This is a genomic window from Deinococcus seoulensis (genome assembly GCF_014648115.1).
GTDB classification, from domain to species: domain Bacteria; phylum Deinococcota; class Deinococci; order Deinococcales; family Deinococcaceae; genus Deinococcus; species Deinococcus seoulensis.
This window is the reverse complement of the sequence record NZ_BMQM01000021.1, coordinates 1-57,449: the sequence shown is the minus strand read 5'-3', so window position 1 is coordinate 57,449 and position 57,449 is coordinate 1. Positions and strand designations below refer to the sequence as shown.

The window sequence follows — 57,449 nt, the reverse complement described above, 5'->3', positions numbered from 1 at the left end:
ACCAGTTCGCCCTTCTTCACGAGGTTTGCACTCAGGTGCGCGTAGCGGGTGATCCAGCCGTCCGGGTGCTCCAGCACGACCGTCCAGCCCCACCCACGGTCGTAATCCGGGCGGGATTCCAGCACGCGGCCCGAACGGGCGGCGCGGACCAGGGTGCCGACCGGCGCGACGATATCCACACCCCAGTGATCCTCGCGCGTGCCGTCCAGCACCCGCGACCCGTACCCGCTGCTGATGGTGTGATGCCCCGCCACCGGCCACAGCCACCCGCCCGCGCCAGATGAACTGGCCGCCCGGACGGTCGCGGTACTCCGGGCCACCGGGGCCGCAGTGGGCGCCGCGCTGCGACTGGGAATCGTCAGGCGCGCCCCGGTCCACAGGGCCTTCCCGTCCCGGTAGGCGGGGTTGGCGCTGAGCAGGGCACTCAGGCTCAGGCCGTAGCGGGCGGCGATCACGGACAGGTTCTCCCCGCTTTTCACGGTGTGCGTCCGGGCGGGCAACGTCCGGTCCGGGAGGGTCAGCACCCACCCGGCCTGCACCTGATCCGTGCCGCGCAGCCGGGCGTTCACCGCGCGGATCTGCGCCGCACTGACCCCGGCGCGCGCCGCGATACCGCTGAGGGTATCCCCCGGCTGCACCCGGTACGACGTGACCGCCTGCGCCGACACGCCCAGGCACAGCAGCAGGGCCACGCCGCGCAGGGACCGCTGGAAGGACTGCCGTTCGTTCACGCCGCGCAGCATACCCGCTCCCGCCTGACGAAACAGACGGAATCCGTATGAGCGGCCCGCCGGGCTGGGCCGTTCCCTCACGCGCCGGTGGCGATCACGTTGCAGGTGCAGCGCGCCAGGCTGGTCACGCGGTCCCGCTCGTCGCGGATCTCGACCGTCCAGACCATCATGCTGCGCCCCCGGTACGCCAGGGTCGCCTCGCCCGTCACCCAGCCGTCCGTCACGCCGCGCACGTGCGTGCCGCTCAGGTCCACGCCGACCGCCACCTGCCGCGCCGGATCGAGGTTCAACCACGACCCCACGCTCGCCAGTTCCTCGGCCAGGGCGAGGTTCGCGCCGCCATGCAGCCGCCCGGCAGGTTGGCGATTCCCCTCGACCGGCATGCGGGCCACCAGGCGCTCGCGGCCCACCTGCATGAACTCGATCCCGATCCGTGCGCCCAGCGTGCCCTGAAGGGCGTTCATGCGGCCCGCCAGCGCCTCGGGCGTCAGCGTGTCGAGTTCATGCGCGGTGGGGAACAGCAGGTCCGGGTGCAGCGTCATGCCCCGATGCTACCGCCCCCACCGGCCCCAGGGAATCAGCCCTGTCGGTGGGCCAGCGTGCGCCCCACGCCCAGCCCGTGCCGGTACACCAGTTCGCCCCCCAGGAACCCGCCCGCGACCGCCACGCCCAGCGCCGCGCCCGACAGTGCCTTTCCCAGCCCGCGCCGCCCCCGCCGCCGCGCCAGCAGCGACCCCACGTTCAGCACGAACGCCGCCTCGTTCAGCGCCCCGTGAATCAGGCCGGTGCGCCGCGCCTCGCCGCGCGTGTTCGACCAGTCGGCCCAGCCGGTCGCGATGGTCCCCACCGCGCCCAGCGTGCCCAGCAGCAGCGCCCGGTCCGCCGCCGCGTCGTTCGCGCCCGGCGCCTGCGCGGGCAGGTGATCCAGTGCCGCCGCGATCACCCACCCGCCCAGCGGCAGGTGCACCAGAATCGGGTGCAGCGGATGCCCCAGCCACTCGCCGTGCAGGGCGTCCATCACGCCGTCGGGCAGGGTCGCCTCCGCGCCGCGCAGCAGCGTCTGGAGCGTGTCGGCCACGCCCTCCAGCGCGTCGTGATCGCTGACGGCGTCCTCTATGAGGTGGGCGGGCGGCCGGGAACGGTTCAGGTTCAGCATGAAAGACCTCCTGTGAGGCCCTCACCGTAGGCCGCCCCGCCCCCCCGGCGCGTGCGAGGCGACTTCAGGTTCGTTCATGCCCGCCCGACCCAGGGTTCAGTCCGGGATCAGGTCCGCCGGGTCCGGCGTCAGGCACGCCTCCCACGCCGCCTCGAACTCCGCGCGGTCCAGGCCCCGCCCGATCACCACCAGTTCGGAGGTGCCGTCCCCGGCGTCCCAGGCGTCCGCCGTGAACAGGTCCCGCACCGCCTGAAACAGAATCCGCTGCGGGTACCCGAACAGATCCAGGAACCCCTTGGCGCGCAGCACCTCCGCCGGGCGGGACAGCAGGAACTCGGTCATGAACCGCTGCCAGCGGTACGGGTCCAGCGGCCGGTCGGCGCGCAACGTGAACGACTTCAGGCCCGGCGTGTGCGCCGCGCGGGCGTCCACGCCGTCCAGCACGCGCGGATCGAAATCGTCGCGGGCCAGCAGGGCGTCCGCGTCCACCTGACCCCGCTCCACCCGTTTGATCTCCGCCAGCGGATTCACGCCGCGCAGCACGCCCTGCGCGTGCTCCAGCAGCGCTGGGTCCGCCTGATCGGTCTTGTTCAGCACCACCACGTTCGCGTACGCCAGTTGCCGCGCCGCCTCCGGATGCTCCCGCAACGTCTGAAGCGCGTGCCGGGCGTCCACGACCGCCACCAGCGTCGTCACGCGGAACGCCGCGCGCACCGACCGTTCCAGCAGCGTCGTCAGGACCGGCGTCGGGTCCGCCACACCCGACAGTTCCACGATCACCGCGTCCGGCTTCTGCTCACGCATGGCAATCGTCACCAGCGCCCGCAGCAGATCATCCCGGCCCGTGCAGCACAGGCACCCGGCCGTCAGTTCCGTCACGTCATCCTGAAGCCGCTCGATCAGGCTGCCATCCACGCCCTGCGCGCCGAACTCGTTCACGATCACACCCAGCCGGTGCGGCAACGACCGGATCAGGTGATTCACCAGCGTCGTCTTCCCCGCCCCCAGAAACCCACCCACCACAATCACCGGAATGCGTTCATCAGAGCGGTCGGCAGGCACAGTCATGCCGCGCAGGATACGGGGTGATCGGCGCGGTGACGGTAACGCCGACCGGACCGCCCGTCAAAGTGGCAGTGAACAACCGGCACCGCCCGGTACTGTGAACGCAGGAGGAACGATGGACGACCCACGCACACCCCGGACCCCGGCACGCACGACCTCCGAGAAGCCACGGTGAACCCGAGAACACTGATCTGCGCCCTGACGATCCCCCTCGCCCTGCTGGGATGCCGTGATCAGGCTGAGAGCGGTCCCGGCGTGCGAACCTCGCAGACCCAGCAGGACCGGCAGGTCACGTACGGCGGGAACATCAAGCGCTTCCTCGCGCTCGACGACGTCAGCCGCGTCGGCTGGCTGGGCGCGCCGCTGGGCACGCAAGGATGGGCGCCCGGCCCAACCGACTTCCTGCTGTACGCCGCGTTCCCGTTCGCCACGCCCCTCCCGGACGCCTCTTACCCCGGCGTGACCGTCGACGAACAGGTGATCACGAGCTTCGCGGCGGCCAGCATCGACCTGAACGACCTGATCCAGGGCAGGCAGGTGGACGCCTCATCACTGGTGCTGACTTCGGACGTGCCCGTCCTGGCGGTGCAGAAAGAAGGCATGGTATTCATCATCCTGCTCCTGGCCTGAAAGGCGTTTTCTGCTGCCTGCAGGGCCGCTCTTCGCTGTTCATGCGGTGCCAGAACTGTACCTGCGAATACGCTCAGAAGCAAACAGAGCCCGTATCAGGCGCAGCGGACGTCGGGCAAGGCGTGACCTGAGACTGGCCATAGTGGAACGGCTGGTCAATTTCGCCCCACGCCAACTGACCTGCCGGTTACTGTGACTCCAGGAGGAGCGATGGAGTACCAGCGCAAACCACAGCGGCCAGCACCCGCCACCCGGCAGGTCAGCACCCACACCCCGGACCCGCCCGCCCTGACACAGCTGGAAGCGCAGCGGCACACGCTACAGCGCTTCACGGCCCGCCCGCAGACCGCCCAGCGACAGGCCGCCGCGCCCGTGCTGCGCGCCGCAACACTACAGCGCCAGGAAGAGGGACGCCTCGCCAGCGACCGAGCCACCATCCAGCGACAGGTGACTGCCCTGGGCAACGTTGCCCCCGTCCAGCCGCAGACCCAGTCACCCGTCCCTGTCAAGCCCGTCACGCCCGCCGACTGGATCACGGTCATGCGATCCCGTGCCGAGGGCGTCGAGGGGCAGCGCCTGGACACCCGCGCCTTCGGGGAGTTCCAGACGCTGCAACGACAGGTGGCGCAGACCCTCGCCCACAGCTTCCGCAGTGACCGGGGCGATCCCCAGGCCCGGTACGCCACCTATGGCGAGCACCTCGCCACGCTGCAACGCCACGCACTGAGTGCCCCGGTGTCCCGCGTGGTGCTGGGCATGGTGCCCCCAGCTGAACGCCTGCCGCTGCAACGCGCAGCAGACGAGGCGCTGCAACGCCAACGGGCGCAGGAACAGGCGGTGCTGAACTTCGGGAGCCTCCAGACGCTGCAACGGCAACTGGCCGAGCTGGATGCCGAGGCGACCCAGCCGATCCTGCAACGCATTCAGGCCAGAAGAGGCGCGGGGAATCCACTCCCGGAGGCGATCCAGCGGCATCTGGAGGGAGGTCTGAACCACGACCTGAGCCGCGTGCGGATTCACGATGATGCGGAGGCAGACAAACTGGCCAAGGGCGTAAATGCCGTGGCGTTCACGACAGGGACGGACATCTTCTTCCAGGCGGGGCGATTCAACCCGAACACGCAGAGCGGACTGGAACTGCTGGCGCACGAGGTGACGCACACGGTGCAGCAGAGCCAGGGGCGCGTGGGGACGGGCATCGACCCAGACGCAGGACTGGAGCAGGAAGCGCGGGCGACAGGAAAGCGGCTCGTGAGCAAGGCGGTGGGGGGAGAACACGGAGCGTACCGGCTGCTGCCTCTGCCTGCTGCACCGACGCGCGTCACGTGGCAGCGTGCCGCAGGCATGGTAGTAGTGCCTATTTGGAAGAAGATTAAACTCATTTATCCTATCCAAAAGCAACTGGTTGCTTCGAAAGGTTTCAAAGAACTTTCGGATAGAGAGAAGGAGATCATTCTATTTTATATTGGCGGATCCGATTACTATATTTCCTCTCTGGCAAGAGGTATTCTAGAGGCTGATGTATCTGTGGGAAATATTGATTTGAATAAACCGGAAGCAATACGTAGATTTATGAACGAACAGGAGGCTAGGATGCGCATTATAGATCCTCTGCCTGGAACATTTGACAAAAACCGTTCAAAATATATTATAGAAAAGCCAATTTACGTCAAAGGCCATCACTTCGATAGTTCAGTGGCAAATGCCAGAAAATACATTGTCAAAATCGGCAAAATTTCTGTCAGCGTTTTCGTCCCCGTTTTAGAAAATAAGACGAGTGATAAGATACACTCTATTGAGGAAATTGCGAAGGGTCTGGCCGCTCTACCACTGGCCTCTTTAAAACTCGTAAAAATCGTCAATGTCAATCCACAAGCGAATCCGGGAGATGCGTATTGGGCAAAAGAGTATAATCGACCCGGATTTCGTGCATATATGACGGCTGGCGCTGACGGCATCGTCGGTGTTTACCCAACAAGAGAGAAACAAACTCAGCAATTTCTGGATGGAAGTCTTATACATGAGGCGGGACACATATTGTCAGAATCAACCTTTAAAGAAAAAGATTGGGAAAAGTGGAAAACGGCACAGGATAAGGATAAGATATTTCCTTCTGATTATGCTAAGAATGCACCGCGAGAAGATTTTTCGGAGAGCCTGAATTTATATTACACGGTCAAAGGCAAACCTGAAGAGGAGGAAGTTAGGAGAATTTTCAGGTATCGTTTCCTTATCATTGATGGGTTACTCAAGAGGTGATTAAGACATGCGTATTCTGATCTTTGTCATTACATGTATGCTATTGGTCGGTGGGATAGTTATGAGCCAGGCATCATCCTTTCCATCTCCGGGAATATATAACAGTGAGCAGATAAAATTTCAGACTTTCCAGCTAAGTATAGATGATAAGGGAAATGGGTCATTTAGAACTATCATCTCTCTACATTTGCCGCCCGTAATTGTTGACGAAATGGATTTTATTGGAAAGATTGATGTATACGGTAGATACTGCATAAAACCCAAGCCTAGATCGTATCCACAATGCTTTAAAGTTTTAAGAAATGGCAAATTAGAGGGCATCAAGGACGAAAAATCACGGTCAATCACTCTGGAGCTGTTTAAAGGCAGATGACTGAAGCTTATTACTGACATGTTAAGCATCGTCGATAAAGGAAGTGCGAACTGCTGGCGTTTGAATGAATTTTAAAGCAGTCAGGCCACCATCTGTTCCCCTTATAAAATGCGTGCTGTCGCCCGGATGCCCTGAGCCTCGCCGCGTATCCTCGCCCGTATGCCTGCCCCCGGTCCGTCTGTTCTGCGCCGCCTGTACGGTCTGCTGAGTCCGTACCGCCGCACGGTGGGTCTGGGCCTGCTGCTGCTGACCCTGAGCGTGGCGGCGGAACTGTACCCGCCGCTGGTGTGGATCCGGGTGGTGGATCAGGGCATTCCGGAGCGGGACTGGGTGTTCATCGGGGGGCAGCTGGCGGTGCTGGTGGGGGTCTTCGCGGCGCAGCAGGTGCTGTCGGCGTGGCGGGGGCTGCTGCTGGAGCGGGCGGGGCAGGCGTTCACGCGGGACCTGCGCCTGACGCTGTACGGGAAGTTGCAGGGGCAGTCGGCGGCGTACTTCGAGGGGCAGCGGACCGGGGACCTGCTGGCCCGCGTGACGGGCGACGTGGACGCGCTACAGGACGTGCTGGTGCGTGGCACGGACGCTGTGCTGGCGAACGCGCTGCGGCTGGTGGGCGTGATCGGGATCTTCATTGCGTTGCAGCCGCTGCTGGGGGTTGTAACGACCATCCCGATGATCGCGGTGGCGTTCATGCTGCGCCGCTACGCCCGCACCGTGCGGCCCGCGTACCGCGCGGCGCGCTCCCGCCTGGGCGACCTGAGTGCCCTGATCGCCGACCGCCTGAGCGGCATCCGCGTGGTGCAGGGCTTCGCGCGCGAGGATGCCGAGGCCGCCCGCATCGGCGCGCTGGGTGAGGAACTGTACCGGGTGGGCGTGCAGGCCGTCACCATCCGCAACCGCGCGTTCCCGCTGGCGCGGTTCGTGGGGAACTTCGGGAACGTGATCATGCTGGGCGGCGGCGCGTGGCTGATCATGGCCGGGCAGTTCACGCTGGGCGGCCTGCTCGCGTACCGGGGGTACGGGCGGTACTTCTACGGCCCCATCGACGACCTCGTGAACATCGGGGACCTGCTCCAGCGGGCAGAGGCGAGCGGGCGGCGCGTGTTCGAGGTGCTCGACGCCCCCGTGCCCGTGCAGGACCGCCCCGGCGCGCCGCCCCTGCCGCTGCCGGTGCGCGGGCAGATCGACTTCGAGAACGTCACCTTCGGGTACGACCCGGCCCGCCCGATCCTGCGCGGCGTGACGCTGCACGTCCCGGCCGGGCAGCGCGTCGCCCTGCTCGGCGAGAGCGGCGCGGGCAAGAGCACCCTGCTGGGCCTCGTGACCCGCACCTTCGACCCGCAGGAAGGAACCGTCCGCATCGACGGGCACGACGTGCGCGACCTGACCCTGACCAGCCTGCGGCGCGGCGCGGTCAGCATGGCGCAGGACACCTTCCTGTTCCACGACACCGTCCTGAACAACGTCACCTACGCCCACCCCGACGCTACCGAAATCGAGGTCCAGGCGGCCCTGCGCGCCGCGCACGCCCACACCTTCGTTCAGGCCCTGCCGGACGGACTGAACACCGTCGTCGGGGAGCGCGGCGTGAAACTCTCCGGCGGGCAACGCCAGCGCCTCTCCATCGCCCGCACCCTGCTGGCCCGGCCCACCCTGCTGCTGCTGGACGAACCCACCAGCGCCGTCGACGCCGAAAGCGAAACGCAGGTGGTGGCCGCCCTGACGGAACTCATGCGCGGCCGCACCGCCCTGATCGTCACGCACCGCCTCAGCCTCGCCCGCACCGCCGACCGCGTCATCGTCCTCGCGGGCGGCCAGATCGTCGAGGACGGCCCCCCGGACCTCCTGCGAAAGCGGAACGGCGCGTACGCCGCGCTGGAAAGGGCAGCAGTGGGACTGACGCTGTAGACGGCCCTCCTCTGATCAGATGGCCGAGCTGCCCCATAGTTCGTAGGTCATCGGGTGAGCTGTGAGATCAAGAGAGAGGTCGTAGCCAAGGTAATCAACATCTGTCTGACCTGCCATAAACGGATGTTCAAGAAAGTGCAGCATCACCATGACGTTTGTCGGGTTGTCCCCAGCAATCAAGTCGATGTAATACTCACCAGTCATTGCCAACCGAGAGGGAAAGAAGTCGTTGTCGAGTTCTCCAGACCCACTTCCGTCTTCGACAGCTTCCATCGCCGCGCTCTGGAGCTCAGTACCCGACACTTTCCGGGGAGTTCGTCTGGGACGGCATCAACAGGTCGATCAAATCACACAGGCGTGCTGACTCCTGGCTGAACGACCGGACCAGTTCCCGCAAGCCCATCTTCACCACGCTCCACGCCCGGCGACCATGCGCCTTCTTCGGGCAGTCCAATGTGACTCCGACGAGCACACACCACGTGTAGGTCAGCGTCAACAGGCACAGCAGGCGCTCCACGTGATCGTGGAGCGTCATGTGTGTTTCCTCCAGTTGGAAGCCCTTACTCTTGAGTGCCCGGAAGAGACATTCGATCAGGAACCTCCGGCGGTATCGCGTCTGGATCGTCGTCACCGCCCCGGCGTTACTGGCGATGATCAGCGACTCACCATCTCGGGTGTGCGTCAGGACCACATTCATCGGCTGCCCGTACACCAGCGTGTCCTCGACTAGCAGACCGGCCATGCCGGTCTGCATGCGACTCAGCCAGTCCTTCGCCGTCCAGTCGTCCATGAGCGTGTCGCTCCGCAGGCGCACGCAGATGGGAATTCCACGGCAGGCCAATCCCTGAATCCAGTCATAGCCGACGAATTCGCGGTCGGCGTACAGCACCCGGATGTCCGCTGCGGAGAGCAGGCAGAGGGCATCGTCCATGAGGGTGTGCCGGATCTCCGTATGGCTGCCGCCCCCGTGGGGCAGCAGCTCGTAGAGGAGGGGGATCGCGACGCCCCGCCAGATGACAGCCAGGAGCAGGACGTTCACGTCGGTCTGGCCATACTTCCAGTTCGTCCGGTCGAGGATGAATTCGCGTGGTTGTGCGGAGGGAAGGAGTGTCAGGACCACCCGGGCGACGTCGGCCGGCTGGATGGGATGCCGGTCAAAAAAGCGCTCCACACGGCGGATGACGGAGGCGTTGTGCGCGCTTCCAGGGAAGCGCGAGGCGAGTTCGGCATGCCGAACGTCCTTCCCCTTGAGGAGTGCGAGCACCATGAGGGAAAGCAACTCGACCTGGTTCTTGCGGAACTCCGGGAAGTGCGCGGTGAAGCAGCGGGTCAGCTTGGCGAGGACATCGGGGGACGCGTTCTGTTCTCGCGTCTCAGCCGAACTTTTTCAAGCCCCCCGGGAAAGTGTCGGGTACTGAGGCTCTGGAGACATTCAAGGATCTCAGACCAGCGTGCCAGAACGAGACTGAGAGTCTGTTCCGTGAGATCAGCTCCGCGTGGCAGCGATGCAAGGTCGAAGGTGCGGACGAGCTGGTATCCCAACCGTGCCAGCTGACTTTCACGCTCTTGTTCGCGGGCGAACACGGCCACTCCGGTCTGCGTGGTGGGTGTCCACGCGACGATAACGGTATACCGATGGTAAATGGCAGGTAGACCCAGAGAATTGTTTCGAGTCAGGCAGCATTCGCACTCGACGAAGAACTGGCCTTTCTGCGACGGGTCAGGCTCGATGGACTGCCGGCCGATGAAATACTCCCCTTCGACTCCCTCGGCGTAACTGTGCCTGTGCTGAAAACGTTTGATGGCGTCGGGATCGGTCAACGCCCAGGTGAGTGTGCGCTCGACCAAATCCTGAATCTGAGTGCTTTGAGCATCAATTTGCTTGAGTTGCGCAGGTTCTATTCCCGGAAGTCGGATCACACCCTGAACTGCCCACTCCGGCGTCGGAATACGGCGCAGTTGAAATCTACTCAGATCAAGCCCGCTTGTCATGCCTGATCTTTACAGTTCCTCCAGCCTGCCTGCGACAGATTTACAGCCCTCCCCGTGGATTCACGTCCACTCTGACCCTGGCTTTCCAGGTGCGGGTGTCGAGGATGCGCAGGAGTTCGCCCAACCGTGCGTCGTTGCGTGCTCTTAGGAACAGGTGGTAGGGGTACACGCCGCGCAGGCGGGCGACGGGGCTGGGGGCGGGGCCGAGGACTTCGTGGGGGGTGGCGCCGGCGCCGTGGAGGGCGTCGGCGAGGTCCTGCGCGGCAGCCTGGGCTCTGTGCTGGTCGCGGGCGCTGATCTCGATCTGGGCGAGGCGGGCGTGGGGGGGGTAGTTCAGGGCGGCGCGGGCGCGTTCCTCGGCGGCGGGGTAGGCGAGGGTGTCGCGACCTTCGACCATGACTTTCAGGGCAGGGTGGTCCGCCTGGAAGGTCTGCACGACGGTCATGGGGGCGCGGGTGGGGTGCCATTCGGCAAGTTGTCGCAGCAGGCGGTGGTAGCGTTCGCTGGCGCGGAAGTCGCTGACGTTCAGCCACGTGTCGGCCAGGGTCACGCCGATCAGGGCGAGGTCGGGCGGCGCCTCGTGCGACAGCAGCAGTTGCGTGCCGACGATCACGCCGCTCTCGCCGCGCATCAGGGGCGTCAGGTCGTCCTGGTGGTCGCGGTCGAGGCGGTAGACGGGGAAGCCGGGCAGGAGTTTGCGGACTTCCTGGGTGATCCATTCGGTGCCGGGGCCGCGCGCTTTCCACATGCGGTCGCCGCACTCGTCGCAGCGGTCCGGGACGGGCTGGTGGTATCCGCACTGGTGGCAGGTGAGTTGCCGGGTGTCCTGATGAAAGCGCAGCGGTACGTCGCAGTGGCGGCACTGGGGGGTGTGTTCGCAGGTGGGGCAGCGCAGCAGGGCGCTGTACCCGCGTCGGGGGGCGAGCAGCGCGGCCTGCCGTCCGCGTTCCTGCACCTGCCGCAGCACGCGGGCGAGGTCGTGGCTGATGGGGTAGCCCATGTCGGCGGGCGCGAGGTGCGCGCCGGACAGCGGTCCGATCTGGGGTTGTTCGGGCGGGTGGGCGTAGTCCACGACGTGCACGCGGGCGCGGGGGGGTGGGAGGACCGCGCCGGGGTGCGGGACGCTCTCGGCGGCGGGCGCGGCTCCCACGAGGGCGAGGGCGGCGTCGTGCGCGGTGGCGAGGCGGGCGGCCACGTCGGGCAGGAAGGCGCGGCTGCCGCTCAGGAGTTTGTGGGCGTCGCTGGCTTCCTCCAGCACGACGATCAGCGCGGGGTCGTGCAGGGGGGCGGTCAGGGCGTGCCCGCTGCCGATGACCAGCCGCGCGTGCCCGCCCTGCACGAGCTGCCAGGTGTGCTCGCGCTGCGCCTCGCTGAGCTGGCCGCTGATCTGCGCGGCGTGCGTGCCGCAGGTGCGGGCCAGGCCGCTCAGGTGCTCCCAGCTGCGGCGCAGCGTGGCGGCGTCCGGTGCGAGGACCAGCACGCCCCGGCCCTGGCGCAGCAGGCGGCCGATGCGGGGGGCCAGGGCGGCGGCGCGGCTAGCGGGTCGGCCCCCGTGCAGTCTCCAGACGGGCGCTTCGGGCAGCCGGTCGGGCCGGTCGGGGTCGGGGGTGGCGGCGGCGGGTTCCGGCAGGGCAGGGGGAGGGGCGGGCACCTGGATGGTGTCGGCCCAGCCGCGCAGGGCGAGCGTTCCGGCCTGCGTGCCGCTCAGGGGAATCCCGGCGGCGCTGGCCCCGGCGGCCCAGGCGGCGTAACTGTCGGCCGGGCCGTGGTCGCGCAGCCACTCCCACGCGGGCGGCGGGGGCCGTTCGGTGCTGGCGTACTCGGCGGCCCCGGCGTTCAGGGCGGCGGTCACGACCCCGGCGCTGACCCCGGCGCCCCGTGCCCAGGCGCTCAGGGTGTCGCAGGGACCGTGTTCCGCGAGCCACGCGGCAGCCTGCGCCTGCCTGGGGGTCAGTGTCGTTGGCTGGGTCGGCGTCTGGGTGGGGGCGGACGTGACGGCGCGCAGGACGGTCACGGTGCGGCTGGCGGGCGGGACGTGTTCGGGCGCGCGGGCCTCCACCACGCTGATCAGGCGGGGTTGCGGCGTGAAGCGTTCCTCCAGCAGGCCCTGCTCGCGGATGGCGTCCAGCAGGGCGGGCGCAAAGGCTCCGGCGTCCGTCCAGCGGTCGGTGGGCACGCGGCGCGCGAACGCACTCAGGTCGCTGCCCGGCACGGCCCGGACCATGTGGGCGTACGCGGCCGTCCAGCCGACGCCCAGCAGGTCGCCCCAGATCAGCCCGGCGGGAATGCGGGCGTCGTGCGCCCAGCCCTGCACGCCCGTCACGGTCGCGGGCGGCACCCACGGCGCGGCCGGGTCGTCGAGCAGGTGCGCGGCCTCGCGCAGGCGGTGGGCGGCGCGCGGGTCCCCCTCGCCCACCACGAGGCCCACGACCAGTTCCCCACGCCACGGCACCAGCACCCGGCACCCCAGCGGAACCGGCCCGGAAAAACCGTGCGGCGCGCCGAAATCGTACGGCGGCACCGGCAGGTTCACGGCCACCTGCCACGGGTTCGGGGAAGGGGAGGCGGGCGGCGTCACGTGCCGCAGGCTAGCGCGCCGCGCCCGGCCGCTTCCGTGACCTGCGCCCGGGGCAGGTGGTGCCGGACGGCTGGGCAGCCCGGCGGGACGTTCAGGCCGGACGCGCTACCCTCCGGGGGTGACGCTGCCGCCTGCCCGCCCCGCACCTGCCCCGGTGAACGTCCGCACGGGCCTGCTGCTGGGTGTGACCTCGGCCCTGACGTTCAGCACGCTGGGCGTCTGGGGCAAACTGGCGGGGCAGGTGGGCCTGGAGTCCTTCAACGCGCTGGCGTGGCGGTTCGGGATGGTGGCGCTGTTGCTGCTGCCCCTGTCGCGCGGGCTGAGCGGCGCGGACCGCCTGCGGATGCTGGGCGTGGGCACGGTGTACGCCGCCGCGACCATCTGTTACTTCGGGGCGCTGGGGCGCGTCACGGCGGGCGCGACGGGCCTGCTGCTGTACCTCGCACCGGCCTTCGTGATCCTGCTGGCGTGGCTCTCGGGGCGCACGCCGCGCCGCACGCAGCTGGGCGCCGTGTCGCTCGGTTCGGTCGGGCTGGCCCTGGTGATCGGGCTGCCCGGCCCCGCCGACCGCGACCCGGCGGGCCTGCTGCTGGGTGCGGGAGCGGGCGTGCTGTACGCCGCGTACCTGCTGGCCAGCGAGCGGCTGCTGGGTGGCGTGCCCGCGCTGGCGTCTACGGCGCACATGGCGCTCGTGGCGGCGCTGGTGTTCACGGCGCTCGCGGCGGGCGGCGGCACCCTGGGCGTGCCGGGCACGGCGGCGCAGTGGGGCGTGATTGCGGCCATGGCGCTGCTGCCCACGCTGATCGCCGTGCCTGCCCTGTACGGCGCGGTCCGGCACCTGGGGGCGGCGCGCACCAGTCTGCTGGGCACGCTGGAGCCGCTGTTCACGCTGATGCTGGCGGGCGCGGTGCTGGGCGAGCGGCCGGGACCGGGCGTGGTGCTGGGCGGCGCGCTGATCCTGGCGGGCGCGGCGCTGGCGCAGTGGCCTGCCCGGTCCCGGCCGGGGAGGGCCGTCAGCGGCCGTCGCTGAAGGTCACGGTCAGCGGGTCGCGGGTGGGTTGCCCGGCCAGGGGACCGCTGGCGCCCACGATGCTCAGGCCCGGCGTGTCGCTGCTGGTGGCCGGGAGTTGCAGGTGCAGCAGGCGCGTGCGGCCGCCCTGCACGCTCAGGACACTGACCTTCAGTTCCCCGGCGCGCACGCAGCGGGCGTTCATGGGGCAGCGGCTGTCCTGCACGCGCAGCAGCGTGACGGTGCCGCTGCCGAACGCGGCCGTCTGGCCCGGGGTCAGCGTGACGGTGGCGGCCTGCGCGGCGCCCAGGGCAGATGCGCCGCTGGCAGCGAGAACGAACAGGAGGCGGGTCAGGATGCGGTTCATGCCGCCCACTGTGCCGCGCGAAGCTGAGCGTCGGCTGACCGGAGGTCTCACCGTGCTCGCAGGCGCGGCGCGTCAGCTGATCAGGGGCGTCAGCCGATCAGGGGTGCGTCGCCGTGGTCGCTGCCGTGGTTGCCGCAGTCGGCCAGGGCTCGGAAGCTGGCGGCCTTGCTGCTCAGGCCCATCTGGTCGTAGCACCCGGCGAGTTTCAGCGCGAAGAATTCCACGGCGCGGCAGTCCTCGCGGCGTTCGGCGACTTCCAGGCAGGTGCGGTAGTGCAGGACGGCGAGGTGGTACTGGGCGCTGCGGGCGGCGTGCTCGGCACGGCAGTGGCTCATGCGGAGGGACACGATGTCGCTCTGGGCGCTGATCACGGCGGTCATGACTGGCAGTGTAGCCATGACCCACCGTGAATGAATGAAAGATGAATCAGGTTTGAAAGTACGAAAGGTGCGTCTATAACGTTGTTTTTCGCTGCTGGCGAAATGAGAGGCCGTGATTTTATGCATCACCTGAACAGCCGCGCAGATTGGTCTCGACCACCAGTCTGCCTCGCCGGTCGGTCATGGAACAGACGGAATCAGGATCAGGCGGATTCCGTCTGTTTCGCTCCCACTCGCATCCGCTCGGATAGAACGGGCTTTGCAGCCCATTCAATCGGAGTCCATATCAGACGAGGCTGGCCCGCACGCCCAGCGTGCTGAGGTTCACGTCCAGCAGGCGCACCTGCAACTCGGTGTTCAGGGGGGCGGGCGTGCTGCTGGGTAGGTCGAACGCCAGGTCCGGGATCAGCAGGGTCGCCTGCGGGCCGCGCCGGTCCACGACCACGGCGTTCCACACCCGGTCAGGTTGCGCGGCGATAAAGCGCAGGGTGTGGTGGCGGCGGCTCAGGCGTTCGGCCTGCCGGGTGCCGTCGGCGTTCAGGCTCGCCTGCGCCACGCGCGCGGCGACCTCCTTCCCGCCCAGCGGGTCGCGTCCGGCCAGGTGGGCGCGCAACTGCTGGTGCACCACGAGGTCCAGGTAGCGGCGCATGGGACTGGTCGCCTGGGTGTACAGGTCCAGGCCCATCCCGGCGTGCGGGCCGGGCGCCGGCTGGAAGCGCGTGCGGGACAGCGTGCGCCGCCGCGCCCACTCGGCGCTCAGGCCGCTGCCTCGCACCTCGCGCTGGGGTGGGTCCTGCGTGGCGAACGGCAGCGGGATGGCGTGGTCGTCGGCGTAGATGGCGGCGCCCCACCCGGCCAGGGTCATGCATTCCTGCACCACGGCGCGCATCTCGGGTTTCGGCAGCGGGGTCACGAGGGCACCTTCGGGTCCGGCCTTCACGCGGACCTCGGGCAGGTCGATGCTCAGGGCGCCCTCCTGCACGCGCAGTTCGCGGCTGGCGCGGGCCAGTCGGGCCAGGGTCACGAAGGGTTCCTGGGCGGCGTCCAGCGCGGCCTGCGCCTGCGTGTACGTCAGGCGGGTGACGCGCACGGTCGTGAGTTGCACGTCCACGGCGTCGGCGTTGCCGTCCTCGTCGAGGTCCAGGCTGATGCTCAGGGCGGGCGTGGTGGGGTGCAGGCCCAGGCCGGTCTTCTCGACCAGTTCGTCGGGCAGCATGCCGATGGTCTGGTCCGGCAGGTACAGGGTCGCGCCGCGCGCGCGGGCTTCGAGGTCCAGTTCGCTGTCTGCGGGCACCAGGGCGGCCACGTCGGCCACGTGAATCCACAGGCGGGTCAGGCCGCCGCCCAGGACCTCGATGCCCACGGCGTCGTCCGGGTCGCGGTTGCCCTCGTCGTCGATGGCGTAGGCGTCCAGGTGGGTCAGGTTCAGGCGGGGTTCGTCCGTGAAGTCCGGGACGCTCAGGGTGACGGGCTGCGTGGCGGCGCCCAGGCGGTCGGCGTAGGGGGTGCGGCGCTCGTCCCACAGGCCGGCGCGCAGCAGCAGGGCGTGCGCGGTTTCCGGCGTTTCCGTGAGGCCCAGGTCGCGCATGGCGCGGCTCTTGGCCTGCTTGCCGCGTGCCAGCAGTTCGATTTCCGTGCGCTGCGCGGGGCTGAGGTCGGGGGCGGTGGGAAGGCTCATGGCTCAGAGCATAAAGCAGCGGCGGGGAAGGGGGCCGCGCCGTGCCTGGACCTCGATTGGAAAGTCGGAGTTTACATCCTGTCCGGGGGTGCGGCGCCCGAGATGCGTCAGGTGCCTGTTGCGGGCTGACAATCGGGGGGTTTTGGGCTGAATGAAAAATTAAGATTGACAGATTGGTAAATCCATGTTTCTATATGGACACAGGAGACGAACATGGATGAACAGCATGGGTCCGAAGATTTCCGTTCGCAGGTGCAGCGTCTGGTGGCCGAAGGCAAACTCACCCCCGAGGAGGCCGCCGGTCTGCTCGAGGACCACGCCCCCACTCCCCCCGACCTCCGCAAGTCCGCCCCCACGCCCCCCGGACCCACGCTCCCCGGGCACTTTGGCCCCAGCCCCGGCCCGGACGCCGCCCGTGACCTGACCCTCAGGGTCAGCGGGTACAGCCTGACCGTCCTGCTCGACCCGGCCCTGGCTGCCCCCACTCTCAGCGCCAGCGAGGAAGGGCAACTGACACTGAACCACGCCCCCGACGGCTGGCATGTCACCCGCCGAAAGTCGCCCGAGAAGAACCTGAACTTCGGCTCGCTGCGCGCCATCCTGACCGTGCCGTTCACGCCCAACTTCGTGCATGCCAGCGTCGAGGGCGGCAACCTGACCCTCCCCGACCTGAGCGGCGACCTGAACGCCGAGGTCAGCGGCGGCAACCTGAAACTGCAGGACGCGCACGCCCTGCACGCCACCGTCAACGGCGGCAACCTGAACGGCGGCAACATGAGCGGCCCCGCGTACGCCACCGTGAACGGCGGCAACCTGACGCTGGCCGGATCGGTCGCCCTGACCGCCGGCGTGAACGGCGGCAACCTCCGCTGGGCCGGCGTGCTGGGCAGCGGCGACCACCGCGTGGAAGTGAACGCCGGGAACGCCACCCTGCACCTCGGCGCGGGCAGTAGCGTCACCCTGAACGCCGAACTGACCATGGGGTCCTTCCGCGCGGACTTCCCCACGCAGCGCAGCGGGTCGTTCCTGACCACCTACCACACCGGCCAGATCGGCGGCGGAGAAGCCCACCTGCACTGCCGCGTGACCGCTGGCGGCCTGAAGGTCGTGACCGCATGACCGTCCTGCCCACCCGCCCGGTCCTGACCGTGAACCGCCCCGCCCGCCGCCGGACCCTCCTGGCCCGCCTGCACGCCCTGCTGCGCGCCGCCCTGCACCCCGACGCGCAGGCCACCCACGACCGGCAGCAGGTCCGCGCCGCCCTGAACGCCGAGGCGCACCGCGCCGCGCTGCTGCGCGCCCAGCTGACCGGCACCCCGTCCGGAGGCCGCGTATGAAAGACAAGATCCGCCGCATCCTCGACCTGATCCGCGCCGGGCGCCTGACGCTGGACGACGCCGCGCCGCTGCTGGCCGCGCTGCACACCCGACTGGCCCTCCAGACCACCGACCGCGAACTGCTGGCCGCCCTGCTGAACCGCGAGGAACTGACCGCCGACCAGATCGCCGAACAGCTGATGCTGCTGCGCGGCGTGCCGGACGCCCCGAACGCCGCGCAGTCACCCCGGCCGCCCCAGTCACCCCGGCAGCCCCAGCCGCCCTACCCTCCGCAGCCGCCCCAGCCTCCGCGCCGCCCGCAGGTCGTGATCGGCGGTCAGCGCGTGCGCGGCCTGGAGGACCTCGTGGAACGCTTCGCGGACCGCTTCACCGGAGGCATCGACGAGATGGTGGACCGCATCACGCAGCAGGCCGTCCCGCACGACCCCGTGCCCCCCGAACCGCACATGCCCCGCGCCTCGGCCCGCATCCTGCGCATCGAGATCGAGAGCGGGGACGGCGACGAGTACAGCGCGAACCTGCCCGTCAGTCTGGCCGCGCACCTGCCCAAACTGATCCCGCCGCACGGCGTACGTGCGCTGGAAGCCGCTGGCCTGAGCATCGAGGCGCTGCAACTGATCATCGAGGCCGACCCGCCCCCCGGCCCACTCATCGACTCCGAGGACAGCAGCGGGAACGAGATCCGCATCAGTTTGAAGTGAGACCGACTCCGATTGAATGGCTTATAAAGCCGTTCAATCCGAGCGGATGCGAGTAGGAGCCGCGCGGGTTCCGGACGTGGAGTTGGCAACCCGGTGTTGTCCCGGGTTGTTAACGAAACAAACGGAACCCGTATGAGACGGCGGGAGTGACCCGCCCCTTACAGTGAGGATGTATGCGCCCCCTGCCCCTGCCGTTCCCCGATGAAACCGAAGCGCCCCTGGTCACGGAACTGCGGTTCCCGACGAGTGGCGTGACGGTGCGCGGCACCTTCGAACTGAACGAGTTCGCGGTCCTGACGCCCGACAACCTGGAATTCCTGCGCCTGTACATCCGCGTGCGCGGCAACCTCAAGGAGGTCGAGCGGGTGCTGGGCGTCAGTTACCCCACCGTCCGCGCCCGTTTCGACACGCTGCTGCGCGCCATCGGGTACGAACCGGAACTGGCCGACCCGCACGCCGAGGTCCTGAGCAGCCTCGAACGCGGCGAGATCACGCCCGAGGAAGCCGCCCGCAAACTCCGCCGATAAGCAGGGAGTGGGAACAGCGCTGGACGCTCACCCACTCCCCGCACCCCACCTCATACGGATTCCGTTTGTTTCGTTAACAGATCGGAACACCACCGATCTGTTAACTCCACGTCCGGAACTCGTTTCTCTCCTACTCGCATCCGCTCGGATTGAATGGCTTTATAAGCCATTCAATCGGAGTCCGTATCAGAACACCTTGCTGCCCAGTTTCGCCTCGCGGGCGGGGGTGAGGGGAGTGGCGTCGCCGCTGGGGGCGCCCGTGAACTGCACGCCCAGAATCAGGACATCCGAGACGGTATCCCCGACAGGGCGCGCCTCGAAGTTCAGGACACCGAGGACCTGCATGCCGATCAGTTCCTCGGGGGTGTGCCCGGTGAAACGGCCCACGCTGGTGCGCACGCCGTACCGGCCGAAATCCACGCTCAGGCGGTACGCGGGCTTGGGGGTGCCGGGGGCGGGTTCGGCACTCAGGACGCGGCCCAGGCGGATGTCCAGGCGGTCGAGGGTGTCGGCGGGCGTGACGGTGTCCTTGAGGGGGGTGGCCATGCGGTCAGCGTGGCACGCGCCGGGTCAGCGCAGGCGGCCCAGGTCTGACCAGCCCATGCGGAGTTCGCGCAGGTCGCCGTCACGCTTCTCGCCGCATTCCGCGCCGCCCTGCCGGGTGTACCAGTCGCGGGTGGGGTTCACGTCCAGCACCCACAGGGCCATGCTGCGGGCGCCGCGTTCACGCAGGGCCGCCGCGACGGCGTGCAGGAGTGCCCGGCCGGTGCCGTGTCCCTGCGCGGCCCGCAGGGCGTACAGCGTGAACAGTTCCGAGTCGAAACCCGGATGGTCGCGCGCTTCTCCCGCCGACGCGAAGGCGATCACGGTTCCGTCCGCCTCGGCCACGTGCACCACGTCCTGCCCGGCCTTGATGTTCTGCGCCCAGAACGCCTCGCGCCGCGCCTGTGCCTCGGCGTCCGTCATGCGGTCCAGAAAGTCGGCGGGCATCAGGCCCGCGTACGTCTCGCGCCAGCTCTGCACGTGAACGGCAGCGATACCGGGGGCGTCGGTGGGCGTGGCTGCCCGGATGACGGGCCGTGGCGGTCGGGTCATGGTTCAGTATAGAAGTCAGCATAGAAGAACGCCGCCCCGGAAGGCGGCGCAGGTGCGGCGGGCGTTCAGGACCGGGCGTCAGTTGCCCTGTTCGATGTAGCGTTTCAGGGCGTCCATGCGCACGACGATGGGCGTGCGGGCGCGGACGATCGCGCCGTCCTGTTTCAGTTTGCCCAGGCTGTGGCTGACCGTCTCGCGGGTCGCGCCGACCATGCGGGCAATGTCTTCCTGGTTCAGTTTCAGGTTCAGTTCCACGCCCTGCGCGTGCGGCCGCCCGAACTCGCGCGCCAGGCGGTACAGCAGGCTCGCCACGCGTTCGGGGGCGCTGTAGGCGCTGACGGTGGCGGTCCAGGCCTGCGCCTCGAACAGGCGGGCGGCCATCAGGCGGATCAGTTTCATGGCGAGGTCGGGTTTGCTGTTCAGCAGTTTCTGCAGTTCGCTGCGTGGCAGGACGATCAGGGTGGTGCGTTCCAGCGCCTCGGCCTGGGTGGGGCGGCGTTCCTCGGGTTGCAGCAGCAGTTCCCCGAAGGTGTCGTGCTGCCCGATGACGCCCAGGATGGCTTCCTTGCCGTTCGGGAAGAGTTTGCTGATCTTGACGAGGCCGCTGCGAACGAAGTACAGCGCGTCGGCGGGGTCGTCCATGCGGTAGATGACCTCGCCGGGCTGGTAGGACCGGTAGGGGGTGGTGGCGGCCACTCGCTCCAGTTCGGCAAGCTCAAGGTCGGCGAAGAGCTCCGTTCGCTTGAGGTGCCAGACCAGACTTGGGTAGTTCATGATTCTTCACACAATACCCGAAAAAATGTGCATTTACCCGCTGCGGGGCGCGGGGTCAGGGCACGCCCCCCAGTGTGTTACGGGTCAGTTACCGGGGTGCGTGTACAGACGCCGGGCTGACGGGTGGACTGTGGGTGGACTGAGGGCAGGATTGATGGGTGGCCAGTCAGCACGGACGCTCCGGGCCGGCCGACTGGGCAGACAGGGGTGACATTCGCCCCGAGAAGATTTATACTCGGTTCAACTAACAGTGACGGGTGGCGTCCCTCCGGGCGAAACCCCACAAGGAGGACCTACACATGCCTACCTACAAAGCCCCCCTGCGCGACATCAAGTTCCTGATGAACGAACTGCTGGACGCCCCCGCAGAACTCGCCAAGATCCCCTACTACACCCAGAACGAAACCGCCGACGCCGACCTGATGAGCCAGGTGCTCGACGAGGCCGCCCGCTTCGTGGAAAGCGAACTGGTGCCCCTGAACGCCGTCGGCGACAAGGAAGGCTGCGTCCGCCACGACAACGGCGACGTGACCACCCCCACCGGCTTCAAGGCCGCGTACGACAAGTACCGCGCCGCCGGCTGGACCGCCCTCGACGCCGACCCCACCTACGGCGGCCAGGGCATGCCCCACCTGATCAGCAACGTGCTCGTCGAGATGCTCAACAGCGCCAACGTCGCCTGGAGCATGTACCCCGGCCTGAGCCACGGCGCGTACAGCGCCCTGCACGCCGTCGGCAGCGACACCCTGAAAGACCTGTACCTGCCCAAGATCGTCAGCGGCGAATGGACCGGCACCATGTGCCTCACCGAACCCCACGCCGGTACCGACCTCGGCATGATCCGCACCAAGGCCACCGACAACGGCGACGGCAGCTACGCCATCAGCGGCACCAAGATCTTCATCAGCGCCGGCGAGCACGACATGGCCGACAACATCGTCCACCTCGTCCTGGCCCGCCTGGAAGGCAGCCCCGAAGGCACCAAGGGCATCAGCCTGTTCCTGGTTCCCAAGTTCATCCCCACCGCTGACGGCAAGGTCGGCGAACGCAACGGCGTCGTCTGCGGCAGCCTGGAGCACAAGATGGGCATCCACGGCAACGCCACCGCCGTCCTGAACTTCGATCAGGCGCAGGGCTGGCTGGTCGGCGAGGTCAACAAGGGCATGAGCCACATGTTCATCATGATGAACGCCGCCCGCCTCGGCACCGGCCTCCAGGGCCTGGGCCTCGGTGAAGTCGCGTACCAGAACGCCCTGGCCTACGCCAAGGACCGCACCCAGATGCGCCACGAACCCCGCGTGAACCCCGGCGAGCAGGCCGACCCGATCATCGTGCACCCCGACGTGCGCCGCATGCTCCTGACCGGCAAGGCCTACACCGAAGCGGGCCGCGCCATGGCCATGTGGCTCGCCCTGAGCATCGATCAGGAACACCACCACCCCGACGAAGCCAAACGCAAGGAAGCCGCCGACCTCGTCGCCCTGCTGACCCCCATCGCCAAGGCCTTCATGACCGACAACGGCTTCAACATCGCCGTGCAGAGCCAGCAGGTGTACGGCGGCCACGGCTTCATCCAGGAATGGGGCATGGAGCAGTTCGTCCGTGACGCCCGCATCGGCCAGATCTACGAAGGTACCAACGGCATCCAGGCCCTCGACCTGCTGGGCCGTAAGGTCCTGATGGACGGCGGCAAGAAACTCCAGAAACTCGCCGGCACCCTCCAGGAATTCGTCGAGGAAAACGAAAGCGACGAGCACATCGGCGACTACGCCACGCAGCTCGGCAAGGCCGCCCAGCAGCTCGGCAGCCTGACCATGGTCATCGGCCAGAAAGCCATGGGCGAAGGCGGAGCCGACGAAGTGAACGCCGCCGCCGTCGACTACCTGCGCTTCTTCGGGCACGTCGTGTACGGCTACCTGTGGGCCCGCATGGCCAAGATCGCCCACGAGCAGATCGAAGCTGGGAACGACAAGGACGGCTTCTACACCGCCAAGGTCCAGACCGCCAAGTTCTACTTCGCCAAGCTGTTCCCCGAAATCAAGAGCCTCGCCACCACCATCAAGGCTGGCAACGAAACCCTCGCCGTGGACGACCGCGCCGTCTTCGGCTGGGAAGGCGCCCTCGTCCACGCCTGAACCCCGCCCGCGTCACCTGTAATCCCAGGCGCTCCCTCCGAAAGGTGGGGGCGCTACTCTATATCCATGACCGTGACCAGAAAAAAAATGGCGACGACCATCAAGCCGTCCGTCACGTCCGCGTCACTGACCCGCGCGTCTGGCCGGGAACGCCTGACGGACAGCATCACAGGCAGCCTGCGGGTAGAGGGCTACGCCGTCAAACGAGATGCGGTGTCTGAAGCGGTGAATAAACACCGGAAATAAACCGCAGAAATGAATCCCAGACACCCCCGCAAGACCGAACCGCAGGACACGCAACTGGGACTTCTGGTCCGTTACGAGGACATCGAACCCCACCTGATCCAGGGAGAACTGCGGGGCCGCGAGTGGATTCATCAGCGTGCCCTGAACCCGGACACGCCACCCTACCTGGGCGACACGGACATTCTGGACCTGCATCAGGCTGCCTTCGAACACATCTACGCCTGGGCAGGAACGACCCGCCGGACCGAAGTCGGACCGGGCGGCACCGTGCACGTCCGCTCGTTCGAGGTGCGCGCCAGACTCCGCGAACTTCAGTACGACTTTGCCGTGTGGTACGACACCCTGCCGGACTCCTGGCAGCTTGAAGAGGCCGCTGAACTGATGGCCCGCACCCACCATCAGTTCGAATTCATTCACCCGTTCCCCGACACGAACGGCCGCACGGGCCGCCTGCTGGATCATTACGTCCTGTGGGTGTCACTGGGCGCGGCCGGCCCGAGCCTGGAGGAAAGTCCCCAGATCGTGCACTTTCCGGATGAAACGGCTGTGGGCGACTACTTCCAGGCGCTGCACGAGGCCACCAACCGCCGGGATTACCGCCTGCTCACGGCGTACTACCTGCGGCGACTGGAAGAGGCCCTGTAGGCAACCCCTACACCGGCAGCGCCGACCCCAGGAACGAGTTCGGGCTGCGCGACAGGCTCCGGATGCCGTCATCGTCGGCGCGGTACGCCAGGACGGCCAGTGTGCAGGGCTGCCCGCCCTCGCTGTGCCCTTCTGCGTACGCGCGGGCCAGCACCTCGCTCAGCTCCCGCGCCAGTTGCACGTACCGTTCCGGTGTGAGGTTCACAGTCACGCGGTCCAGGTGCGCCGGGTGCCCTTCGGTCGCCGGGGCGTCCGGCACGGGCATGACCGGCGCCGTCCCGCCCGCCTCTCCGAACCCGTACACGTCTTCCTCGCCCGCTCCTGCCAGCGCCCACGACCGCCCGTACGCCCGCAGAAAGCCTTCCGACAGGTCCCGCAGGTCCGCCGTTCCGTTCCCCTGCTCGTCCTCCGGGGGCAGCAGGTCCGACGGCACCCGGAACTCCCGCGCGGCCAGCACGAACCGCACCCGGCCCCCCTCACGCTCCAGCTCGCGCAGCAGGCCCAGGCCCGCCAGTCGCCGCGCATGGTGATGCACGAGGTTCGCTGCCATGCCCACCCGCCCCGCCACCTCGGACGGCGACGTGGGCCGCAGGAACAACCCCAGCAGCCGCACGTCCTGCCGCAAGGCCCGCGCCGCGCGCACGTCCGTGACCCGCACCGATTCCACCTGTCCTTCTGTCCATTCAGTCATGCCCGCAGTGTGCCGCCCGCGCGTTTCAGTGCGCTATGGCCACCGCTGAAAGCCCTGGCAGCTGCAACAGGAAAACCCCCTCCGGTGTGGAGGGGGTTCCTTTGTTTCTGGTGGAGCTGAGCGGGATCGAACCGCTGACCTTCTGAATGCCATTCAGACGCGCTCCCAGCTGCGCCACAGCCCCAAGCCAACGCCTGAGCCCAGAAAATGTAGCACCACCACGCACAGAAGTAAAGAGGGTCAGGCAGCCCGCCTGAATCTGCTACTGCGCCTGCGCGGGTTGCGGTAAGTCCACCTGAATGGTCTTCCCGGCCCGGCGGGGCGTGAGTGTCACGGTCACGTCGTACCCCAGCGCGCCCGCGTGTTCTGCCAGGGTACCCACCGTGGGGTTCACCGAGCCATTCTCCAGTTGCGACAGGCGACCCCTGCTGACCCCGCGCCGCCGCGCCAGCTCCGCCGCGCTCAGGTGCGTCTGTTGCCGCGCGAGCTTCAGCGCGTGCGCCACCGTCTCGGCCGTCAGGGCATCCTGCACGTCCGCCGCGAAACCCGACGCACTCTCCGGCACCAGCAGCCCGGCAGGCAGATCAGCGGTGGGCGTGACCGACCCGTCCGCGTTCAGCAGTTCAGCTGCCAGTGCCATCTTCGCTTTCAGGGATTCGTTCATACCTTCAACCTCCCGGTTTTCACGGCGATCAGCGCGTCGTACGCTTCCTCGATCAGGGCCTCATTCGGCCCGTCCCCGTCTGCCTTGAATTCCGCGTTGACCAGCACAGGCCGACCATCCGCCAGCCAGAACAGGTATACGCGCGCCCCGCCGCGTTCGCCCGTGCGGGTACTGGGCTTCAGTTCACTGATACCCGGATAGCCTTTCAGAGCCACCACGTACCGGCTGACATGTCCATGCTCCCGGACGTCCTGGCAGAGCTTGATGCATTGCCAGACCGCGTCCCGGTGTCCAGCTCGATTCATGTCGAGCAGGCATTCCACGATGCGGACGTGCCGGGCCCGCAGGCGGTGAGGGAGGCGAACGTAGACCAGCGGCGGCACGGGTTTAGTTTAAGCTAAACAATCTGGAAATGCGACCCTCGGCCATTTCGCGTTGATGGGGGAGAGGGGCGGCCCTGGATTCCCCCTCCACTCCGCCCCCCGTCACCACCCCGCGCCCCAGCAGAAGCCGGTAATACGGATACAAGTTATCGCCGTGAGTCGCAATTGCCCAAATTGGATGGATGGTCAAATGCGCGAGACGGCGTGGGGGTAAATATGATATTGATGCACATATCAAACAGAGTGCGGCCGATCTAAATGGTTTTTTACCATAAGCTCCTTAAGAAATTTGGAAATAGAGTCTTTCCGCCTGAAGTATTCGTAATATCTAAAGCCGGTCATGCGTGCTGGGTTAAAGGTAATATGATTTCTGAGCTAATCGGTTGCTGCTGAAATTTTCAAATTCTACTTTAATGTGGAGGTCATATGGTAAAAGAAGTGAGTGTTTCTTATGGGCGCGATGAAGATAATGACTTTTACTCAAACGATGATCTGTACAATATAAATAGTTGGGGTGCAGATCTATCTTTTAGGGAGATTATTTCCCAATATGCAGAAGGGGATATATTAAAGCCTCAATTACAAAGGCATTATGTTTGGGATAAATCTGAAGCTAGTCGATTCATAGATTCAATACTAATGGGATTACCCGTACCAAGTGTCTTCTTTGCTAAAACCCCTGACGAAAAAATGCTTATAATTGATGGTTACCAGCGCATAATGACAGTTTATGACTTTGTACGCGGAATATTTTCTGGAGATTCAAAGACATTCGCATTGACTAATTCAGATAAAATCAACAAAAGATGGCGCGGCAAGAGCTTCCTTGAGCTATCCGATATAGAACAGAGAAAAATCAAGAATACTACCATCCATTGCATAATATTTATACAAACAGCCCCTAAAGATAATGATACGAGTATGTATCAGATCTTTGAAAGGATAAATACCAGTGGGCGGACACTAATGCCTCAGGAAATAAGGAACTGTGTATACTTTGGAAAATTAAACGAAGCATTATTTGAAATGAATGAAAATAGTGCTTGGCGTACCCTATTCGGCAGCGAAGTGGCTGACAGCAGAATGCGTGACATGGAGTTGATATTGAGATATTTTGCCATAAAGGACATATTTGAAAATAAAGCAGAGATCAGAATCAAGCAGATATCGCTGAAGAAATATTTAAATGAATATATGCAAAAGCTGCAAAGTTCGGATGCTACAACGATTGAAGGCATGAAAATCGAGTTTTATGAAGTAATGAGTATTATACTGAATAAAGTGGGAGAAAACGCATTCAGGAATCTTTCGGACGGCCACTCTGCATCAAGCGGCACGGGTCGCTCCGCAGGTATAGCCAAATTCTCAAATAGATTCAACGCCCCTATTTTTGATTCTATGTCTATCGCTATTCATAGTCTAAGGCAGCAGAAGAGTCTCTCGGAAGAATTGGGAAGATCCAGAATTGAACTGCTCTTAAATCCTGAATATCAAGATCTAATAAGAACCCGTACCACTCATGTTGATAGAATCGCTGATAGGGTTAATTTAGCTATAAAGATCTTGGATAACTAATGAAACAGGAAGTGATAGACATTTTAGACGAATGTGATGCTGAGCTTCGGCAAATAAAAATTTTTCTGGGCGCCATGGGACTAGGAAGCGCTATGACGCCGTATATATCTCGATACGCAGTAATTAAAGCATGCGGATCGATAGAAGTTGCTTTTAAAAATAATGTAAATGATATTTGCTCGCCAAGAACCAAGAAGGAAGTAAAATACTATCTAAGAAAGGAAGTTATAGGAAGTTCAATGAATCCTTCCTATGATAATATCATCAAATTAATCTCTAAATTTAGCGAAGACTGGCCGAGGGAGTTCAAGAGGGAAGTTAATAATGATCCCGATGCTTCTAGATTGAAGACGAGTTTAAAATCACTGGTCGATGGAAGAAATGAATTTGCTCATGGTGGTTCCCCGTCTATTACGATTGATGACACCATTAGATATTTCGCTGATTCTAGAAAAATACTAGAGATACTAGACGGCGTGATGGGATAAGCAGATAGGTATCCACACAAGATTTGTTACATAATATACTAATTGACAATATTCAAAAATTGAATGCCCCCGGCAGAGACATACTCAGGCCGGGGGCGGTGCGTGTGCTTTTTTGTGGCGTTACGTCAGGCGTTCACCCATTCCTGGAGGCTCTTGACGTTCAGGGGGTCATCCTTCGCGGCGGCGATGGCTTTGGCGGTCCATTCGGCGGCCTCTTTGGTGCTGACGATGGGCACGCCGCGTTCCAGCGCGGTGCGCAGCAGGCGGCTGCCGGTCACGTCGATCAACAGGTTGGGCAACTTGTCGCCGTCCTGTTCGCGGATGACGGTCAGCCCGCTGTCTTGCAGGCTGGCGGCCACGTCGTCCAGGCCGTCGCCGAGCAGCAGGGCGGTGCCGGTGGTGGGGACGTTGCTTTTCGCGCCGATCTGCGCGCGGTAGAACGCGCGGTAGGGGTCGCTGTCGATGCCCATGCTCTCGCCGGTGCTTTTCATTTCGGGGCCGAGGGTGGGGATCACGCCCGCGAATTTCAGGAACGGCAGGTGCACTTCCTTCACGGAGTACATGGCGGGGACTGGCGTGTCGTGCAGGCCGATCTGGTCGAGGGTGTGGCCGACGGCGATGCGGGCGGCGCTCTTGGCGAGGGGGTGGTTCACGGCCTTGGACACGAACGGGACGGTGCGGCTGGCGCGCGGGTTCGCTTCAAGGATGTACGCGACGTCGTCCTTGACGGCCCACTGGACGTTCATCAGGCCGCGCACGCCGAGGGCGAGGGCGAGGCGTTCGGTGTCGGCTTTCACGCGGGCCAGCAGGTCGGGGCTGAGGTTGACGGGCGGGAGGATGCAGGCGCTGTCGCCGGAGTGGATGCCGGCGGCTTCGATGTGCTCCATGATGCCCATGACGACCGCGCGGTTGCCGTCACAGAGGGTGTCCACGTCGAGTTCCAGTGCGCCTTCCAGGAACTGGTCGAGGAGGATGCTGGGTTGCCCTTCGACGGCGGCGTACACCTCGTTCAGGTACGTGGTGAGTTCGTCCATGGAGCGGACGGTGCGCATGGCGCGGCCCCCCAGGACGTAGGAGGGGCGGGCCATGAGCGGGAAGCCGAGTTCTTCGGCGAGTGCGGCGGCCTGGTCGGGCGTCTGCGCGACCTTGCCCAGCGGTTGCGGCAGGCCGAGGCGTTCGCACAGCGCGTTGAAGGAGGCGCGGTCCTCGGCCTCGTCGATGGCGTCCACGCTGGTCCCGATGATGGGCGCTCCGGCCTCGGCCAGTCGGCGGGCGAGTTTCAGCGGGGTCTGCCCGCCGAGTTGCACGATCACGCCGACGGGTTTCTCGTGTTCGACGATGTTCATGACGTCCTCGAACGTCAGCGGCTCGAAGTACAGGCGGTCGGCGGTGTCGTAGTCGGTGCTGACCGTCTCGGGGTTGGAGTTGACCATGATGGTCTCGTACCCGGCTTCCTGCAACGCCCACACGGCGTGGACGGTGGCGTAGTCGAATTCCACGCCCTGCCCGATGCGGTTGGGGCCGCTGCCCAGGATCACGACCTTGGGTTTGTCGGTGGGCGTGACCTCGTCCTCCCACTCGTAGGTGCTGTAGTGGTACGGGGTGTGCGCCTCGAACTCGGCGGCGCAGGTGTCCACGGTCTTGTAGACGGGCACGGCGCGGGCTTCCTTGCGGATGGCGCGGACGTCCAGTTCGCTCAGGCCGACGATCTCGCCGATGCGGGCGTCACTGAAGCCCAGGCGTTTGACCTCGCGCCAGATCTCGTACTTCCACTCGCGGATCGGGCCGAGTTCCAGCAGTTCGCTCTCGGCGTCGATGATCTCCTTGAGCTGGCTCAGGAACCACGGGTCGATCTTGGTGGCGTCGAACAGGTCGTCCGTGCTCTCGCCCCGGCGCAGCAGTTCCAGCACGGCTTCCAGGCGGCGGGGGTTGCCGTACAGCAGGCCGCGCAGTTCGTCCACGCTCATGGCGGCAAAGGCCCCGCGCACGTCGGACTCCACCGAACGCATGGCTTTCTGGAGGCTTTCCTTGAAGGTGCGGCCGATGGCCATGACCTCGCCCACCGAGCGCATCTGCGTGCCCAGCGCGTCACTGCTGCCGGGGAACTTCTCGAACGCGAAGCGCGGGATCTTCGTGACCACGTAGTCGATGCTCGGTTCGAAGGAGGCGGGCGTGATGCGGGTGATGTCGTTCTTCAGTTCGTCCAGGTGGTACCCGACGGCCAGCAGCGCGGCGATCTTGGCGATCGGGAAGCCCGTCGCCTTGCTCGCCAGTGCGCTGCTGCGGCTGACGCGGGGGTTCATCTCGATCACGATCACGCGGCCGTCTTTGGGGTTCACGGCGAACTGGATGTTGCTGCCGCCGGTGTCCACGCCGATCTCGCGGATGATCGCCAGCGACTGGTCACGCAGACGCTGGTACTCCACGTCACTCAGGGTCTGCGCGGGAGCCACGGTAATACTGTCGCCGGTGTGCACGCCCATCGGGTCGAAGTTCTCGATGGAGGTGATGATCACGACCGTGTCGGCCGTGTCGCGCATGACCTCCAGCTCGTACTCCTTCCAGCCCAGGATCGATTCTTCCAGCAGCACGCTGGTCACGGGGGAGTCGCGCAGGCCGCCTTCCGTGATCGCCAGGAAGTCCTCGTACGTGTGCGCGATGCCGCCGCCCGTGCCGCCCAGCGTGAAACTGGGGCGGATCACGATGGGAAGCCCGATCTGTTTCTGGTACTCGACGGCTTCCTCCATCGAGTGGACCATCTGGCCCTTGGCGGTCTCCACGCCGATCTTCTTCATGGCCGCCTGGAATTCCTCGCGGTCCTCGCCCTTGCGGATCGCGGCGGCGTTCGCGCCGATCAGTTCCACGCCGAACTCCGCGAGGGTCCCGTCGGCGTTCAGGTCCATGGCGAGGTTCAGGGCGGTCTGGCCGCCCAGGGTGGGCAGCAGCGCGTCCGGGCGTTCCTTCTCGATCACGCGCCGCACGAATTCCGGTGTCAGCGGTTCCAGGTACGTGGCGTCCGCCAGGTCAGGGTCGGTCATGATGGTCGCCGGGTTGCTGTTGACCAGCACCACCCGGTACCCCTCATTCTTCAGCGCTTTGAGCGCCTGCGTGCCCGAGTAATCGAACTCGGCGGCCTGCCCGATCTGAATGGGGCCGCTGCCGAGAATCAGGATGGTCTGGAGATCAGTACGCTTAGGCATTCCAGAGAATGAGCCTAACACGCCCGGAGGCCCGGCGGCGTAAGGCGGTATGCAAACTTATGCACGCCGGACCTGTGCACCGGGCCGCGTGGCGCAGGTTCGCCCGGATGTGGGGGCGGCAGCGGTCGGGTGTGGCCGGGTGCGGTAGGGTGCAGCGTTGCCGCGCCGCAGCCCTGCCCACGGCGCCCGCCTCACGCCGGGCCCTGATGCAGGACCCCAGAGGGGCTTCCACGAGGGGCTTCCACGAACGCTTTCCAAAGCGCTTCACAGCCTGCGGCGCCCCCGCGCACCTATCGTCTGATCATGGTTTTCCGGATCAGCCGCGACTGGTCCGCCCGTCCGAACAGCCCCGGCCCACCTGGGTTCACCCATCCGGGTCTGCGTTGTTCTCGCATCAAAGGAGGGTCCACATGACCACCTCACAATCCCTGACCGACACGCCCGCCACGGACCGCCTGACCATCAGGCACGTCCCGCTTGGCCCAGGTACCCCAGTTGGCTCAGACACCCCAGTTGGCTCAGGCACTCCGGTCGGCTCAGATACCCCAGGTCCCCTGAGCGACCCGGAAACCGGGCGGATCGCGGCGTTCCTGCACCGGCACCTCGGGCAGTACGGCGACGCCCTGAGCGACATTCAGGCCTGCCTGCGCTACGCCCACGAGCGGGGCGGCAGCGTCACGCTGGCCGAGGAGGACGGCCACCTGCTGGGCGCGGTCGTCACCAACCGCACCGGCATGAGCGGCTTCATTCCCGAGAACATCCTCGTGTACGTGGCCGTGCACGAATCCACGCGCGGCCGGGGCGTGGGCCGCCAGTTGATCGAGGTCGCCACCGGGGCGCTTCAGGGCAGCGTGGCGCTGCACGTCGAGCCGCACAACCCGGCCCGCAAGCTGTACGAACGGCTGGGCTTCACGAACAAGTACCTCGAAATGCGGTTGCAACGGTGAGGGGGGCGGGCACGTGGCGTACCTGACCCTGGACCGCCGCAAATTGCAGGCGAACTTCGACCACCTGGAAACCCTGTTCGGTGCGCACGGCATCGACTGGGGCATCACGACCAAGCTGCTGTGCGGCAACCGCCTGTTCCTGAACGAGGTGATCCGCCTGGGCCGCCTGGAACTGCTCGACTCCCGCATGAGTAACCTGCGCGTCATCAAGGAACTCGCGCCGGACGCGCAGACGGTGTACATCAAGCCGCCGTCCGGGGCGGTCATCCCGGACCTGGTGCGCTGGGCGGACGTCAGCTTCAACACGGAACTCTCGACCATCCGCGCCATCAGCGAGGAAGCCGTCCGGCAGGGCCGCGAGCACCTGATCATCATCATGATCGAGATGGGCGACCTGCGCGAGGGCGTGCTGCGCGACGAGATCGTGGACTTCTACGAGCAGGTGTTCCGCCTGCCGAACATCCGCATCATCGGGATCGGCACGAACCTCAACTGCCTGAACGGCGTGATGCCCAGCGAGGACAAGCTGATTCAGCTGGGCCTGTACCGCACCATCATCGAACTGAAGAACGACGTGAAGATCCAGTGGGTGAGTGCCGGAACGACCGTCACCATTCCGCTGCTGCTGTCGGGCGCGCTGCCCGCCGCCATCAACCACTTCCGGATCGGGGAGGCGCTGTTCTTCGGGCAGGACCTCGTGGCCGAGGGCACGTTTGCCGGCATGCACGACGACGTGCTGGAACTGCACGCGCAGGTGATCGAACTGGCCGAGAAACCCACCGTGCCGTCCGGCGTGCTGGGCAGGAACCCGTTCGGGCAGACCGCCGGAACCGACGACGGCGGCCCCGACACCACCCACCGCGCCATTCTGGACGTGGGGTACCTGGACATCTCGCCGCAGTACCTCAGTCCGGTGGACGACCGCCTGGAGGTCGTCGGGGGTAGCAGCGACATGCTGGTCCTGAACGTCGGGCAGAACGAGGCGGGCCTGCAGGTCGGAAGTTACGTGACCTTCCGCCTGAAGTACATGGGCGCGCTGCACCTGATGAACTCACCGTACATCGACAAGTTCGTGCTGGACGGCAGCGGTCGGCGCATCCCGGAGAGCGCGGCGCCCGGCCAGGACGCGGCCCAGGACGGTGCGGCCCGGGACGTTCCCCCGGCAGCGGGCGACCCGGTGGGGGCTGACCCGGACTCGGGTTGAACGGGCTTAGCAGTCCATTCAACCCGAGTCCGTCACCCCGGTCAGACCGCGATGCTCACGGTGTCGCGCCCGGCGTTCTTGGCGGCGTACATGGCCTCGTCGGCGCGGCGCAGCAGGTCGCTCGTGCGTTCGCCCGCGTGGGTCTGCGCGACGCCGCAACTGACGGTCTGCACCCCGGCCCGCAGATGCGGGGTGCGACGCAGGTTCTGCCGCAGGCGGTCCGCGACGACCTGCGCGGCCTGCGCGTCGCCCGGCACCAGGATCAGGAATTCCTCGCCGCCCCAGCGGCCCACCCGGTCCCCCTGGCGCACGCTGCGGCGCAGGATGTTCGCCACGTGCCGCAGCACCTCGTCGCCCACGTCGTGCCCGTACGTGTCGTTCACGCGCTTGAAGTGATCCAGGTCGAACAGGATCACGCTGAGCGGCTCGCCGGGCTCCGGGCAGGTACGGGTCAGCCACTCGTCCAGCCAGCTGCTTAACTGGCGGCGGTTGGGCAGCCCGGTCAGCACGTCCAGTTGCGCCAGGGTCGCCTCCTGCCGGGCGTGCAGGACGGCGTTCACGAACTGCCCCAGCAGCCGCTGCTGCAACGCCAGGTACGCGATGAACGTGGCGTGCATCAGGACCGTCTGCAGCAGGCTGTTGCCCAGTCCGGCCTTCATGGCCGGGTCGATCTGCGGGTTCAGGCTGTACCCGGCAATCACGGCCAGCATCGCCATGAACTGCACGCCGGTCACGGTGGCCGCCTGCCGGCCCGGCAGGACCAGGAACGCCACCAGGTACGAGAAGATCATCCAGGGCGCGAACCCGCCCAGCCCGTGGTAACCGGGCGGGCTGTGCAGCGTCAGGTACAGGCGCAGCACGACCGTCACCGACTGGATGGCCAGTTCGATCAGGCCCACCGTACGCAGCGCGCGCGGCGAGCGCCACAGCCACCAGAACAGCGCGGCGTTCTTGACGGCCAGCGCCGCCAGCAGCGCCTGATCGGCCAGCGTGACCTCCCAGGACGCCTGCACGCTCAGGGTGATCACGCTGACGATCAGCACCGCGCCCAGCAGGGTCAGCAGGCTGCCGCGCCGGTACGCGAACTCGGCGCTGTCCAGGTTCAGGGCCGCCGGTTGGTGATCCCCGGCCACCTGGGGTTCCCCCGCCTCTGCCGCCGGGCCTGGACTGCGGCCCATGACGGGATCGGTGGTGGGGGCAGGTGTCTTCATGCGTTCAGCCTGCCGGGCCGGGCGTGACAGGTGACTGACTCCGGGCATCATGAAGGCCCCCGGCGTGCCCGTCCGGGTCAGGCGGCAGCGGTGTCCGAGAGGCGGACCGTGTCGCGCCCGGCGTTCTTCGCGGCGTACAGCGCCTCGTCCGCGCGGCGCAGCAGGGCGTCCGGGTGTTCGCGGGAGCTGGCCTGCGCGACCCCGCAACTGACCGTGACCGCCCCCACCTGCGGGTGCAGCGTCTGATGCAGCGAGCGGCGCAGGCGTTCCGCGACCTGCTGCGCGCCCCGCGCGTCCCCACGGACCAGGATCAGGAATTCCTCGCCGCCCCATCGGCCCACGGCGTCCCCTTCCCGCACGGCGCGGCGGGCGCTGCGGGCCACGCCCTGCAACACCCGGTCCCCGGCGTCGTGCCCGTACGTGTCGTTCACGGCCTTGAAGTGATCCAGGTCGAACAGGATCACGCTCAGCGGCCCGGCACTGACTTCCGGCTGCCCTTCCAGGTGTTCACGCAGCCACAGTTCCAGCTGGCGGCGGTTGGGCAGCCCGGTCAGGGCGTCCAGGTGCGCGAGGCTGGCCTGCCGCTCGGCGCTGACCAGCGCCTGCACGTACTGGCGGCGCAGGCGGTGCTGCACGCCCAGAAACGCGATGACCGTGGCGTGCACCAGCAGCAGTTGCAGCAGCGCGTTCCCGTGCAGTTCCCGCGCCGCCTGGGGCGTGGCGGGCGACCACCAGAAGGCGGCCGAGACGGCCAGCATCGCCCCGAACTGCGCGCCGGACACCAGCAGGAACCGGCGGGGCGTCAGGATCAGCGAACCGATCAGGTACCCGGTCACCATCCAGTACGAGTACCCGCCCAGCCCGTACCACGCCTGGTCCAGCAGCAGCGTCTGCGCCAGCCGCGCCACGGCCCCCACGCCCTCCAGGATCAGTTCCGTCAGGGCCACGGTGTACAGGTGATCGGGCCGCCGCCACAGCCACACGAACATCCCGGCGTTCTTCACGGCGATCAGCCCCAGGCCCAGCCGGTCCAGCTGATTCATGGACGCCATGTTCACGCTCAGCGTGATCACGCTGGCGATCAGCACGCAGCCGAGCAGCAGCAGCAGCGCGTGATGGCGGTACTGCTGCTCGGGAGTCAGAAGGGTCGCGGGGCGCATCCTGAGGGGCACCGTACCCCGCGCCCTCTGACAGGCGGATGACCCGACGCGACCCTAAGGACCCATAAGGACACTGCGGTTCTCCTGCGGAGCAGATAAAGGACGTTGAGGCAGGAGTGGAGAGGTTCCGGCGCTTTCCCGGAAGCTCGTACTGGAAGCGTCGATCCGGAAGGGTCGATGTCCCTGACGTCCCGGCCTGCCGGACCGGCGCGGCCTGTCTGACCCGCCCGGCGCGGCCCCCGGCGCACGCGGCGCAGACTGCGGCCATGCCACAACTGACCGCCCGCGCCAGCGCCTCGCAGGAAAGCGTGTTCGCCCGCATGAGCCGCCTCGCCGCGCAGCGCGGCGCCGTGAACCTCGGGCAGGGTTTCCCGGCAGGCCCGCCCCCCGCGTTCCTGCGGGCCGCCGCCCGGCACGCCGTGGGCCGCACCGACCAGTACACCCCCCCGGCAGGCCTGAGTGCCCTGCGGGACGCGCTGGGCGCCGACCTGGGCGTGGACGGCGCGGACATCACCGTCACGTGCGGCGCGACCGAGGCCCTGAACGTGCTGGCGCTCTCGCTGTACGGGCCGGGCGACGAGGTCCTGATGCTCGAACCGGTGTTCGACGTGTACCTCCCGCAGGCGCGGCTGGCCGGAGCGACCCCGGTGACGGTCCCCATGCGCTTCGACCCGCAGGCCGGGTGGGCGTTCGACCCCGGTGCCCTGGCGGCCGCCGTCACGCCGCGCACGCGGGCGCTGCTGCTGAACACCCCCTACAACCCCACCGGGACGGTGTTCACGCCGGACGAACTGGCGAGCATCGTGGCCCTGGCCCGGCAGCACGACCTGTGGATCATCAGCGACGAGGTGTACGACGAACTGTACTTCGGCGAGCGGCCCGTCAGCCTGCGGACCCTCGCGCCGGAACGGACCTTCACGGTCGGCAGCGCCGGAAAACGCCTGGAAGTGACCGGCTGGCGCGTCGGCTGGATCGCCGCGCCCCCCGGCCTGAGCGGCGCGCTGGGCGGCGTGCGGCAGGTCACGTCCTTCTGCGCGCCCGCACCCCTTCAGGCGGCGGTGGCGGCTGCCCTGCCCGTCGCCCGCCAGGAAGGTTTCTACGACGCCCTGCGCCGCGAGTACGCAGCCCGACGCGACCTGCTCGCAGGCGGCCTGCGCGCCCTGGGCGCCGCCGTGTTCGAGCCGCGCGGCACGTACTTCCTGACCGCGCTGCACCCCGACTGGACCGCCGAGTCGCTGGTCGAGGGAGCGGGCGTGGCCGTCATTCCCGGCGAGGCCTTCTACGCCCGGCACGCCGCGCCAGCGGGACTGCTGCGCGCCGCGTTCTGCAAGTCCACCGACGACATCCACCTCGCGCTGGAACGGCTGGAACGCCATCAGCGCCGCCGCTCCTGACCGTGCGGGCGTGCCGGAACGTAAACGCCCCGTGAAGGCCTCCGCGCGTTTTTGTAAAGAACGCCGCCTTACGCCGCGCCGCCCCACTCCCTATGCTCGGGGCATGAAGAAGACCATCCTCGGCCTCCTGGCGATCACCGCCGTTTCCTCCGCCTCCGCGGCCAGCTACGTGGGTGGCTCGGTCGGTTCCGGCGCCACCATCCACTACCAGACCGACCTGACCAGCTCCAGCGCCATGCGCTACGGCCTGAACCTGAACGCCACGAACTTCAACTTCAACAACCTCGCCCTGGGCGGCAGCGTGGACTACCTGGGCGACTTCACGGGCACCGGCTCGGCGCTGGGCGGCCTGACCCCCTACTACGGCCTGGGCCTCGGCGCCGGCGTGCAGCTCGGCGCGGGCGGCGGCCTGAGCCTCTACCCCCACGGCACGCTGGGCCTGCGCTACAACGTCACGGACCCCCTGAGCGTCTTCGTGGAAGGCAACATCGGTCCCGTCGTGTCGATCGGCGGTACCAACAGCAGCAGCGTGTACGTCGGCAGCGGCGCCCGCGTCGGCCTGAACTACCGCCTGCCCTGAGCCCCATGCGCCGGCAGCCACGCGCGCCCTGAACCCCCAACGAACAGAGAGGCGAACGACCCCCGCAGCGGGCGTTCGCCTCCATTCGTTTCTGGAAGCTACTGGCATACGCCCGGTGGGGGGAGCACACATGAGGCAACGCACCTCTCATGAGCCACGTACAGTGGCACTCATGAAGAAGACCCTGCTGTCCATTCTGGCCCTGACGACCCTTTCCACTGCCGGCGCTTCCGAGAAGATCGGCGCCTACCTGCTGGGCGTGCAGTACGAGCGTGACACCAACGCCACCGACTCCGTGCGCTTCGGCCTGGGCCTGCCGCTGGCGGGGTTCTTCGACGGTGGCGGCGCCGTGGCCCTGAGTGGCGACGTGTCCTACCTGCGCCATACGGCCGCCGAGACCGAGACCGTGCAGCCTTATTACGGAGCGGGCCTGGGCCTCTCGGCTGTCCTGGCCACGGGCAGCGGTGCTTCCGTTGGCGGAGTTGGCCTGTACCCGAACGTTCTGGCCGGTGCCAATTTCAATGTGACTGATCAGGTCAGCCTGTTCGCTGAAGGGAGCGTCGGCCCGGTGGTGGCCTTCGCATACGCCACGGACGGCCAGAACAGTGCCTCCGGTGCAGATGTGGGGCTGGGCTACAACGTACGTCTGGGCGTGAACTACAAGTTCCGCTGATCTGTATCCTCAGCCGTTCCGGGGCCGCTATGTGCGGCCCTTTTTTGCGGCTGGTGGGGTGGGCTGGACACCCGGCTTGACCCTGTGGCGGGCTGCCTGCTACCCTTCCGTGCATAGCTATGCGGTTTTAGCGCATAACCATACATACATATGCAGATCCTGACCCTCCGACGCTGACCGACCGCCTGACCCCACCGGGGATGCAGGCGGCGTGCTCACGTCGGGGAGTCTTGCGCTGCCATCACGGCCCCGCGCCCCACCGGCCAACCCCGCACAGCTCAATCCCAGATAGACCAACCCCGGACAGACCAACACTTCACACAAAGCAGGGAGAATCAGACCATGACCAAAGAAAAGATCGTACTCGCGTACAGCGGCGGCCTGGACACCAGCATCATCCTCAAATGGCTCCAGACCGAAAAGAACTACGACGTGGTCTGCTTCACCGCCGACCTCGGTCAGGGCGACGAGGTGGAAGAAGCCCGCGTGAAAGCCCTGAACACCGGCGCCGTCGCCGCCTACGCGCTGGACCTGCGTGAGGAATTCGTGCGGGACTACGTGTTCCCCATGTTCCGCTCGTCGGCGCTGTACGAGGGCTACTACCTGCTGGGCACCAGCATCGCGCGGCCCCTGATCGCCAAGAAGATGGTCGAGATCGCCGAGAAGGAAGGCGCGGTGGCCGTGTCGCACGGCGCGACCGGTAAGGGCAACGACCAGGTGCGCTTCGAGATGACCGCCTACGCCCTGAACCCCGACATCGTCACGGTCGCCCCCTGGCGCGACTGGGAATTCCAGGGCCGCGCCGACCTCGAAACCTTTGCCCGTGAGCACGGCATTCCGGTGCCCACCACCAAGAAGGACCCCTGGAGCACCGACGCGAACATGCTGCACATCAGTTACGAGGGTGGCATCCTGGAAGACCCGTGGGCCGAACCGCCCGCGCACATGTTCAAACTCACGGTGGACCCCGCCGACGCCCCCAACGAACCCGAGTACGTGGAAATCGAGTTCCTGAACGGTGACCCGGTCGCCATCAACGGCGAGAAACTGAGCCCCGCCGCGCTGCTCGCCAAGGCCAACGAACTGGGCGGGAAGCACGGCGTGGGTCGCCTCGACCTCGTCGAGAACCGCTTCGTCGGCATGAAATCACGCGGCGTGTACGAAACGCCCGGCGGCACCGTCCTGTACCACGCCCGCCGCGCCGTCGAGAGCCTCACCCTGGACCGCGAGGTGCTGCACCAGCGCGACCAGCTGGGACCCAAGTACGCCGAACTGGTCTACAACGGCTTCTGGTTCGCCCCGGAACGCGAGGCGCTGCAGGTGTACTTCGATCACGTCGCCAGCAGCGTCACCGGCACCGCCCGCCTGAAGCTGTACCGCGGGAACGTCATCGTCGCCGGACGCAAGGCCCCCCAGAGCCTGTACGACAAGGACCTCGTGAGCTTCGAGGCAGGCGGCGACTACAACCAGCACGACGCCGGCGCGTTCATCAAACTCAACGCCCTGCGCATGCGCGTCCAGGCCCGCGTGCAGTCCAGGGGCGCCCAGACGGAACCCACGGAAGGCTGAATCTGTGACCCTCCCGCCCGGCTACGCCCTGCGCCCCGCGACCGTCCATGACGCGGCCCTGATTCAGTCCCAGCGTACGGCCATGTTCACGGACATGGGCAGTGACGTGGCGGGACTGGCGCGCGTGCACGAGGCGGGCGTCGCGTGGCACGCGCGGATGCTGGCCTGCGGCGCGTACACGGGCCTGCTGATCGAGAGTGGAGGAGAGGTGGTGGCCGGGGCGGGCGTCCTGTGGAACGACTTCCCGCCGAACGCTGACACGGACAGCTCCGTGCGTGCGTACGTGTTGAACGTGTACGTGCGCCCGGAGCACCGGGGGCGGCGACTCGCCCGCGCGCTCATGCAGGCCGCGCTGGCCGAGTGCCGCGCGCGGGGCGTGGACATCGTCACCCTGACCGCGTCGGACGCCGGGCGCCCCACGTACGAGGCGCTGGGGTTCACGCCGCAGGCCGAACTGAAACTCCTGCTCAAGGGGGGAACCCCGTGACGCTGCGCCCCGTGAACCCGGACGACATCCCTACCTTCCACGCCGTGATGATGGCCGCCGGGATGGACCCCCGCTCAAGCTGGACGCGCACCACGCCCGCCGACCTGGAACGGTCCCTGCTGGCCCCCGGCTCCGGCGGCTTCCTGGCCGTGGGCGCGGGAGAGGTGCTGGGCTGCGTCGGCTACCGCCCCGACGGCGACCGCACCCTGACACTGAACAAACTCGCGACCGTCCCGCAGGCCCGCCGCCTCGGCGTGGGCCGCGCCCTGGTCCGCGAGGTCGAACACGTCGCCCGCATGGGCGGGTACGAACGCGTGCTGCTGGCCGTCAGCCAGTTCAACCTGGACGTGCTGCCCTTCTACGACCGGCTCGGGTACACCGTCACCGACGAACCCTACGCGCACGCCCACCCGGGCAGCCCCGCCCCGGTGGTACTGGTGAAAGCGGTCCGGGCAGAGGAATCCACCATTGACCGCCCGATCCCGCCTCTCTCTGACAAGGACGCCCCATGACCCGACCCCACAGCCGCCCGACCTCCCGCGTCACCCTGATGTGCGCCCTGGCCCTGACTGCCGGACTGGCCTCCTGCGCTCCTACCATGCAGGGACCGGGCGGGCCGATCCGGCCCAGAACGCAGACCGGACTGATCCGCCTGTTCGTCAAGGTCGTGCCAGTCGCGGCGCTGGACGACACGACACCTGCGGACGCGTATGTGAGCTTCCCGGAGTGCCTGGGCACCGTCGTAGCCGTCCCGGATGTCCGTCGGCTGGGCGTGGTAGCCGCCACGGATGCCTGCCGCAGAACGGACGGCAGCGTGGTGGCCGGAGTGGTGGGGTTGGCGGTGGCAGCCGGGCTGCTGCTGACGTTCCTCGCTCTGCAACTGTTCAACATGATCAGTCAGGTGATCTCGTGATGCGGGTGGACGTGCGCGGCGGCCGGTTCTCTCCTGCTCCGCCTGATTCGAATGTGCCGGAAAGCTCCGCGCGACCCGTTCAGAGTCCGCATGACAAGGACACGCAATGACCAATACGACGAATACGCAGGATAAGAAACTCTGGGGTGGCCGCTTTGCGGAGGCCACGGACGGTCTGGTGGAACTCTTCAATGCGTCGGTGGGCTTCGATCAGCGCCTCGCGGAGCAGGACATTCGCGGCTCGCTGGCGCATGTGTCGATGCTGGGGCAGGTCGGGATTCTGACGGCCGAGGAGGTCGCGCAGATCACGGACGGGCTGAACGCCGTGCTCTCGGACATCCGCGCGGGGAATTTCGAGTGGCGCCTGGACCGCGAGGACGTGCACATGAATGTCGAGGCGGCCCTGCGTGACCGGATCGGGCCGGTGGCGGGCAAGTTGCACACGGCCCGCTCGCGGAACGATCAGGTGGCGGTGGATTTCCGTCTGTTCACGAAGGAAGCGGCGCTGGATCTGGCGGATAAGACCCGCGCGCTACGCGTGGTGATGCTCTCAGAGGCCGAGAAGCACCTGGAGGCCGGGGTGATCCTGCCGGGGTACACGCACCTTCAGGTGGCGCAGCCGATCCTGCTGTCTCACTGGTTCATGGCGTACGTGGCGATGCTGGAGCGTGACGAGGGCCGCTTCCGGGACGCGGCCGAGCGGATGGACGAGTCGCCGCTGGGTTCGTCGGCGCTGGCGGGCACGCCCTGGCCGGTGGACCGGCACGCGACGGCGGCGGCGCTGGGCTTCGCGCGGCCCACCGCGAACAGCCTGGACGGGGTGGGCAGCCGGGACTTCGCGCTGGAGTTCCTGTCGGCCTGCGCGATCCTGTCGGCGCACCTGTCGCGCCTCAGTGAGGAACTGATCCTGTACTCCACGTTCGAGTTCGGCTTCATCACCCTGCCGGATTCCCACACGACGGGATCGTCGATCATGCCGCAGAAGAAGAACCCGGACGTGTCCGAACTCGCGCGCGGCAAGGCGGGCCGCGTGTTCGGGAACCTGATGGGCCTGCTGACGGTCGTGAAGGGCACGCCGCTGGCGTACAACAAGGACCTTCAGGAGGACAAGGAGGGCGTGTTCGACTCGTACGACACCCTGAGTATCGTGCTGCGCCTGTACGCCGAGATGATGCCGAAGACCGTCTGGCACGCCGACGTGACGGGCGCGGCCGCCGCGCGCGGCTACAGCACTGCGACCGACGTGGCGGACTTCCTGGCCCGCCAGGGCGTCCCGTTCCGCGAGGCGCACGAGGTCGTGGGCGGACTGGTCGGCGTGGCCAGCCGCAGCGGGCGGCAGCTGTGGGACCTCACCGACGAGGAACTGCGCGCCGCGCACCCCCTGCTGAACGCCGGGGTCGCTCAGTCCCTGACCGTCGAGGAGAGCGTCCGTGGCCGCGCCAGCTTCGGCGGGACTGCGCCCGAACGCGTGCGCGAAGCCATTCAGAACGCCCGTCAGGGGCTGGAGAACTGAACGTATGCCCGCCGACCTGCACCCCGCCACGTCCGCCGATCTGCCCGTCATTCACGGGTTGATCCTCGAGACCGGGCTGAGCACCGACCCGGCGCTCATCACCGCCACGCTGGACGGCAGCTCCTACTGGCTCGCCACCGAGGCGGGGCAGGTCGTGGGCACCGTGGGTCTGGAGCACGGCGATGGCGCGAGCCTGCTGCGCTCGGCCGCCGTGCGGCCCGCCGCGCAGGGCCGGGGGGTGGGTGCGGCGCTCGCACGGGCGGCCATCGGCGCGGCGCGGGCGCGTGGGGACCGCGCCACGTATCTGTTCACCGACACGGCTGGGCCGTACTGGGCCCGCCTGGGATTCGAACCCGTTCGCCCCGCCGACCTGATCAGGGCGCTGCCGGACGCGCCGCAGGTCCGCGGTGGGCTGGCCCGAGGCTGGATTCACGGGGCCGCCGCGTGGCGACTCGACCTGACAGGAGTTTCACCATGACAACCCTTCCTTCCCTGACCCACATTCCTTCTGCTGCGCGAGGTGCCCGTATGACCAATGTTCCGCTGTCCGATATGCACGTGAAACTCCGTCAGGCCGCTCCGGCGGACCTGCCCATCGTCCTGGATCTCCTGACCCGCACGGGGCTGCATACGGGCAGCGTGAACCTGGCGGCGGGGACGTACTGGATCGCGGATCTGGACGGCGTGCCCGGCGGCTGCATCGGCCTGGAGCACGGCGAGGGCGTCAGCCTGATCCGTTCGACGGCGGTGGTGCCCGAGGCCCGCAGCCAGGGCCTGGGCCGCGCGCTGGTCCGCTCGGCCCTGACGCACGCGACCCTGCGTGGGGACCGCAGCGTGTACCTGTTCAGCGAGGAGGCCGGGGATTACTGGCGGCGCTTCGGGTTCGTGCCCGTCACGGCCGACGAGATCTCCGGGGCGCTGCCGGACGCGCCGCAGGTGGTCAGTGGCCTGTGTAACGGCTGGATCGGCGGCGAGCAGGCGTGGCGGCTGGACGTGCAGCCGCAGGGGGCCGGGGACGTGCAGCCGGACGGAACAGGGGCGGCGGCGCAGGGGTGAACGGGAACTGGCAGTGCTTCCACGCGGCCATGCGCTATGCTGACGGCACGCAAAACCCGTCTCGACCGGCTCCCGCAGGGGCTCCGGCTTCTTTGCCTCATTCCGACCTTTCAGACTGTGGAGGAACACCGAATGACCGATTCCAGCGTTCAGATTCGACTGGCGAGCAGCGCCGACAGGGACACCGTCACCCGCGTCTTTCACGACGCCGGGCTGGACACCGACGCCACGCTGGCGGACGGCACGACCTACTGGGTGCTGGAACGTGGCGGGCAACCGGTCGGCGCGATCGGCCTGGAGCACGGCGAGGGCGCCTCGCTGCTGCGCGGGGCGGCCGTGCTGCCCGAGGCGCGTGGCGGTGGGCTGGGCCGGCGGCTGGTCATGAGTGCCGTGGAGTACGCGCAGGGACGCGGGGACCGCGCGATCTACATGTTCAGCAAGGGCGGCGACTGGGGCACCTTCGGGTTCCAGCAGGTGCCGCTGGCGGTCGTCATGGGCGACGTGCCGGACGCCCCGCAGGTGCAGGCGTACCGCGCGCAGGGCAGCCGCCCCGGCGGCACCACCTGGATGCGCTCCCTGAGCTGAGCGTTGCGGGGCGTGGCGTGCGGGGCTCTGTCCCGCGTCCCGCCGCCCGCACCCCACACCTGCCTTCAGGGGGCCTGGCGTGACGCTGGCCCTGGATTCCATCGCCGTGCCGGACATTCACCCGGACGCGCCCCTTGTGACCCGCAAGGCGCGCCTGTCGGACATCGAGGCCATTCACGAGCTGATCGGGTACTGGGCGGCGCGCGGACTGATGCTGGTCCGCTCGCGCGCCCTGCTGGCCGAGACCATCCGGGATTTCCATCTGGTGCTGGCCGACGCGCACGAGGGGCGGCCGGGCGGTCTGGCCGGGGTGTGCGGGCTGCACATGCTGGCCCCGGATCTCGCGGAGGTGCGTGGACTGGCCATCCACCCGAACATGCAGGGGCGCGGGCTGGGCCGTGACCTCGTGGCGGCCTGCGAACGCGAGGCGCGTGAGATCGACCTGCCGGCCCTGTTCGCCTGGACGTACCAGCAGGGCTTCTTCGAGAAGTGCGGTTTTACCCGCATCGACAAGACGAACCTGCACCCGAAAGTCTGGAGTGAGTGCCAGCGCTGCGCGTTCTTCGAGAACTGCAACGAGATCGCCATGTACCGGGAGCTGCGGTGAATGGGGTACGCGGGACCCCCGTGCGGGTCGGGTCATCCGCTGAAGTGCTGACGCGCCCCGCGCCTGTGGCCTCTACCATGAGGCTCATGAAACCCATGCACGCTGCCGCTGCCCTCACCTTCGCCCTCGCTGCCACGGCCTCCGCGCAGGAAACGCCGCTGGCCGCGCAACTGCCCGCCGGTGCGCTCCTGACGCTGGAAACCCGGAACGCCGGTCCGGCGCTGGGCCGCCTGACCGACCTGATCGGCGGCGCGCTGCGTGACACTGGCCTGGGCGAGGACGGCCCGGCGCAACTGCTGGGCGGCTTTGAGGGCATCCTGACGGACTCGCTGGGCCGCGAGGGCGTGGCGGGCGTGTTCACGGTGCAGGGCAAGGGCGGGACCTTCACGCCGGCGCTGCTGGCCGTGGCCCGCACGGGCGACCTGTCCGGCGAGGTGTTCCGCTCCATGATCCCGCAGAAGAAGGGCGCGCGGGTCGGGGCGTACCCCTTCGTGCGCAGCGGGAACCTGTTCGCCGGGCAGGCGAACGGACTGGTGTACGTGTCCAGCGACAAGGCACTCCTGATGTCGTACCTGGGTCGCCTGAGCGGCAAGGCCGCGCCGACGCTGGCAGCCTCCGCGCCGTACGCGGCGGCCAGGGGCGCGGCCGGGAACACCGAACTGGGCCTGTACGCCAACTTCAGCGCGACTGCCAAGGTGTTGCGCTCGCAGTTCGCTCAGTTCATGCTGCCGCGCCTGCTGTCGCCGGTCGTGGACGCCCTGGACACCCTGGGGCAGGTGGCGGGCGGCCTGACCACCACCGACGCCGGCCTGAGCACGGTGTCCGCGCAGGTCGTGAACACGGCCGGGAAGGACCGCCCCCTGGCGCGCATCCTGACCGACACCACCGACTTCGCCGTGCAGGACATCATTCCCGCCGACGCCGAGGCCGTGCAGGCGACCGCCTGTGCGCCCGAATCGAACGCCTACGCGGGCCGCTGGCTGACCCGCCTGGACCTGCTCGAACCGTTCGGGTTCCTGACCGACAGCCAGCTGGCCAGCCACCTGGAACGCGCCGGGCAGTACCTGGGCAGCGAGTGCGCGCAGGTCACGCTGGCCGGCGGCACGCGCGCAGGCCTGGACCAGTCCGACCCGCTGGCCTCCCTGGCCGCGAGCGTCGCGTACCAGAGCGTGCGTGACCGCGCGGCCGCCGAGGCGCACCTGCCCGAGTACGTCCAGAGCGTGAACGAGGCCATCGCCGGGCTGCGCGGCACCCTGAAAGGCACGCTGGGCGACCTGATGAAGGGCGGCATGGGCGGCATGGACATGGAAGACATGGACATGGGGGGCATGGACATGGGCGGCATGGGGGCCGCCATGATGGCCGGGCAGGAGTCCCTGGATCAGATCGACGCGCTGCTGGGCAACCTGAAGATGGTGTACGCCTTCCGGGGCGACTACCTGATCACGGCGTTCAGCGAGCAGGCCCTCCAGGCGGCGCTGGACGAGGGGGCCGCGCCGCTCGCGCAGGACCCGGCGTTCCAGGCGGCAGCCCTGGACATGACCGCCAGTGGCGGCTGGAGCTACCAGCCGGACCTGCCCGAACTGAGCGGCGAGGACCTGCTGGGCAGCCTGCCGGCCGAGACGGCAGAGATGGACATGGACGAGACGCTCGGCCCGGTGATGGACGCTGTGGCCGGGCTGATCAACAGGTATGACGGCATGACCTCACAGCGCACCGTTGCGGGGAATGTCATCATCGGCAAGGCGAACGTGAAGTACCGCTGGTAAGCGGCGGGAAGGTCACGCACGCCGGGCCATGAAACGCGTCCGGAGAGGCGCGAATGGGGAGGAACGAACATGATCAGGAAAGAGCGGGCCATTCTGGCCCTGGAAGACGGCACGGTGTACCGCGGCTACGCCTTCGGGCACCGCGGCGAGACGGTCGGTGAAGTCGTGTTCAACACCTCCATGACCGGGTACCAGGAGATCATGACCGATCCCTCGTACAACGGGCAGATCGTGACCATCACGTACCCGCACGTCGGGAATTACGGCGTGGCGATCTACGACATGGAAAGCAACAAACCGTACGTGCGGGGCTTCATCTCGCGCGAGTTCAGTGCCGAGTACTCCAACCACCGCGCGCAGCAGTCCCTCGAAGCGTTCATGCAGCAGTACGGCGTCGTGAGCATCCAGGGCATCGACACGCGCGCGCTGGTGCGCCGCCTGCGCACGGGCGGCGTGGTCAAGGGCGTGATCGCGCACCGGTCTTTCACGCACCCGGAAGATCCGTACGGCGAGTTCACGCCCGCCGAGGAGCAGGTGTACGTCAGCCGCGCACTGGGCCACCAGGACATCGACGGGCACGACATGACCCGCGAGGTCACGACCGCGCTGCCCTACGCCTTCCCCACCCTGCGGCACGGCAAGCGCGTGGTCCTGATGGATTTCGGAATCAAGCACACCATCATCGAGCGGCTGGCCGAGGTGGGCATCGAACCGATCGTGGTGCCCGCGCACACCACCCCGGCGCAGATCATGGCGCTGCAACCGCACGGCCTGTTCCTCAGTAACGGCCCCGGCGACCCCGCGCCGCTGGAGTACGCGCACAAGACCGCCTGGGAACTGATGGGGCTGCTGCCCACCTTCGGCATCTGCCTGGGTCACCAGATCCTGGGGCTGGCGGCGGGCGGCCGGACCTTCAAGATGAAGTTCGGGCACCGGGGCGGCAACCAGCCGGTGAAGAATCTGTTAACGGGAAATGTGGAGATCACCTCCCAGAACCACGGGTACGCGGTGGATATCGAATCCATCCCGAACGGGGCGTTCGTGCCCACCCACGTGAACCTGAACGACGGCACGCTGGAAGGCATGGCGCACGCGCGCTACCCGGTCTTTTCGGTGCAGTACCACCCGGAAGCCAGCCCCGGCCCGCACGACAGCCGCTACCTGTTCGACCGCTTCATAGAGGAGATCGACGCCTTCGATGGGGGCAGCGGTACCCCCGTTGCCAAAGCGAATTCTGGCCGTCTGGGGGTTTGACAACAGCGGGTCAGCGCCCGATTATGGACGTGGACAGAAGGTGAGAAATTTCATAGTGACGCTTGAGTCAGTCACGTGACTGTAAGAGTCTCACCGGAACGTCTCGAAGATGTCCACCAGATACGGCACCCCGGCGGTGCTCCGCTCTGACCAATCAGCTGTTCCGGAGCTATGAACCACCTGGCGCAAACGGGCGCCTTGCCAGGTGTGGAGCCAGTGGCGCGACCGACAGAACAAGGGAATTCATTCCCCTGACTGTCGGTCACTTTTTTTATCTGTTCCGGAGGTACGACTTCTTGAAGCGCATGCTCATTCCCTTCCTCCTGCTGGCCACGGCCGGCGCGCAGACCGGTAACGTGCCGCAGAACGTGACCTTCACGCTCAATCAGGACCTGATCAAGAGTGTCGTCACCGACGGCAAGGCCACCGAAACCGTCATCGAGAACCCCAAGACCGTGCTGCCCGGCGACATCCTGCGCGAACAGATCACGCTCGTGAACGTCTCCGGCCGCAAGCTGGCGCAACTGCTGGTCAACGTGCCCGTCCCCAAGGGAACAGAGTTCGCCCAGCTGACCACCGCCAACGCCAACCGCTGGAAAGTGCAGTACAGCCTCGACGGCGGCAAGACCTTCAGCGCCGCCCCCACCCGCACCGTGACCGTCACCGAGAACGGACAGTCCGTGACCCGCAAGGTTCCGGTGCCCATCACCGAGTACACCAACGTGCGCTGGACCGTCACCAACATCAACCCGGACGAAACGCTGAAGTTCGCCTTCCGCGTGAAAGTCAAGTAAGCCAGCGCTCCATCACCCGAACAAGCAGCACCAATACACCGAATGCCCCCCGGCTCGGAGGAGAACACATGAAGAATTCCTGGAAGTTTGCCGCCCTGATCGCCGCGCTCGCCGCCGGCTCCGCCTCCGCCGCTGGCACCGCTGCCGGCACCGTCATCAGGAACACGGCCGAGATCGTCTTCACGCCCGAAGGTACCCCGACTGGCACCCCCCCCACCACCGTGCCCTCCAACCCGGTCACCACGACCGTGCTTCCGGTGCCCAGCTTCACCATCGTGAAGAACGACGGCAGCGCCGACCGCACCACGCCCGACTACACGGCCCCCGGCCAGACCGCGACCGCCAGGCCCGGCGACACCGTGGTGTTCCCGTACACGCTGACCAACACCGGCAACGTGCCCAACGAGAGCTACACCCTGACCAACACCCCGGACCCTGCGGCGGCCGTCAAGACCCCCGAGAACATCCGCTTCTACCCGGTCAGTGCCGACACCAACAACGACGGCACCCTCAGCGCCGCCGAGATCGCGGCCGCCACGCCCATCACCACCATCACCGGCGTGAACCAGGATCAGGCCGTCAAGTTCTTCCAGGTGTACACCATTCCCACCGCTGCCACCAGCACCGACAAGTTCGGCGGTGACCCCACCGGCGACCGCCAGGACAACCCGGCCTTCAACAACGACCCGGCCGTGCCCCGCGACGCCAACAACTCCAACGTCACCACCGTGGACCGCAAGGACGCCACCGTCATCGGCCCGAAAAACGACCCGGACGGCAACGGCAACCCCCTCACGCCCGCCTACCAGAGCACCGACACCACCCCGGTGACCATCACGCCCAGCGCCGCTGACACCCAGACCGCGCAGGCCACGACCACCACCACCGTCGTCACCTTCACGAACACCGTGCAGAACAACGGTAACCGCCCCGACGTGTTCGACATCACGGCCGTCCAGAGCGGCTTCCCGGCCAACACCACCGTCGAACTGCTCAAGCCCGACGGCACCCCCCTGCCCGACACCGACGGTGACGGCGTGCCCGACGTGGGCAGCCTGAACCCCGGCGACACCGCCGACCTGCTCGTGCGTGTGACCTTCCCCGCTGGCAGCGCCCCCACGACCCCCGGCACCCAGCCGACCGTCACGGTTACCACCACCAGCAGCAACGATCCCACCAAGAAAGACGACACCAAGGACATCGTGAACCTGCCCGGCCTGTCGTTCGGGAACCCCACCCCCACCCCCGGCGGTGACCCCACCCCGGTCGGCACCCCCGAAGCAGGCAAGCCCGGCAACCCCGGCACGCCGATCATTCCGCCCACCACCTGCACCGCGACCTCCCCGGACATCCGCTCGACCATCGCCATGGAGATCGCCAACCTGGGCAGCGCCCCCGACACCTTCGACGTGAGCGGCGTGGCCCCCATCAAGCTGACCGACGGCACCACCCGGAACGTTCCCGTGCAGTACTTCAAGGACACCAACGGCAACAAGGCCCTGGACACCGGTGAGGTCGCCCTGACCGACACGAACGCCAACGGCATCGCCGACACCGGCGTGCTTGCCCCCGGCGCCGAACTGAAGCTGATCGCCGTGGTCGACGTGCCCTGCGCCGCCGCCGCGCAGACCATCACCCTGAACCAGACCGCCAAGTCCCCCACGACCGGCGTGACCGTCACCGACCCCAACGACACCATCACGGTCGGCAAGACCCCGGTCGCTGCGCCCAGCAAGACCGTCGACAAGACCGAAGCCAAACCCGGCGAGACCCTGACCTACACCATCATCGGGAAGAACACCAGCAACGCCAACGTGACCAAGGCCTTCATCAAGGACACGCTGCCCGCCAACACCACCTACGTGAGCTTCACGGCGACCAGCACGGCGACCGGCCCCATCCTGTACTCCACCAACGGCACCGCCTGGAGTGCCACCGCGATCGCGGCGCTGTCTGACGGCGGCACCGTGTACGCCGGCGTGGACACCAACGGCAACGGCACCATCGACACCGGTGACATCCTGACCTCCGGCCAGACCATCACCGGCACCTTCACCGTCACGGTGAAGTAAGGCCCGCAGGCGCGCCCGGTCCTCCTGCCCCGGAGGCAGGGCGCGCCTCCCCCACACGGGGGAGTTCCAACCCATTTCCCTCGACTCCCCCTCACCCCCTCACAACAAGAGAAGACGATTTTTCTACCGCCACACGACTTTGGGAGGCAACGTGCGAAAACCCCCTGTGCTTCAACTGCTGACGGCGCTGGCCCTGACCCTGGCCAGCCCCGCGTACGCGGCGGGCACGCCAGCCGGGACCGTGATCCAGAACACCGCCGTTCTGGAATTCACGCCGGAGGGCGGCCCGCCCACATCCATTCCCACGCCGCCCGTGACGACCACCGTGACGGCCGTGTGCGCCCTGAGCGTCCTGCCGAACGGCACCGTGGCCGCGCCCGGCCAGAGCTACAGCCTGCTGCCCGGCGAGGGCGCCACGCTGCGCTACACCGTGACCAACACCGGGAACGCCAAGAACACCGCGAACCTGCGCGTCCTGACCGACGCCGCCTCGCAGTTCCTGCCCGGCGACCTCAGCATTCACGAGGACAGCAACGGCAACGGCGTGGTCGACCCCGGCGAGGCGGCCGTCACGGCCCTGAGCCTGGACGCCGACCAGACCCGCAGCGTGCTCGTGCAGGTCAGCACCGCCGCCGCCAACCGCGGGAACGCCTACCTGAACCTCGTGGCCGCCTGCGCCACGAACACCAGCGGCCGCCCCGGCGAGACCGACGACGACAACGTGGCCCGCGTGAGCGTCGGCGAACCCCCGGAACTGACCCTGACCAAGACCTTCACCCCGGCCGCCATCCGGCCCGGCGAGGACACCCTGGTCACCCTGACCGCCCGCAACACCGGGCAGGGCGCCTCGCGGCCCGTGACGGTCACGGACTTCCTGAACACCCCCGAAATGCGTGACTTCGTGTTCCGCAGTGCCAGCGCCAACCTGACGGGCGGCGGCGTCATCGAGTACAGCGCCGACGGCACGAACTGGTCCGCCAGCGAGACCGCCCCGGTCAGTGCCATCCGCGCCCGCACTGCCAGCCTCCCGGCCGGCGGTACCCTGACCCTCACCTTCCGCCTGACCGCGCCCGCCACCGACATCGGCACGCGCCGCAACGTGGGCCAGCTGCGCAGCAGCGACGTCAGCGTGGACGCCCCGGCCGACATCACGGTGCGCTACACGCCCAGCATCGCGCTCGGCCCGATCAGCAACCCGCAGGCGCTGCCCGGCGGGGAACTCAGCAGCGACGACAAGCAGGTCCGTCAGAACGCCCTGCTGAACCAGGAAGTCTGCTTCCCGCACACCGTGCAGAACCTCGGCGACCGCGCCGACAGCATCACCATCACCGGGCGCATCGTGACCGGACAGGGCACCGTGCGCTTCACCGAACTGAACGGCACGCCCATCACGGAACCGTTCATCGTGCCGAACCTTGCCCCGCAGGCCACCCGTGACTTCAACGCCTGCTACGTGGTCACCAAGGCCAGCAGCAGCACCGCCAACGAGGCCCTGCGCGCCGAACTGACCGCCACGAGCAGCCGCGGCGCCGCCGACAACCTGACCATCGACTGCATCATCAACGTGGCCCCCAACCTGCTCAACCCGGTCAAGTCCGGCGACGCGGGCGAGGGACTGGTCGCGCCCGGTCAGGTCATCACGTACACCCTGACCTTCACCAACTCGCAGAGCTTCGCGCTGACCAACCTGGTGCTGCGCGACCCCCTGAACAACCTGCAGATTCTGGACGCACAGGGACAGGTCATCCGCACCGACAGCCTGGAATTCGTCTCGGCTGACCAGGGCGGCGCGCCCGAAGGCACTGACGTCGTGTGGCGCTTCGCGCGCCTCGCGCCCGGCGAGACCCTGACCCTGACCCTCAAGGCCCGCGTGCCCGCCAGCACGCCCGACGGCGCCCGCGCCGTGAACGTCTTCACGGTCAGCAGCAGCGAGGTCCCGGACCCCATCCCGTCGAACCCGGTGCAGAACGGCGTGTTCAACCAGGCGAACCTGAGCCTCGTGAAGACCAGCAGCCCCGCCACCGTCTCGTACGGCAGCACCATCACGTACACCTTCACGGTCACCAACCGCAGCGCCACCGGCGGCCTTCAGGTCATCAAGGTCACCGACAACCTGCCGGCCGGGCTGGACTACGTGGACGGCAGCAGCCGCCTGAACGGCGCCGAGATCATCCCCACCGTCACGGGCCGCGAGTACGTGTGGAGCATTCCGGGCCTCGCGCCCGGCGCGACCGCCGTCATCACCTTCGACGCCGTGGTCACGCCCGCTGCCGGCAGCCAGATCCGCAACAGCGCCCTGGCGACCGCCATCAGCAACAACGGCGAGATCAAGACGCCGCCCAGCAGCGCCCTGAACACCATCGACCCGCTGATCTTCGGCCGCAACACCGCCGACCTGGTCGGGTACGTGTTCCTGGACGTGAACCGCAACGGCGTGTACGACCGCGGCACCGACATTCCCTGCCAGAACGCCCGCGTGATCCTGGCCGGTGGCCGGATCGCCCTGACCGACGCGCAGGGCCGCTACCACTTCCGCAGCCTGCCCGAGGGCACGGCCGCGCTGCGCCTGGATCCCAACTCGGTGGCAGCGCAGAACATCAGCGTGCCGCAGGACGCCGGACGCCCCGGCAGCCGCGTGGTGTTCCTGCGCAACCTGACCAGCGTGGACTTCCCGCTGGCCCCCGAGGCCGGTGACATCGCCGTGATCCGCGACACCACCCTGCGCGTGTCCAGCACCCTGCCCGGCCAGCCGGAACGTGCCCTGAGCATCCGCAAGCAGCTGTTTATGACCGACGAACCCGGCGAGTACCGCGTGCAGCTGATCCTCAGCGCGGGCGCGGACCTGAGCGGCGTGAACATCACCGACCCGCTGCCTGCGGGCGCGGAACTCACCGACGGCCAGAACGTCCTGACCTACGACACGCTTGACAGCGGAGAACGCGCGGTGACCTACCGCTTCCGCTGGGCAGGCGACCCTAAAGGCGCCGTCACCGACCCGACGGCCAGCTGGAGGTACTGAGTGAAACGCGCCATCACCACCCTGACGGCGGCACTCCTCGGCTCGGCAGCAGCGCAGGAAATCGCCACGTCCCTTCCCCTGACCTCCGTCGGCAACAAGCTGATGTGGACGGTCGGGGACCAGGACCTGAGACTGATCGTGGGCCTCAGCTCCCGCGTGCAGCTCGACGTGTACGGCGCTCAGTTCGACCCGCAGGACTATCGCAGCGACGATTACTTCGGAGACGAGAACTACTCGACCGAACGTCCCAAAGCCCCGGTCAACTCGACCTTCACGCTGGTCAACGCCGACGGCAAGGTCGTGCGTGAACAGAACTTCGGCGTGGGCGCCCAGGACTGGCAGACCTTCCTGAACGACGACCTGCCCGCCGGAACGTACACCCTGAAGGTCCGCACCGAAGGCAACGGCAAGAACACCTTCGCCTTCCGCCTGCAGTCCATCAGCGCGGCCGTCGAGGCCGACCACCTGAACATCACCATCCGCAGCAACGACTGGGTGCCCGCCCTGAACATCGCCAACCCCGGCGGCGAGATGGGCATCCGCATGTACGACGGTGACGGCCCGGGCGAACTGGAAGCCGAACTGCGCGACGCGCAGGGCAACGCCTACCCGGTCAAGGTCAGCGGACAGTTGCAGTGGGACGACATCAAGGTGCCCGAGGAAGCCGGGAACTACACCCTGTACCTGCGCCAGCCGAAAGACACGTACCAGTACTCCAACTCGGTCGGCTTCGAACTCACGACCGGCCCGATCAAGATCGTCACGGCCGACACGACCGGCAAACTGGACATCAAGGCCGAACTGATCCTGCCCGAGGAAACCCTGCCCACCCAGGCCACCGTGACCGTGGGCGAGCAGGCCTACAACGTGCAGGGCAGCGCCGGACCGTTCACTCTGCCCGCCAGGGAGTACCCGGTGACGGTCGAGCCGGTCAAGGGTGCCGAGGTGACCCTGAACGCCCCGGCCGCCACGGTCGTCAAGCAGCAGACCGCGCACGTGACCGTGCAGATCAAGCCCAGCATGGACCTGAGCTTCACGGCCGACAAACCCGAAGTCTGCGTGGGCGACGTGGTGACCTTCACCGCGCGCGCCACCACCGAATTCGAGCGGCAGACCCTGCCCGCCAGCCTGCGCGTCAAGCTGCCGGAGGGCTTCACGGCCGCCGGTGAGACCACCGTCACGGCCCGCGTGGACGCCGCCAACCCCGGCGTGCTGACCTTCGAAGCGAAGGCCGACGCGGCCGGCAGCAGCGACTTCACGGCCACGCTGGCTCCCTGGAACCAGACGCAGGACCTGAACGTCCGGGTGCTGCCCACCGCCACGCAGATCGAACTGCGCCGCGCGCCGCTGCCCGAAACGCTGGCCGGTGAGACCGTCACGGTCACCCTGACCCTGAAGAACACCAGCGGCGTGCCCGCCCCCTACGAACTGACCGACGCGCCCGGCGAGACCCTCGAGGCGCTGGACCCCACCACCTTCAGCGGCGAACTGCAGCCCGGTGAGGAAAAGACCCTCAGCTACCGCGCCCGCGTCAGGGGTGACGGCGGCGCGCAGGGCACCCTGAACGCCACCCTGAGCAGCAACTGCGGCAGCCAGCAGGTCGTGACCGGCACGCAGACCGTGCAGACCCCGCCGCCGCCCGCCCCGACCCCGGTCGTGGCCGTCACGCGCGAGAGCACCGTCCGCATTCCCTTCGACGTGCCCAGCACCAAGAATGCCAACCAGGTCATCGTGGCGCACCAGCCGCCGGCCGGGGCCACCTACGTGCCCGGCAGCAGCCAGCTGAGCGGCCGCGCCATCGCGGACCCGCAGACCGGACCCAGCGGCCGCTATTACTGGACCACGCCCGGCGCGGCGCGCGGCGTCCTGACCTACAAGGTCACGCACGAGGGCAACCTCCCGGCGCTGGCCAGCCCCACCCTGGTCGGCCGGTACGCCGGCGGCCAGCTGAACGTCCTGGTCGGGGACGGCAACCTGGACGACCTGGGCAGCCTGAACGCCGTGACCGACACGCAGGAGCAGGCAGCCGAGAACGACGGCGCGCTGAAGCTCCCGCTGGACGGCACGGTGTACCGCGAACGCGACCGCATCACGGTCGCCGTGGTGAGCCCCGCCGACAGCGCCGCGCTGCCCAGCGTGAACGGCGTGCCCGTGGACCCCGCCACCCTGGGCCGCAAGAGCGTGGACGTCACCAGCGGCACCCAGCGCCAGGAGTTCTACGGCCTGCCGCTGCGTAACGGCGAGAACACCGTCACCTTCGGCGATCAGACCGTCCGGGTGTACCTGGCGGGCACGCCCGTCCGCGCGGACCTGAAAGCCGAGCAGCTCGTCGCGGACGGCGTGACGCCCATCCGCATCGGGGTGCGCCTGACCGACGCCGCCGGACTGACCACCGCCAGCAGCAACGTGACGGTGCAGACCACCCTGGAACCCACCCAGGGCGACGCGCAACCCCGCGTGGGCAGCTACCAGGTGAAGCTGGTGGACGGCGAGGGCGTGCTGGAACTCGAGCCGCTGTCCGCCCCCACCCGCTTCGACGTGCGCCTGCTGCTGGGCGACAAGGTCGTCACCCGCTCCTTCGAGGCGCTGCCCAGCAAGACCCGCGTCGGGATCGGCATGGTCAGCCTCGGCGCGATCCTCCAGAGTGGCGGCACGGCCGCCGGAGAGGCGCGCGGGCAGGCGTACCTGGAAACGCCCATCGGTGACGGCAAACTGTACGTCGCGGCCAGCGGCGCCGTGAACGCCAACCGCGACAGCGCCGGCAAGACCACCGTCACGCAGGACCGCACGCAGGGCCTGCCCGTGACCGCCAACCCCCTCCAGCGTTACTCGACGTACGGCGACAGCAGCACCGAGACCACCCCGCTGCAGGGCATCGACCCGGTCGCCGTGCGCTACGAGCACCCGGCCTTCAACGTGCAGTACCGGCAGGCGCCGGTGCCGGTGGACGTGTTCAACCTGGGCATCACGCCCACCGCCCTGAGCGGCTTCACGCGCAGCAACCCGCAGGTGTCGGGTTTCGTTGCCGCGCTGCCCGGCGACCTGATCCGGCGCACCCTGCCCGCCAACGGCACCCGCGTCCTGACCCTGGCCGACAGCGACCTGCAACCCGACAGCGAGACCATTGAACTGGTCACCGTGGACCCCCGCACCGGCGCCGAGACGGGCGTCCGGACGCTGGCCCGCCTGACCGACTACACCCTGGACCCGGTCGCGGGCGTCGTGTACTTCCAGCGGGCCATCGACCTGATCGACCCCGACGGCCGTGAGCAGAGCGTGCGCGTCAGCTACCGCCTGAACGACCCGCTGGGCGCCCGCACACTCGCCTGGGGCGCGCAGGTCAAGTACCGCGTGACCGACGAGCTGAGTGCCGCCGCCGCCGCCGTCAGCCTGGACGGCGTGACCAGCGTGGGCGTCCGCGCCCGCTACGAGCAGGGCAGCACCCGCGCCGACCTGCTGGCCGCCTACGCCGGGGACGGCCTGCTGGTGAACGCCAGCGGCAGCGCCACCCTGGACCGCCTGGACGTGAACGCCAGCGCCCACTACCAGGCGCCCGGCTACACCGGCCTGAACGCCACCACCCCCGGCCTGGGCGTGAACGCCGACGCCACCTACCGCGTGACCGACGCGCTGGCCGTGGCCGCCGCCGCCACGTACCAGCAGACGTCGGGCACGAACGGCGCGGCCGACACCAGCACCGGGCACGCCGACCTGAAGGGCCTGTACACCTTCTCGCCGTTCACGCTCGGCGCGGGCATCCGCGCGGGCTTCGGGGACGAGCAGGGCCTCGGCGCGGTCGTCAGCGGCGCGTACTCCAGCGGCGGCCTGAGCGTCTCGGCCGAGCACGCCCAGCGCCTCAGCGGCGAACTGGACACCACCACCACCGTCAAGGCCAGCGTGCCCGTCGCCGAGAACGTCACCCTGACCGCCCGCGACGACATCAACTGGACCGAGGGCCACCGCGCCAGTCTGGGCTTGCAGTCCCGCCTGGGCATGACTGACATCTTTCAGTTTTAGAAAAGGACGTCCAGCACGGCTTCTGACCTCAGAATGAGGGT

At 67.3% G+C, this 57,449-nt stretch carries 53 protein-coding genes and 1 tRNA gene (1 of these 54 running past the window's edge); 33 read left to right on the top strand and 21 right to left on the bottom strand.

Translation table 11 applies throughout. The annotated features are described in order from the left end of the window. The 4 genes from IEY70_RS14365 to IEY70_RS14350 form a co-directional block, all read right to left on the bottom strand. Positions 1-731 carry the 5' portion of a LysM peptidoglycan-binding domain-containing M23 family metallopeptidase gene (locus IEY70_RS14365; protein WP_229777949.1) on the bottom strand. 115 nt of this gene lie to the left of the window's left edge, so the window shows 731 of its 846 coding nt (coding positions 1-731); its start codon is at positions 729-731; its stop codon lies off the left edge, out of view. Between the two features lie 77 nt (positions 732-808). Beyond that, a complete protein-coding gene (locus IEY70_RS14360; RefSeq protein WP_189065717.1) occupies positions 809-1,273 on the bottom strand; it encodes a PaaI family thioesterase in 465 nt (154 codons plus the stop codon). 35 nt (positions 1,274-1,308) lie between these two features. Beyond that, complete coding sequence (locus tag IEY70_RS14355) at positions 1,309-1,887, bottom strand: DUF2231 domain-containing protein (protein ID WP_189065716.1); 579 nt, start codon at positions 1,885-1,887, stop codon at positions 1,309-1,311. A 96-nt stretch (positions 1,888-1,983) separates the two neighbouring features. Continuing rightward, complete coding sequence (locus IEY70_RS14350) at positions 1,984-2,955, bottom strand: CobW family GTP-binding protein (protein WP_189065715.1); 972 nt, start codon at positions 2,953-2,955, stop codon at positions 1,984-1,986. A 252-nt stretch (positions 2,956-3,207) separates the two neighbouring features. Here IEY70_RS14350 and IEY70_RS14345 point away from each other — a divergent pair, with 252 nt between their 5' ends. From IEY70_RS14345 to IEY70_RS14335, 3 genes are all read left to right on the top strand, one after another. After that, positions 3,208-3,582, top strand: coding sequence for a hypothetical protein (locus tag IEY70_RS14345; protein ID WP_189065714.1), 375 nt, complete (start codon positions 3,208-3,210; stop codon positions 3,580-3,582). Between the two features lie 210 nt (positions 3,583-3,792). Beyond that, positions 3,793-5,841 carry an eCIS core domain-containing protein gene (locus IEY70_RS14340; protein WP_189065713.1) on the top strand — a complete coding sequence of 683 codons (2,049 nt, stop codon included), beginning with the start codon at positions 3,793-3,795 and terminating at the stop codon, positions 5,839-5,841. A 532-nt stretch (positions 5,842-6,373) separates the two neighbouring features. After that, positions 6,374-8,119 (top strand): ABC transporter ATP-binding protein, encoded by a 1,746-nt coding sequence (locus IEY70_RS14335; RefSeq protein WP_189065712.1) that lies wholly within the window; start codon positions 6,374-6,376, stop codon positions 8,117-8,119. A 15-nt stretch (positions 8,120-8,134) separates the two neighbouring features. On the opposite strand, the gene IEY70_RS14330 is transcribed toward IEY70_RS14335, so the two are convergent. From IEY70_RS14330 to priA, 4 genes are all read right to left on the bottom strand, one after another. Further along, positions 8,135-8,392 carry a hypothetical protein gene (locus IEY70_RS14330; RefSeq protein ID WP_189065711.1) on the bottom strand — a complete coding sequence of 86 codons (258 nt, stop codon included), beginning with the start codon at positions 8,390-8,392 and terminating at the stop codon, positions 8,135-8,137. A 16-nt stretch (positions 8,393-8,408) separates the two neighbouring features. Next, positions 8,409-9,386 (bottom strand): IS4 family transposase, encoded by a 978-nt coding sequence (locus IEY70_RS14325; protein WP_189065710.1) that lies wholly within the window; start codon positions 9,384-9,386, stop codon positions 8,409-8,411. Positions 9,387-9,448: 62 nt separating this feature from the next. Then, positions 9,449-10,111, bottom strand: a complete 663-nt coding sequence (locus IEY70_RS14320) for a hypothetical protein (protein ID WP_189065709.1) — start codon at positions 10,109-10,111, stop codon at positions 9,449-9,451. A gap of 40 nt (positions 10,112-10,151) precedes the next feature. Beyond that, complete coding sequence (priA, locus tag IEY70_RS14315) at positions 10,152-12,689, bottom strand: replication restart helicase PriA (RefSeq protein WP_189065708.1); 2,538 nt, start codon at positions 12,687-12,689, stop codon at positions 10,152-10,154. Positions 12,690-12,807: 118 nt separating this feature from the next. Between priA and IEY70_RS14310 the strand changes: the two genes are divergently transcribed. Continuing rightward, the gene (locus tag IEY70_RS14310) at positions 12,808-13,719 is read left to right on the top strand and encodes a DMT family transporter (protein WP_229777948.1); all 912 of its coding nucleotides are present in this window, start codon (positions 12,808-12,810) and stop codon (positions 13,717-13,719) included. Here IEY70_RS14310 and IEY70_RS14305 read toward each other — a convergent pair. The 3 genes from IEY70_RS14305 to IEY70_RS14295 all read right to left on the bottom strand — a co-directional run bounded on the left by IEY70_RS14305 (position 13,703) and on the right by IEY70_RS14295 (position 16,123). Next, positions 13,703-14,065, bottom strand: coding sequence for a hypothetical protein (locus IEY70_RS14305; protein WP_189065707.1), 363 nt, complete (start codon positions 14,063-14,065; stop codon positions 13,703-13,705). The two genes, IEY70_RS14310 and IEY70_RS14305, sit on opposite strands and share 17 nt — an antisense overlap. Before the next feature lie 89 nt (positions 14,066-14,154). Further along, on the bottom strand, positions 14,155-14,445 hold the full coding sequence (locus IEY70_RS14300; protein ID WP_189065706.1) for a hypothetical protein: 291 nt from the start codon (positions 14,443-14,445) through the stop codon (positions 14,155-14,157). A 286-nt stretch (positions 14,446-14,731) separates the two neighbouring features. Then, a complete protein-coding gene (locus IEY70_RS14295) occupies positions 14,732-16,123 on the bottom strand; it encodes an RNB domain-containing ribonuclease (protein ID WP_189065705.1) in 1,392 nt (463 codons plus the stop codon). A gap of 213 nt (positions 16,124-16,336) precedes the next feature. On the opposite strand from IEY70_RS14295, the gene IEY70_RS14290 reads away from it, so the two are divergent. The 4 genes from IEY70_RS14290 (at position 16,337) to IEY70_RS14275 (ending at position 18,688) form a co-directional block, all read left to right on the top strand. After that, the gene (locus IEY70_RS14290) at positions 16,337-17,242 is read left to right on the top strand and encodes a DUF4097 family beta strand repeat-containing protein (protein ID WP_189065704.1); all 906 of its coding nucleotides are present in this window, start codon (positions 16,337-16,339) and stop codon (positions 17,240-17,242) included. Further along, positions 17,239-17,460 carry a hypothetical protein gene (locus IEY70_RS14285; protein ID WP_189065703.1) on the top strand — a complete coding sequence of 74 codons (222 nt, stop codon included), beginning with the start codon at positions 17,239-17,241 and terminating at the stop codon, positions 17,458-17,460. Before IEY70_RS14290 ends, IEY70_RS14285 begins: the two co-directional genes overlap by 4 nt. Next, positions 17,457-18,161 (top strand): SHOCT-like domain-containing protein, encoded by a 705-nt coding sequence (locus IEY70_RS14280; protein WP_189065702.1) that lies wholly within the window; start codon positions 17,457-17,459, stop codon positions 18,159-18,161. Before IEY70_RS14285 ends, IEY70_RS14280 begins: the two co-directional genes overlap by 4 nt. Before the next feature lie 173 nt (positions 18,162-18,334). After that, positions 18,335-18,688, top strand: coding sequence for a DUF2089 domain-containing protein (locus IEY70_RS14275; RefSeq protein ID WP_078301387.1), 354 nt, complete (start codon positions 18,335-18,337; stop codon positions 18,686-18,688). Positions 18,689-18,874: 186 nt separating this feature from the next. Here IEY70_RS14275 and IEY70_RS14270 read toward each other — a convergent pair whose 3' ends face one another. From IEY70_RS14270 to IEY70_RS14260, 3 genes are all read right to left on the bottom strand, one after another. After that, positions 18,875-19,234 (bottom strand): tRNA-binding protein, encoded by a 360-nt coding sequence (locus IEY70_RS14270; protein ID WP_189065701.1) that lies wholly within the window; start codon positions 19,232-19,234, stop codon positions 18,875-18,877. 24 nt (positions 19,235-19,258) lie between these two features. Next, positions 19,259-19,783 carry a GNAT family N-acetyltransferase gene (locus IEY70_RS14265; protein WP_189065700.1) on the bottom strand — a complete coding sequence of 175 codons (525 nt, stop codon included), beginning with the start codon at positions 19,781-19,783 and terminating at the stop codon, positions 19,259-19,261. Positions 19,784-19,861: 78 nt separating this feature from the next. Beyond that, positions 19,862-20,557: a Crp/Fnr family transcriptional regulator gene (locus IEY70_RS14260; protein ID WP_189065699.1), complete on the bottom strand. Its 696-nt coding sequence runs from the start codon at positions 20,555-20,557 to the stop codon at positions 19,862-19,864. Between the two features lie 299 nt (positions 20,558-20,856). Here IEY70_RS14260 and IEY70_RS14255 point away from each other — a divergent pair, with 299 nt between their 5' ends. The 3 genes from IEY70_RS14255 (at position 20,857) to IEY70_RS14245 (ending at position 23,583) form a co-directional block, all read left to right on the top strand. Next, complete coding sequence (locus IEY70_RS14255) at positions 20,857-22,692, top strand: acyl-CoA dehydrogenase C-terminal domain-containing protein (RefSeq protein WP_189065698.1); 1,836 nt, start codon at positions 20,857-20,859, stop codon at positions 22,690-22,692. Positions 22,693-22,758: 66 nt separating this feature from the next. Next, positions 22,759-22,938: a hypothetical protein gene (locus IEY70_RS14250; protein ID WP_189065697.1), complete on the top strand. Its 180-nt coding sequence runs from the start codon at positions 22,759-22,761 to the stop codon at positions 22,936-22,938. Positions 22,939-22,947: 9 nt separating this feature from the next. After that, positions 22,948-23,583: a Fic family protein gene (locus tag IEY70_RS14245; protein ID WP_189065696.1), complete on the top strand. Its 636-nt coding sequence runs from the start codon at positions 22,948-22,950 to the stop codon at positions 23,581-23,583. Between the two features lie 7 nt (positions 23,584-23,590). Here IEY70_RS14245 and IEY70_RS14240 read toward each other — a convergent pair whose 3' ends face one another. The 4 genes from IEY70_RS14240 to IEY70_RS14225 all read right to left on the bottom strand — a co-directional run bounded on the left by IEY70_RS14240 (position 23,591) and on the right by IEY70_RS14225 (position 25,321). Then, positions 23,591-24,274: a winged helix-turn-helix domain-containing protein gene (locus IEY70_RS14240; protein WP_189065695.1), complete on the bottom strand. Its 684-nt coding sequence runs from the start codon at positions 24,272-24,274 to the stop codon at positions 23,591-23,593. 108 nt (positions 24,275-24,382) lie between these two features. Next, a tRNA-Ala gene (locus tag IEY70_RS14235) sits at positions 24,383-24,458 on the bottom strand. Positions 24,459-24,536: 78 nt separating this feature from the next. After that, entirely contained in the window at positions 24,537-24,938 is a 402-nt protein-coding gene (locus IEY70_RS14230; RefSeq protein ID WP_221589079.1) for a helix-turn-helix domain-containing protein, read from the bottom strand. Further along, positions 24,935-25,321 carry a hypothetical protein gene (locus IEY70_RS14225; protein ID WP_189065694.1) on the bottom strand — a complete coding sequence of 129 codons (387 nt, stop codon included), beginning with the start codon at positions 25,319-25,321 and terminating at the stop codon, positions 24,935-24,937. Before IEY70_RS14225 ends, IEY70_RS14230 begins: the two co-directional genes overlap by 4 nt. Before the next feature lie 426 nt (positions 25,322-25,747). Here IEY70_RS14225 and IEY70_RS14220 point away from each other — a divergent pair, with 426 nt between their 5' ends. Further along, complete coding sequence (locus IEY70_RS14220; protein WP_189065693.1) at positions 25,748-26,896, top strand: DUF262 domain-containing protein; 1,149 nt, start codon at positions 25,748-25,750, stop codon at positions 26,894-26,896. After that, the gene (locus tag IEY70_RS14215; RefSeq protein WP_189065692.1) at positions 26,896-27,384 is read left to right on the top strand and encodes a HEPN domain-containing protein; all 489 of its coding nucleotides are present in this window, start codon (positions 26,896-26,898) and stop codon (positions 27,382-27,384) included. The genes IEY70_RS14220 and IEY70_RS14215 overlap by 1 nt, the downstream gene beginning before the upstream one ends. Positions 27,385-27,509: 125 nt before the next feature. Here IEY70_RS14215 and carB read toward each other — a convergent pair whose 3' ends face one another. Then, positions 27,510-30,584, bottom strand: a complete 3,075-nt coding sequence (gene carB / locus IEY70_RS14210; RefSeq protein WP_189065691.1) for a carbamoyl-phosphate synthase large subunit — start codon at positions 30,582-30,584, stop codon at positions 27,510-27,512. A gap of 410 nt (positions 30,585-30,994) precedes the next feature. Between carB and IEY70_RS14205 the strand changes: the two genes are divergently transcribed. After that, a complete protein-coding gene (locus IEY70_RS14205) occupies positions 30,995-31,531 on the top strand; it encodes a GNAT family N-acetyltransferase (RefSeq protein ID WP_189065690.1) in 537 nt (178 codons plus the stop codon). A gap of 13 nt (positions 31,532-31,544) precedes the next feature. Continuing rightward, positions 31,545-32,735: an alanine racemase gene (locus IEY70_RS14200; protein WP_189065689.1), complete on the top strand. Its 1,191-nt coding sequence runs from the start codon at positions 31,545-31,547 to the stop codon at positions 32,733-32,735. 41 nt (positions 32,736-32,776) lie between these two features. Here the strand turns inward: IEY70_RS14200 and IEY70_RS14195 are convergent, their stop codons facing one another. Next, positions 32,777-33,946 (bottom strand): GGDEF domain-containing protein, encoded by a 1,170-nt coding sequence (locus IEY70_RS14195; protein ID WP_189065688.1) that lies wholly within the window; start codon positions 33,944-33,946, stop codon positions 32,777-32,779. A 77-nt stretch (positions 33,947-34,023) separates the two neighbouring features. Continuing rightward, positions 34,024-35,106, bottom strand: coding sequence for a GGDEF domain-containing protein (locus IEY70_RS14190; RefSeq protein WP_189065687.1), 1,083 nt, complete (start codon positions 35,104-35,106; stop codon positions 34,024-34,026). A 266-nt stretch (positions 35,107-35,372) separates the two neighbouring features. On the opposite strand from IEY70_RS14190, the gene IEY70_RS14185 reads away from it, so the two are divergent. From IEY70_RS14185 to IEY70_RS14100, 18 genes are all read left to right on the top strand, one after another. Further along, positions 35,373-36,500 carry a pyridoxal phosphate-dependent aminotransferase gene (locus IEY70_RS14185; protein ID WP_189065686.1) on the top strand — a complete coding sequence of 376 codons (1,128 nt, stop codon included), beginning with the start codon at positions 35,373-35,375 and terminating at the stop codon, positions 36,498-36,500. A 103-nt stretch (positions 36,501-36,603) separates the two neighbouring features. Beyond that, positions 36,604-37,080: a hypothetical protein gene (locus IEY70_RS14180; RefSeq protein ID WP_189065685.1), complete on the top strand. Its 477-nt coding sequence runs from the start codon at positions 36,604-36,606 to the stop codon at positions 37,078-37,080. Positions 37,081-37,252: 172 nt separating this feature from the next. Beyond that, complete coding sequence (locus tag IEY70_RS14175; protein ID WP_189065684.1) at positions 37,253-37,753, top strand: hypothetical protein; 501 nt, start codon at positions 37,253-37,255, stop codon at positions 37,751-37,753. A gap of 342 nt (positions 37,754-38,095) precedes the next feature. After that, positions 38,096-39,322 carry an argininosuccinate synthase gene (locus IEY70_RS14170; protein ID WP_189065683.1) on the top strand — a complete coding sequence of 409 codons (1,227 nt, stop codon included), beginning with the start codon at positions 38,096-38,098 and terminating at the stop codon, positions 39,320-39,322. Between the two features lie 4 nt (positions 39,323-39,326). Then, positions 39,327-39,809 carry a GNAT family N-acetyltransferase gene (locus IEY70_RS14165; RefSeq protein WP_229777947.1) on the top strand — a complete coding sequence of 161 codons (483 nt, stop codon included), beginning with the start codon at positions 39,327-39,329 and terminating at the stop codon, positions 39,807-39,809. Further along, positions 39,806-40,321, top strand: coding sequence for a GNAT family N-acetyltransferase (locus IEY70_RS14160; RefSeq protein WP_229777946.1), 516 nt, complete (start codon positions 39,806-39,808; stop codon positions 40,319-40,321). The genes IEY70_RS14165 and IEY70_RS14160 overlap by 4 nt, the downstream gene beginning before the upstream one ends. After that, positions 40,318-40,722 carry a hypothetical protein gene (locus IEY70_RS14155; RefSeq protein ID WP_189065682.1) on the top strand — a complete coding sequence of 135 codons (405 nt, stop codon included), beginning with the start codon at positions 40,318-40,320 and terminating at the stop codon, positions 40,720-40,722. The genes IEY70_RS14160 and IEY70_RS14155 overlap by 4 nt, the downstream gene beginning before the upstream one ends. Before the next feature lie 106 nt (positions 40,723-40,828). Further along, on the top strand, positions 40,829-42,235 hold the full coding sequence (argH, locus tag IEY70_RS14150; RefSeq protein ID WP_189065681.1) for an argininosuccinate lyase: 1,407 nt from the start codon (positions 40,829-40,831) through the stop codon (positions 42,233-42,235). A 4-nt stretch (positions 42,236-42,239) separates the two neighbouring features. Beyond that, complete coding sequence (locus IEY70_RS14145) at positions 42,240-42,713, top strand: GNAT family N-acetyltransferase (protein ID WP_189065680.1); 474 nt, start codon at positions 42,240-42,242, stop codon at positions 42,711-42,713. A gap of 50 nt (positions 42,714-42,763) precedes the next feature. After that, positions 42,764-43,291: a GNAT family N-acetyltransferase gene (locus tag IEY70_RS14140; protein ID WP_189065679.1), complete on the top strand. Its 528-nt coding sequence runs from the start codon at positions 42,764-42,766 to the stop codon at positions 43,289-43,291. Between the two features lie 132 nt (positions 43,292-43,423). Beyond that, on the top strand, positions 43,424-43,876 hold the full coding sequence (locus tag IEY70_RS14135; protein WP_189065678.1) for a GNAT family N-acetyltransferase: 453 nt from the start codon (positions 43,424-43,426) through the stop codon (positions 43,874-43,876). A gap of 79 nt (positions 43,877-43,955) precedes the next feature. Next, entirely contained in the window at positions 43,956-44,483 is a 528-nt protein-coding gene (locus IEY70_RS14130; RefSeq protein ID WP_189065677.1) for an N-acetyltransferase, read from the top strand. A gap of 86 nt (positions 44,484-44,569) precedes the next feature. Beyond that, a complete protein-coding gene (locus IEY70_RS14125) occupies positions 44,570-46,252 on the top strand; it encodes a hypothetical protein (RefSeq protein WP_229777945.1) in 1,683 nt (560 codons plus the stop codon). Between the two features lie 69 nt (positions 46,253-46,321). After that, entirely contained in the window at positions 46,322-47,506 is a 1,185-nt protein-coding gene (gene carA / locus IEY70_RS14120; protein WP_189065676.1) for a glutamine-hydrolyzing carbamoyl-phosphate synthase small subunit, read from the top strand. 296 nt (positions 47,507-47,802) lie between these two features. Continuing rightward, the gene (locus IEY70_RS14115) at positions 47,803-48,300 is read left to right on the top strand and encodes a hypothetical protein (protein WP_189065675.1); all 498 of its coding nucleotides are present in this window, start codon (positions 47,803-47,805) and stop codon (positions 48,298-48,300) included. Positions 48,301-48,368: 68 nt separating this feature from the next. After that, positions 48,369-50,372 carry a DUF11 domain-containing protein gene (locus tag IEY70_RS14110; RefSeq protein ID WP_189065674.1) on the top strand — a complete coding sequence of 668 codons (2,004 nt, stop codon included), beginning with the start codon at positions 48,369-48,371 and terminating at the stop codon, positions 50,370-50,372. Between the two features lie 151 nt (positions 50,373-50,523). After that, complete coding sequence (locus tag IEY70_RS14105; RefSeq protein WP_229777944.1) at positions 50,524-53,391, top strand: DUF7933 domain-containing protein; 2,868 nt, start codon at positions 50,524-50,526, stop codon at positions 53,389-53,391. After that, positions 53,392-57,408, top strand: a complete 4,017-nt coding sequence (locus IEY70_RS14100) for a COG1361 family protein (protein WP_189065673.1) — start codon at positions 53,392-53,394, stop codon at positions 57,406-57,408. The last annotated feature ends 41 nt before the right edge of the window (positions 57,409-57,449 follow it).

Coding starts and splice junctions, on each gene's coding strand:
- IEY70_RS14240 (WP_189065695.1), bottom strand. CDS start 24,274: ATGACTGAATGGACAGAAGGACAGGTGGAATCGGTGCGGGTCACGGAC.
- IEY70_RS14280 (WP_189065702.1), top strand. CDS start 17,457: ATGAAAGACAAGATCCGCCGCATCCTCGACCTGATCCGCGCCGGGCGC.
- IEY70_RS14305 (WP_189065707.1), bottom strand. CDS start 14,065: ATGAACCGCATCCTGACCCGCCTCCTGTTCGTTCTCGCTGCCAGCGGC.
- carB (WP_189065691.1), bottom strand. CDS start 30,584: ATGCCTAAGCGTACTGATCTCCAGACCATCCTGATTCTCGGCAGCGGC.
- IEY70_RS14350 (WP_189065715.1), bottom strand. CDS start 2,955: ATGACTGTGCCTGCCGACCGCTCTGATGAACGCATTCCGGTGATTGTG.
- IEY70_RS14360 (WP_189065717.1), bottom strand. CDS start 1,273: ATGACGCTGCACCCGGACCTGCTGTTCCCCACCGCGCATGAACTCGAC.
- IEY70_RS14255 (WP_189065698.1), top strand. CDS start 20,857: ATGCCTACCTACAAAGCCCCCCTGCGCGACATCAAGTTCCTGATGAAC.
- IEY70_RS14195 (WP_189065688.1), bottom strand. CDS start 33,946: ATGAAGACACCTGCCCCCACCACCGATCCCGTCATGGGCCGCAGTCCA.
- IEY70_RS14290 (WP_189065704.1), top strand. CDS start 16,337: ATGGATGAACAGCATGGGTCCGAAGATTTCCGTTCGCAGGTGCAGCGT.
- IEY70_RS14355 (WP_189065716.1), bottom strand. CDS start 1,887: ATGCTGAACCTGAACCGTTCCCGGCCGCCCGCCCACCTCATAGAGGAC.
- IEY70_RS14300 (WP_189065706.1), bottom strand. CDS start 14,445: ATGACCGCCGTGATCAGCGCCCAGAGCGACATCGTGTCCCTCCGCATG.
- IEY70_RS14340 (WP_189065713.1), top strand. CDS start 3,793: ATGGAGTACCAGCGCAAACCACAGCGGCCAGCACCCGCCACCCGGCAG.
- IEY70_RS14185 (WP_189065686.1), top strand. CDS start 35,373: ATGCCACAACTGACCGCCCGCGCCAGCGCCTCGCAGGAAAGCGTGTTC.
- IEY70_RS14175 (WP_189065684.1), top strand. CDS start 37,253: ATGAAGAAGACCCTGCTGTCCATTCTGGCCCTGACGACCCTTTCCACT.
- IEY70_RS14220 (WP_189065693.1), top strand. CDS start 25,748: ATGGTAAAAGAAGTGAGTGTTTCTTATGGGCGCGATGAAGATAATGAC.
- carA (WP_189065676.1), top strand. CDS start 46,322: ATGATCAGGAAAGAGCGGGCCATTCTGGCCCTGGAAGACGGCACGGTG.
- IEY70_RS14245 (WP_189065696.1), top strand. CDS start 22,948: ATGAATCCCAGACACCCCCGCAAGACCGAACCGCAGGACACGCAACTG.
- IEY70_RS14260 (WP_189065699.1), bottom strand. CDS start 20,557: ATGAACTACCCAAGTCTGGTCTGGCACCTCAAGCGAACGGAGCTCTTC.
- IEY70_RS14270 (WP_189065701.1), bottom strand. CDS start 19,234: ATGGCCACCCCCCTCAAGGACACCGTCACGCCCGCCGACACCCTCGAC.
- IEY70_RS14295 (WP_189065705.1), bottom strand. CDS start 16,123: ATGAGCCTTCCCACCGCCCCCGACCTCAGCCCCGCGCAGCGCACGGAA.
- IEY70_RS14250 (WP_189065697.1), top strand. CDS start 22,759: ATGACCGTGACCAGAAAAAAAATGGCGACGACCATCAAGCCGTCCGTC.
- IEY70_RS14215 (WP_189065692.1), top strand. CDS start 26,896: ATGAAACAGGAAGTGATAGACATTTTAGACGAATGTGATGCTGAGCTT.
- IEY70_RS14170 (WP_189065683.1), top strand. CDS start 38,096: ATGACCAAAGAAAAGATCGTACTCGCGTACAGCGGCGGCCTGGACACC.
- IEY70_RS14320 (WP_189065709.1), bottom strand. CDS start 10,111: ATGACAAGCGGGCTTGATCTGAGTAGATTTCAACTGCGCCGTATTCCG.
- IEY70_RS14180 (WP_189065685.1), top strand. CDS start 36,604: ATGAAGAAGACCATCCTCGGCCTCCTGGCGATCACCGCCGTTTCCTCC.
- IEY70_RS14325 (WP_189065710.1), bottom strand. CDS start 9,386: ATGGTGCTCGCACTCCTCAAGGGGAAGGACGTTCGGCATGCCGAACTC.
- IEY70_RS14140 (WP_189065679.1), top strand. CDS start 42,764: ATGACCAATGTTCCGCTGTCCGATATGCACGTGAAACTCCGTCAGGCC.
- IEY70_RS14205 (WP_189065690.1), top strand. CDS start 30,995: ATGACCACCTCACAATCCCTGACCGACACGCCCGCCACGGACCGCCTG.
- IEY70_RS14285 (WP_189065703.1), top strand. CDS start 17,239: ATGACCGTCCTGCCCACCCGCCCGGTCCTGACCGTGAACCGCCCCGCC.
- argH (WP_189065681.1), top strand. CDS start 40,829: ATGACCAATACGACGAATACGCAGGATAAGAAACTCTGGGGTGGCCGC.
- IEY70_RS14135 (WP_189065678.1), top strand. CDS start 43,424: ATGACCGATTCCAGCGTTCAGATTCGACTGGCGAGCAGCGCCGACAGG.
- IEY70_RS14275 (WP_078301387.1), top strand. CDS start 18,335: ATGCGCCCCCTGCCCCTGCCGTTCCCCGATGAAACCGAAGCGCCCCTG.
- IEY70_RS14145 (WP_189065680.1), top strand. CDS start 42,240: ATGCCCGCCGACCTGCACCCCGCCACGTCCGCCGATCTGCCCGTCATT.
- IEY70_RS14155 (WP_189065682.1), top strand. CDS start 40,318: ATGACCCGACCCCACAGCCGCCCGACCTCCCGCGTCACCCTGATGTGC.
- IEY70_RS14190 (WP_189065687.1), bottom strand. CDS start 35,106: ATGCGCCCCGCGACCCTTCTGACTCCCGAGCAGCAGTACCGCCATCAC.
- IEY70_RS14335 (WP_189065712.1), top strand. CDS start 6,374: ATGCCTGCCCCCGGTCCGTCTGTTCTGCGCCGCCTGTACGGTCTGCTG.
- IEY70_RS14110 (WP_189065674.1), top strand. CDS start 48,369: ATGAAGAATTCCTGGAAGTTTGCCGCCCTGATCGCCGCGCTCGCCGCC.
- IEY70_RS14230 (WP_221589079.1), bottom strand. CDS start 24,938: ATGAACGAATCCCTGAAAGCGAAGATGGCACTGGCAGCTGAACTGCTG.
- IEY70_RS14330 (WP_189065711.1), bottom strand. CDS start 8,392: ATGGAAGCTGTCGAAGACGGAAGTGGGTCTGGAGAACTCGACAACGAC.
- IEY70_RS14265 (WP_189065700.1), bottom strand. CDS start 19,783: ATGACCCGACCGCCACGGCCCGTCATCCGGGCAGCCACGCCCACCGAC.
- IEY70_RS14125 (WP_229777945.1), top strand. CDS start 44,570: ATGAAACCCATGCACGCTGCCGCTGCCCTCACCTTCGCCCTCGCTGCC.